This window comes from Brevundimonas sp. (assembly GCF_036659295.1).
Classification (GTDB): domain Bacteria; phylum Pseudomonadota; class Alphaproteobacteria; order Caulobacterales; family Caulobacteraceae; genus Brevundimonas.
This window is the reverse complement of the sequence record NZ_JAVXCU010000013.1, coordinates 1-49,104: the sequence shown is the minus strand read 5'-3', so window position 1 is coordinate 49,104 and position 49,104 is coordinate 1. Positions and strand designations below refer to the sequence as shown.

Annotated in this window: 52 protein-coding genes; 30 read left to right on the top strand and 22 right to left on the bottom strand. The window is 61.6% G+C overall.

Annotated elements, in window-relative coordinates; translation table 11 throughout:
- On the top strand, positions 1-1,126 hold a 1,126-nt coding region (locus RSB01_RS04440; protein WP_332625108.1), incomplete at its 5' end, for an acetyl-CoA C-acyltransferase.
- A gap of 131 nt (positions 1,127-1,257) precedes the next feature.
- Here the strand turns inward: RSB01_RS04440 and RSB01_RS04435 are convergent.
- Complete coding sequence (locus RSB01_RS04435; protein ID WP_332591782.1) at positions 1,258-1,998, bottom strand: SDR family oxidoreductase; 741 nt, start codon at positions 1,996-1,998, stop codon at positions 1,258-1,260.
- A 201-nt stretch (positions 1,999-2,199) separates the two neighbouring features.
- On the opposite strand from RSB01_RS04435, the gene RSB01_RS04430 reads away from it, so the two are divergent.
- The 9 genes from RSB01_RS04430 to RSB01_RS04390 all read left to right on the top strand — a co-directional run bounded on the left by RSB01_RS04430 (position 2,200) and on the right by RSB01_RS04390 (position 11,085).
- On the top strand, positions 2,200-2,688 hold the full coding sequence (locus RSB01_RS04430) for a MerR family DNA-binding transcriptional regulator (RefSeq protein WP_332591783.1): 489 nt from the start codon (positions 2,200-2,202) through the stop codon (positions 2,686-2,688).
- Positions 2,689-2,691: 3 nt separating this feature from the next.
- Positions 2,692-4,473 (top strand): acyl-CoA dehydrogenase C-terminal domain-containing protein, encoded by a 1,782-nt coding sequence (locus tag RSB01_RS04425; RefSeq protein WP_332591784.1) that lies wholly within the window; start codon positions 2,692-2,694, stop codon positions 4,471-4,473.
- Between the two features lie 120 nt (positions 4,474-4,593).
- Entirely contained in the window at positions 4,594-5,757 is a 1,164-nt protein-coding gene (locus tag RSB01_RS04420) for an acyl-CoA dehydrogenase family protein (RefSeq protein ID WP_332625110.1), read from the top strand.
- A 58-nt stretch (positions 5,758-5,815) separates the two neighbouring features.
- Positions 5,816-6,703, top strand: a complete 888-nt coding sequence (locus tag RSB01_RS04415) for a bestrophin family protein (protein ID WP_332591894.1) — start codon at positions 5,816-5,818, stop codon at positions 6,701-6,703.
- 56 nt (positions 6,704-6,759) lie between these two features.
- On the top strand, positions 6,760-7,077 hold the full coding sequence (locus tag RSB01_RS04410; protein ID WP_332591895.1) for a hypothetical protein: 318 nt from the start codon (positions 6,760-6,762) through the stop codon (positions 7,075-7,077).
- Positions 7,078-7,132: 55 nt separating this feature from the next.
- On the top strand, positions 7,133-7,852 hold the full coding sequence (locus RSB01_RS04405; protein WP_332591898.1) for a 16S rRNA (uracil(1498)-N(3))-methyltransferase: 720 nt from the start codon (positions 7,133-7,135) through the stop codon (positions 7,850-7,852).
- Positions 7,853-7,929: 77 nt separating this feature from the next.
- Positions 7,930-9,291, top strand: a complete 1,362-nt coding sequence (locus tag RSB01_RS04400; RefSeq protein ID WP_332591896.1) for a glutamate--cysteine ligase — start codon at positions 7,930-7,932, stop codon at positions 9,289-9,291.
- A gap of 152 nt (positions 9,292-9,443) precedes the next feature.
- Positions 9,444-10,169 (top strand): acetoacetyl-CoA reductase, encoded by a 726-nt coding sequence (gene phbB, locus RSB01_RS04395; RefSeq protein WP_332619527.1) that lies wholly within the window; start codon positions 9,444-9,446, stop codon positions 10,167-10,169.
- A 70-nt stretch (positions 10,170-10,239) separates the two neighbouring features.
- Positions 10,240-11,085 (top strand): DUF4908 domain-containing protein, encoded by an 846-nt coding sequence (locus tag RSB01_RS04390; protein ID WP_332592189.1) that lies wholly within the window; start codon positions 10,240-10,242, stop codon positions 11,083-11,085.
- Between the two features lie 9 nt (positions 11,086-11,094).
- Here RSB01_RS04390 and gloB read toward each other — a convergent pair whose 3' ends face one another.
- Positions 11,095-11,823: a hydroxyacylglutathione hydrolase gene (gene gloB / locus RSB01_RS04385; RefSeq protein ID WP_332592190.1), complete on the bottom strand. Its 729-nt coding sequence runs from the start codon at positions 11,821-11,823 to the stop codon at positions 11,095-11,097.
- A 46-nt stretch (positions 11,824-11,869) separates the two neighbouring features.
- Here gloB and RSB01_RS04380 point away from each other — a divergent pair, with 46 nt between their 5' ends.
- The 5 genes from RSB01_RS04380 (at position 11,870) to RSB01_RS04360 (ending at position 16,592) form a co-directional block, all read left to right on the top strand.
- The gene (locus tag RSB01_RS04380; RefSeq protein ID WP_332619528.1) at positions 11,870-12,688 is read left to right on the top strand and encodes a class I SAM-dependent methyltransferase; all 819 of its coding nucleotides are present in this window, start codon (positions 11,870-11,872) and stop codon (positions 12,686-12,688) included.
- On the top strand, positions 12,676-13,173 hold the full coding sequence (locus RSB01_RS04375; protein ID WP_332591653.1) for a histidine phosphatase family protein: 498 nt from the start codon (positions 12,676-12,678) through the stop codon (positions 13,171-13,173). The genes RSB01_RS04380 and RSB01_RS04375 overlap by 13 nt, the downstream gene beginning before the upstream one ends.
- Before the next feature lie 24 nt (positions 13,174-13,197).
- Positions 13,198-13,536 (top strand): DUF952 domain-containing protein, encoded by a 339-nt coding sequence (locus tag RSB01_RS04370; RefSeq protein WP_332591652.1) that lies wholly within the window; start codon positions 13,198-13,200, stop codon positions 13,534-13,536.
- Positions 13,537-13,545: 9 nt separating this feature from the next.
- Positions 13,546-14,583: a quinone-dependent dihydroorotate dehydrogenase gene (locus RSB01_RS04365; RefSeq protein WP_332591651.1), complete on the top strand. Its 1,038-nt coding sequence runs from the start codon at positions 13,546-13,548 to the stop codon at positions 14,581-14,583.
- A gap of 140 nt (positions 14,584-14,723) precedes the next feature.
- On the top strand, positions 14,724-16,592 hold the full coding sequence (locus tag RSB01_RS04360) for an ATP-binding protein (RefSeq protein WP_332619529.1): 1,869 nt from the start codon (positions 14,724-14,726) through the stop codon (positions 16,590-16,592).
- Between the two features lie 74 nt (positions 16,593-16,666).
- Here the strand turns inward: RSB01_RS04360 and RSB01_RS04355 are convergent, their stop codons facing one another.
- Positions 16,667-17,155: a peroxiredoxin gene (locus RSB01_RS04355; RefSeq protein WP_332591649.1), complete on the bottom strand. Its 489-nt coding sequence runs from the start codon at positions 17,153-17,155 to the stop codon at positions 16,667-16,669.
- 171 nt (positions 17,156-17,326) lie between these two features.
- Between RSB01_RS04355 and RSB01_RS04350 the strand changes: the two genes are divergently transcribed.
- Entirely contained in the window at positions 17,327-17,920 is a 594-nt protein-coding gene (locus RSB01_RS04350; protein ID WP_332592157.1) for a YqgE/AlgH family protein, read from the top strand.
- A gap of 12 nt (positions 17,921-17,932) precedes the next feature.
- On the opposite strand, the gene RSB01_RS04345 is transcribed toward RSB01_RS04350, so the two are convergent.
- The 11 genes from RSB01_RS04345 to coxB form a co-directional block, all read right to left on the bottom strand.
- Entirely contained in the window at positions 17,933-19,609 is a 1,677-nt protein-coding gene (locus RSB01_RS04345) for a bifunctional diguanylate cyclase/phosphodiesterase (RefSeq protein ID WP_332619530.1), read from the bottom strand.
- 40 nt (positions 19,610-19,649) lie between these two features.
- Positions 19,650-20,258 carry a GNAT family protein gene (locus tag RSB01_RS04340; RefSeq protein ID WP_332591600.1) on the bottom strand — a complete coding sequence of 203 codons (609 nt, stop codon included), beginning with the start codon at positions 20,256-20,258 and terminating at the stop codon, positions 19,650-19,652.
- Between the two features lie 47 nt (positions 20,259-20,305).
- Positions 20,306-21,580, bottom strand: a complete 1,275-nt coding sequence (locus RSB01_RS04335; protein ID WP_332591601.1) for a pitrilysin family protein — start codon at positions 21,578-21,580, stop codon at positions 20,306-20,308.
- Positions 21,577-22,302, bottom strand: a complete 726-nt coding sequence (locus RSB01_RS04330; RefSeq protein ID WP_332591599.1) for an SURF1 family protein — start codon at positions 22,300-22,302, stop codon at positions 21,577-21,579. Before RSB01_RS04330 ends, RSB01_RS04335 begins: the two co-directional genes overlap by 4 nt.
- Positions 22,303-22,312: 10 nt before the next feature.
- On the bottom strand, positions 22,313-22,693 hold the full coding sequence (locus RSB01_RS04325; RefSeq protein ID WP_332591598.1) for a DUF983 domain-containing protein: 381 nt from the start codon (positions 22,691-22,693) through the stop codon (positions 22,313-22,315).
- 76 nt (positions 22,694-22,769) lie between these two features.
- Positions 22,770-23,642, bottom strand: a complete 873-nt coding sequence (locus tag RSB01_RS04320) for a cytochrome c oxidase subunit 3 (protein ID WP_332591597.1) — start codon at positions 23,640-23,642, stop codon at positions 22,770-22,772.
- A 74-nt stretch (positions 23,643-23,716) separates the two neighbouring features.
- The gene (locus tag RSB01_RS04315) at positions 23,717-24,286 is read right to left on the bottom strand and encodes a cytochrome c oxidase assembly protein (protein WP_332591596.1); all 570 of its coding nucleotides are present in this window, start codon (positions 24,284-24,286) and stop codon (positions 23,717-23,719) included.
- Complete coding sequence (locus RSB01_RS04310) at positions 24,286-24,534, bottom strand: hypothetical protein (RefSeq protein WP_332591595.1); 249 nt, start codon at positions 24,532-24,534, stop codon at positions 24,286-24,288. Before RSB01_RS04310 ends, RSB01_RS04315 begins: the two co-directional genes overlap by 1 nt.
- A 5-nt stretch (positions 24,535-24,539) precedes the next feature.
- Complete coding sequence (locus tag RSB01_RS04305; RefSeq protein WP_332620529.1) at positions 24,540-25,508, bottom strand: heme o synthase; 969 nt, start codon at positions 25,506-25,508, stop codon at positions 24,540-24,542.
- Between the two features lie 70 nt (positions 25,509-25,578).
- Positions 25,579-27,222, bottom strand: a complete 1,644-nt coding sequence (gene ctaD / locus RSB01_RS04300; RefSeq protein ID WP_332625107.1) for a cytochrome c oxidase subunit I — start codon at positions 27,220-27,222, stop codon at positions 25,579-25,581.
- A gap of 21 nt (positions 27,223-27,243) precedes the next feature.
- The gene (gene coxB / locus RSB01_RS04295; protein WP_332625106.1) at positions 27,244-28,230 is read right to left on the bottom strand and encodes a cytochrome c oxidase subunit II; all 987 of its coding nucleotides are present in this window, start codon (positions 28,228-28,230) and stop codon (positions 27,244-27,246) included.
- A gap of 234 nt (positions 28,231-28,464) precedes the next feature.
- On the opposite strand from coxB, the gene RSB01_RS04290 reads away from it, so the two are divergent.
- The 6 genes from RSB01_RS04290 (at position 28,465) to RSB01_RS04265 (ending at position 33,919) form a co-directional block, all read left to right on the top strand.
- On the top strand, positions 28,465-28,878 hold the full coding sequence (locus RSB01_RS04290) for a PadR family transcriptional regulator (protein WP_332591590.1): 414 nt from the start codon (positions 28,465-28,467) through the stop codon (positions 28,876-28,878).
- On the top strand, positions 28,878-29,447 hold the full coding sequence (locus tag RSB01_RS04285) for a DUF1700 domain-containing protein (protein WP_332591591.1): 570 nt from the start codon (positions 28,878-28,880) through the stop codon (positions 29,445-29,447). The genes RSB01_RS04290 and RSB01_RS04285 overlap by 1 nt, the downstream gene beginning before the upstream one ends.
- Before the next feature lie 32 nt (positions 29,448-29,479).
- On the top strand, positions 29,480-30,253 hold the full coding sequence (locus tag RSB01_RS04280; protein ID WP_332591592.1) for a DUF2807 domain-containing protein: 774 nt from the start codon (positions 29,480-29,482) through the stop codon (positions 30,251-30,253).
- 157 nt (positions 30,254-30,410) lie between these two features.
- Complete coding sequence (tldD, locus tag RSB01_RS04275; protein ID WP_332625105.1) at positions 30,411-31,850, top strand: metalloprotease TldD; 1,440 nt, start codon at positions 30,411-30,413, stop codon at positions 31,848-31,850.
- Positions 31,851-32,051: 201 nt separating this feature from the next.
- The gene (locus tag RSB01_RS04270) at positions 32,052-32,846 is read left to right on the top strand and encodes a hypothetical protein (protein WP_332620013.1); all 795 of its coding nucleotides are present in this window, start codon (positions 32,052-32,054) and stop codon (positions 32,844-32,846) included.
- A 17-nt stretch (positions 32,847-32,863) separates the two neighbouring features.
- On the top strand, positions 32,864-33,919 hold the full coding sequence (locus RSB01_RS04265; RefSeq protein WP_332620011.1) for a linear amide C-N hydrolase: 1,056 nt from the start codon (positions 32,864-32,866) through the stop codon (positions 33,917-33,919).
- A 65-nt stretch (positions 33,920-33,984) separates the two neighbouring features.
- Here RSB01_RS04265 and RSB01_RS04260 read toward each other — a convergent pair whose 3' ends face one another.
- From RSB01_RS04260 to RSB01_RS04250, 3 genes are all read right to left on the bottom strand, one after another.
- On the bottom strand, positions 33,985-34,296 hold the full coding sequence (locus RSB01_RS04260; protein WP_332591256.1) for a YdeI/OmpD-associated family protein: 312 nt from the start codon (positions 34,294-34,296) through the stop codon (positions 33,985-33,987).
- Positions 34,297-34,349: 53 nt separating this feature from the next.
- Positions 34,350-35,075: a glutathione binding-like protein gene (locus RSB01_RS04255; protein ID WP_332591255.1), complete on the bottom strand. Its 726-nt coding sequence runs from the start codon at positions 35,073-35,075 to the stop codon at positions 34,350-34,352.
- Positions 35,076-35,140: 65 nt separating this feature from the next.
- Positions 35,141-36,121 carry a TraB/GumN family protein gene (locus RSB01_RS04250; protein WP_332591254.1) on the bottom strand — a complete coding sequence of 327 codons (981 nt, stop codon included), beginning with the start codon at positions 36,119-36,121 and terminating at the stop codon, positions 35,141-35,143.
- A 148-nt stretch (positions 36,122-36,269) separates the two neighbouring features.
- On the opposite strand from RSB01_RS04250, the gene RSB01_RS04245 reads away from it, so the two are divergent.
- Entirely contained in the window at positions 36,270-38,318 is a 2,049-nt protein-coding gene (locus RSB01_RS04245; RefSeq protein WP_332591253.1) for a TonB-dependent receptor, read from the top strand.
- A 144-nt stretch (positions 38,319-38,462) separates the two neighbouring features.
- Here the strand turns inward: RSB01_RS04245 and RSB01_RS04240 are convergent, their stop codons facing one another.
- Positions 38,463-40,199 (bottom strand): oligopeptide:H+ symporter, encoded by a 1,737-nt coding sequence (locus RSB01_RS04240; protein ID WP_332625103.1) that lies wholly within the window; start codon positions 40,197-40,199, stop codon positions 38,463-38,465.
- Positions 40,200-40,424: 225 nt separating this feature from the next.
- Between RSB01_RS04240 and RSB01_RS04235 the strand changes: the two genes are divergently transcribed.
- A complete protein-coding gene (locus tag RSB01_RS04235; protein ID WP_332591251.1) occupies positions 40,425-41,513 on the top strand; it encodes an N-acetyltransferase in 1,089 nt (362 codons plus the stop codon).
- Positions 41,514-41,517: 4 nt separating this feature from the next.
- Here the strand turns inward: RSB01_RS04235 and RSB01_RS04230 are convergent, their stop codons facing one another.
- Together RSB01_RS04230 and RSB01_RS04225 are read right to left on the bottom strand one after the other, a co-directional pair.
- Positions 41,518-41,838: an Mpo1-like protein gene (locus RSB01_RS04230; protein ID WP_332591250.1), complete on the bottom strand. Its 321-nt coding sequence runs from the start codon at positions 41,836-41,838 to the stop codon at positions 41,518-41,520.
- Positions 41,839-41,903: 65 nt separating this feature from the next.
- A complete protein-coding gene (locus RSB01_RS04225) occupies positions 41,904-43,877 on the bottom strand; it encodes a DEAD/DEAH box helicase (RefSeq protein WP_332620067.1) in 1,974 nt (657 codons plus the stop codon).
- Positions 43,878-44,094: 217 nt separating this feature from the next.
- Between RSB01_RS04225 and RSB01_RS04220 the strand changes: the two genes are divergently transcribed.
- The 6 genes from RSB01_RS04220 to RSB01_RS04195 all read left to right on the top strand — a co-directional run bounded on the left by RSB01_RS04220 (position 44,095) and on the right by RSB01_RS04195 (position 47,023).
- On the top strand, positions 44,095-44,304 hold the full coding sequence (locus tag RSB01_RS04220; protein ID WP_332591529.1) for a flagellar hook protein FlgE: 210 nt from the start codon (positions 44,095-44,097) through the stop codon (positions 44,302-44,304).
- Positions 44,305-44,616: 312 nt separating this feature from the next.
- A complete protein-coding gene (locus RSB01_RS04215) occupies positions 44,617-45,012 on the top strand; it encodes a VOC family protein (RefSeq protein ID WP_332591528.1) in 396 nt (131 codons plus the stop codon).
- Between the two features lie 68 nt (positions 45,013-45,080).
- Positions 45,081-45,509 (top strand): VOC family protein, encoded by a 429-nt coding sequence (locus tag RSB01_RS04210; RefSeq protein ID WP_332591527.1) that lies wholly within the window; start codon positions 45,081-45,083, stop codon positions 45,507-45,509.
- 3 nt (positions 45,510-45,512) lie between these two features.
- Complete coding sequence (locus tag RSB01_RS04205; protein WP_332591526.1) at positions 45,513-45,989, top strand: SRPBCC family protein; 477 nt, start codon at positions 45,513-45,515, stop codon at positions 45,987-45,989.
- On the top strand, positions 45,986-46,480 hold the full coding sequence (locus RSB01_RS04200; RefSeq protein WP_332591525.1) for a VOC family protein: 495 nt from the start codon (positions 45,986-45,988) through the stop codon (positions 46,478-46,480). The genes RSB01_RS04205 and RSB01_RS04200 overlap by 4 nt, the downstream gene beginning before the upstream one ends.
- A gap of 186 nt (positions 46,481-46,666) precedes the next feature.
- The gene (locus RSB01_RS04195; protein ID WP_332591524.1) at positions 46,667-47,023 is read left to right on the top strand and encodes a DUF1428 domain-containing protein; all 357 of its coding nucleotides are present in this window, start codon (positions 46,667-46,669) and stop codon (positions 47,021-47,023) included.
- A gap of 64 nt (positions 47,024-47,087) precedes the next feature.
- Here RSB01_RS04195 and RSB01_RS04190 read toward each other — a convergent pair whose 3' ends face one another.
- Both RSB01_RS04190 and rpoD read right to left on the bottom strand, forming a co-directional pair.
- Positions 47,088-47,723 (bottom strand): HAD-IA family hydrolase, encoded by a 636-nt coding sequence (locus RSB01_RS04190; protein ID WP_332591523.1) that lies wholly within the window; start codon positions 47,721-47,723, stop codon positions 47,088-47,090.
- Positions 47,724-47,795: 72 nt separating this feature from the next.
- On the bottom strand, positions 47,796-49,104 hold a 1,309-nt coding region (rpoD, locus tag RSB01_RS04185), incomplete at its 5' end, for an RNA polymerase sigma factor RpoD (protein ID WP_332625102.1).

Sequence of the window (49,104 nt, the reverse complement as noted above, 5' to 3'; positions counted from 1 at the left end):
CCCTGTCCTGTCGGCCCATGTGATCGATGCCGCGCTGGAACGCGCCGGCGTTGATCCGGCCCGTATCGACGATGTTTACCTCGGCGTCGGCAACCACTGGGGCACCCAGAGCTATAACCTTGGTCGTCTCAGCGTGCATGCCTCGCGCCTGCCCGATGAAACCGTGTCGGGCTTTACGCTGGACCGCAAATGCTCGTCGGGCCTGAACGCCATTGCGCTGGCCGCACGCGGCATCATGACCGACGAGATCGACGCGGCGGTCGCAGGCGGGATGGAGAGCATCTCGCTGACGCTGAACAAGCACATGCCCACCTATCGCAACCGCTCAACGCGGGTGCTGGAGCATGACCCGCACGCCTATATGGCCATGATCGAAACCGCAGAACTGGTGGCCGATCGTTATGGCGTCAGCCGCGAAGACCAGGACCATTTTGCCGCCCAGAGCCAGCAGCGTGCCGCCGCCGCTCAAGGCTTGGGTCTGTTCAATGACGAGATCGTGCCGCTGACCACCACCAAGACCCTGTTTGCCAAGACCGGCGAAGAGATCGGCGAGGAAGAGGTCACGCTGTCGGCTGACGAAGGCATCCGTGCGGGCACGACTTATGAAGCACTGGCGGGCCTGAAGCCCGTCTTCAAGGACGGTCTGGTCATCAAGGAAGGCCGTCACGTCACCGCCGGTAATGCCAGCCAGTTATCGGACGGAGCCTCGGCTCAGGTCATCATGGATCTGAAGACCGCCCAGTCCGAGAACCTGCCGGTTCTGGGCATCTATCGCGGCTTCCAGGTCGCCGCCTGCAAGGCCGAGGAAATGGGCATCGGTCCCGTCTTCGCCATCCCCAAACTGCTGAAGCGCGCAGGCCTGAAGATGAGCGATATCGGCCTGTTCGAGATCAACGAGGCCTTCGCCTCGCAGGCGCTCTACTGCCAGCGCCACCTCGACATCGACCCCGCCATCCTCAACGTCAACGGCGGCGGCATCGCCATCGGCCACCCCTTCGGCATGACCGGCTCGCGCCTCGTCGGCCACGCCCTCATCGAGGGCAAGCGCCGCGGCGTCAAATATGTCATCGTTTCCATGTGTGTCGCCGGTGGCATGGGTGCCGCCGGTCTCTTCGAGGTCGCTTGATCGACGAACCCCCGAAAAGAAAAGGCCCGCCAATGGCGGGCCTTTTTTAATTAAGGTGGAGGTCCGTCAGGAGACAACGGCCCCCCGATGCACAGGCTACAGCCCCTCAGCCAGCAGCCTGCGCAATCTCTTTAAAGCTGGCCCGCCTGTTCCAGCACATCGAGGAAGGCCGGACGCTCGCCCCCGCCATGAACCTCCAGCACGGCACCCGAAACATAGGAAGCCGCATCCGACGCCAGATAGGCCACCGCATCGGCGATCTCGGCGCTACGCCCCAGACGTTTAAGACCGATATTGCGGCTGATGCCCGACTGGGCCTCATCGGTGCCATAGGTCGTCTCGGTCTGTTCGGTTTCGATATAGCCGACCACCACCGCATTAACGCGGATATTCGGCCCCCATTCATTGGCCAGACTGCGCGTCAGGGCCAGCAAGCCGCCCTTGGCCGCCGCATAGACCGAGGTGCCCGGTGACGGACGCAGGGCCGAAACGCTGGAAATATTGATGATGCTGCCACCATGCTCGGCCATATCGGCATGGACCGCCTGAGACAGCCATAACGGGGCCATCAGGTTCAGGCCGACGATCTTTTCAGCAAAGCGCGGTGAGGCCGTGGCCGCATCGCTGGGCGGCGAACCACCGGCATTATTGACCAAGACACGCACCGGACCCGCCTTGGCACGGATATCCGCCACCATGGCCGCCACATCCTGCGGATCGCGCACATCGCAACGGATAAACTCCAGCGCGCCCAGATCGCCCGGATCATTGCGTCCACAGACAAACACCCGATAGCCGTCCGCCAACAGGCGCTGTGCCGTGACCAGCCCCAACCCCTTGGTGCCGCCTGTAACCAGTGCAATAGGAGACAAAAACCCACCCTCATTACGCATTAATCAAATTACAGATTAAGTTTATACCGTTTTGCGTAATGACGTTCAATATTCTGCAGCACATGACATCCTCGAGAGTACGTCGTACTCGTCGATTGCGGGCTGCCCCTCACACAAAGCTTACGTTTACGCGCGCGTAAAGCTCTTGCGCTTTACGCCAACGTAAAGTTATCTAGCCGCATGGCTAATGCAGACGATCTCCGCACCTATTCGATCCGGCAGCTTTGCCGCGAGTTTGGCGCGACGGCCCGTGCGCTTCGTTTCTACGAGGACAAGGGACTGTTGACGCCTACGCGCAAGGGCCAGACGCGGGTCTATACCGCGCGTGACCGTGCGCGCCTGAAGCTGATCATGCGCGGAAGACGCATCGGTTTCACCTTGCAGGAAATCCAGGAGATGATGGATCTCTATGACCGCAAGGAACACAATGTCCACCAGATGGCGATTGCCCTGCCGCGTCACCGCGCCCGTGTGGACGCCCTGAAACAACAACTCGAAGACATTCAAGGCGCCATCGAAACGGCCGAAGAAGCCTGTGCCTGGATGGAACGTACACTGGTCGAACACAGACCGGACCTTTTGCCCGGAGCGGATGCCTACGCTTCGCTGTTGAGCGAACGTCTCAACAATCCCGATAATCTCTACCAGCCCTTTAAAGCGAGAGCTTAACTCATGGCCTACAAGTCGCCGGTCCGTGACCTGTCCTTCGTCCTGCACGACGTACTGCAAGTCGAAACCCACGCTGAACATTTCGGCAATGCCGACGTCTCGCGCGATCTGATCGATGCGATCCTCGAAGAAGGCGCCAAATTCGCCGACGGCGTGATCGCCCCGATCAACAAGACCGGCGATGTCGAGCATTGCAAGCTTGAAAACGGCGTCGTCACCGGCCCCACGGGCTGGAAAGAAGCCTATCACCAGATGGTCGAAGCCGGCTGGACCAGCCTCGCCTTCAGCCCCGAATATGGTGGTCAGGGCCTGCCCTCCATCGTTTCGATGGCGATCGGCCAGTTCACCGCTGCGGCGTCGGCGGCCTTCTCGATGTATCCGGGCCTGACCGCCGGTGCCTTCCACGGCATCGAAGCCAATGGTTCGGACGAACTGAAGACCAAATGGCTGCCCAAGATGGCGACCGGCGAATGGACCGGCACCATGAACCTGACCGAGCCGCAGTGCGGCACCGATCTGGGTATGGTGCGCACCAAGGCCGTTCCGAACGGCGACGGCACCTATGCCATCTCGGGCCAAAAGATCTGGATTTCGGCCGGCGAGCACGACTTTGCCGACAACATCATCCACACCGTTCTGGCGCGTGTCGAAGGCGCGGTTCCGGGCATCAAGGGCCTGTCCCTGTTCCTCGTACCGAAATTCCACGTCGATGACGCGGGCACCATCGGCGAGCGTAACGGCGTCCAGTGCGTCGGCCTCGAACACAAGATGGGCATCCACGGCAACGCCACCTGCGTCATGCAGTATGAAGACGCCAAGGGCTGGCTGATCGGCGAAGAAGGCCGTGGCATGAACAACATGTTCGTGGTCATGAACGAGGCCCGCCTCGGCACCGGCCTGCAAGGTCTGGCCATCGGCGACGCCGCCTACCAACACGCCGTCGAGTTCGCCAATGACCGCCTGCAGGGCCGCGCCCTGACCGGTCCGAAGAACCCCGAAGGTCCGGCAGATCCGATCATCGTCCATCCGGACGTGCGTCGTATGCTGATGGAAGCCAAAGCCTATGTCGAAGGCGGTCGCGCCTTCATCCTGTGGACCGCACTGCAAGCCGACCTGCAACATTCCAAGGACGAAGCCGTAGCCCAAAAGGCCAACGACTATATGGGCCTGATCACGCCGGTTCTGAAAGCCTTCCTGACCGACCGTGGCTTCCACATCGCCTCGCTGGGCATGCAGGTTCATGGCGGCTCGGGCTATACCGAGCACTTCCAAGCCTCGCAGTATCTGCGCGATGCCCGCATCACCATGATCTATGAAGGCACCAACGGCATTCAGGCGCTAGACCTCGTCGGTCGCAAACTGCCCGCCAAGGGTGGCCGCGCCATCATGTCGTGGTTCGGCGATATCGACGCCTTCGTCTCGGAAAACTCGGGCAACGAAGCCATCAAGGCCTATGTCGACGGCCTGTCCGACGCCAAGGCCAAGCTGCAAGAAGGCACGATGTGGCTGATGCAGAACGGCATGGCCAACCCCGACAATGCCGGTGCTGCCTCCAGCGACTACCTGCATCTGTTTGGCCTGACCGCCTATGCCTATATCTGGGCGCAGATGGCCAAGGCTGCCCAAGCCAAGATCGACGCCGGTGATGCCGATCCGTTCTATGCCAACAAGCTGAAGACGGGCCGTTACTTCATCGAGCGCATCCTGCCAGATGCCGCCGGTCACCTGACCAAGATGAAGACCGGTGCCGAAGTCCTGATGGATATGGAAGCCTCGGCCTTCTAAGCCAGACTGATCGAAAGAGCCTTTCCCTGACGGAAAGGCTCTTTTTTTGCCCGACACAGCCCCGCATCAGTTCGCCGCCAGAGCGGACAATGCCCACAAAGAGGAAGCCCGAAAATGTCCATGAACGTCCTGAACCTGCCCACCCCGTCCTTCATGCAGGACGAAGACATCGTCCTGTTCAATGACAGCGTCGGCAAGTGGATCGACGACCACGCCCCGCCGGAAAAGTTCGCCCAGTGGATCGCGGCGTCGTCGGTACCGCGCGAGCTGTGGAATGCAGCGGGTGATGCAGGGCTTCTGGGCGTCTCCATGCCCGAAGAGGACGGCGGTTTCGGCGGCGACTATCGCCACGAGGCCGTCATCATGCAGCAACTGGGCTGGAAGGGTGCCGACCATTTCGGCATCTCGCTGCACAATGCGATCGTCATGCCCTATATCTGGCACTACGGCACCGAAGAGCAAAAAGCCCGCTGGCTGCCGCGTCTACAATCGGGCGAATTGGTCGGCGCGATCGCCATGACCGAACCGGGCGCGGGTTCGGACCTGCAAGGCATCAAGACCACCGCCATCAAGACCGGCGACCACTATGTGCTGAACGGCTCCAAAACCTTCATCACCAATGGCCAGATGGCCAATTTCATCATCGTCGTCGCCAAGACCGATCCTGCCGAAGGGGCCAAGGGTACGACCCTGATCTGCCTTGAAACCGATGGTGCCGAAGGATTTGAACGCGGTCGCAATCTGCACAAGATCGGCATGGAGGCCAACGACACCTCCGAGCTGTTCTTCAATGATGTGAAGGTGCCGCTGGAAAACGCCATTGGCGGCTCCGAAGGTCAGGGCTTTGTGCAACTGATGCAGCAACTGCCTCAAGAGCGCCTAAACATCGCCATTCAGGGCTGTGCCGCTTCCGAACGCGGTCTGGAAGTCACCCTCGCCTATGTCAAGGAACGCAAGGCCTTCGGCAAGCGGGTCATCGACTTCCAGAACACCCAGTTCAAACTGGCCGAGGTCAAAACCAAGTTGACGGTCGCGCGCGTGTTCGTGAACCACTGCATCGAGCAGCACCTACAGGGCAAGCTGGATGCCGCCACCGCCTCGATGGCCAAATACTGGGTCACCGACATTCAGGGCGAGGTCATCGACGAGATGCTCCAGCTGTTCGGCGGCTATGGCTACATGACCGAATACCCGATCGCCCAGCTGTATAAGGACGCCCGCGTCCAGCGCATCTATGGCGGCACCAACGAGATCATGAAGCTGCTGATCGCCAGAACACTGTAAGCCAGAACGCTTTAGGCAAGCGCTTACAAAAGACATTTCGGGGCGGTAGAGGGACGGCATGATCGTTCGCTCCCGCCCCGGCCCGCTGCAAATCCTGTTCGCTGTTAACGGCTCTATCCTGCCGCGCGTGATCGGCCGTCTGTGCCTGACGGCTGCCATTACGGTGGGCGCGATACTGCTGCACCGGACAAGGCCGGATTTGCCGGTGCATCTGGCGGCGGCACCCTTTGCCCTGATCGGGCTGGCGCTGTCGATCTTCATGAGCTTCCGCAATAATGCCTGCTACGACCGCTGGTGGGAGGCGCGCAAACTGTGGGGCGAACTGATTATCGCGGTGCGCTCCTTTATCCGCCAGACCTCGCTATTGCCGCAAGATCGCCGTGCTGCGATGCTGGACGGTGTCGGCGGTTTTGTCTTTGGTCTGGCCGCCCGTTTGCGCGGTCAGGACGAAGACGCTGCCATCACCCGATGGGTGGCGCTACAGCCTGCGCCCCATGCCACAGACGCCGCCCTGAACAAGGTTGGACGCCAGTGTAGCGAGCTGTTGCAAGACGGCCTGATCGACCCGATCCGCTATTCCGTTCTGGAGACGCGCCTGACCGAGATGAGCCATGTTCTGGCCGGTTGCGAGCGGATCAAGACCACCCCCCTGCCCTTTGCCTATGCGCTGTTGCTGCACCGGACGGCGCACGCCTTTTGCCTGATGCTGCCGTTTGCACTGGCCCCCAGTCTGGGTTGGTGGACCATGGCCGTGTCGCTGCTGGTGGCCTACACCTTCTTCGGGCTGGATGCCTTGGGTGACGAACTGGAAGACCCGTTCGGCAATGATCCCAACGACCTGCCACTGGACGCCATGAGCCGCATGCTAGAGCGCGAACTGCGCCATGCACAGGGGGCAACCGACCTGCCGCCCGTCTGGCCCGCCAAGCGCGACCGCCTCAGCTAAACCGGAACCGCTTAGCCTCCTGCGTCTTTGATAAGGCACAACACAGGAGCAAGCCCATGACTACCGAACGTCGCGTGGAGCATCCCGACGGTACCGTAGAGCACGTCACCACAACCGAAACCCCCACCACAATCGTCACCGAAAAACGCGGTGGTGGCATGGGCTTTATCGGCGTGCTGATCGCCCTGATCGCTATTGGCGTGATCGGCTATTTCGCGTTCACCATGACCCAGAGCCGTCAGGTCAGTAACAATGCCGTCGCCGATGCTGCTGCAAGGGTCGGCAATACCGCTGACAAGGTCGGCGAGGCCGTGGACCGTGTGGTCCCAGAAGCGCGCCCGGCACCCGAGCCGCAAACATCGTCCGATAGCTGATATTCCCGTACCGAGATGGCGTGACGGCGGGCTTTTGCTCGGCTAAACCCGAATGATGATCCGCCTTTATGTCACCGCCCCGCTGGCCGACGGCCATGCCGTTGCGCCCAGTCTCGACCAGTCACGCTATCTGACGCAGGTCATGCGCCTGAAACAGGGCGACGACCTGTTGCTGTTCAACGGCAAGGACGGCGAATGGCGCGCCGAGGTGGCCGAGGTGCTGAAAAAAGGGGCCATCCTGCGCTGCGTCGAACAGGTGCGCGAACAGACCTATGGTCCCGACCTCGAACTGATCCTTGCTGGTATCAAAAAAGCCCGCGTTGAAACCGTGGTCGAAAAGGCCGCCGAGCTGGGCGCAAGGTCAGTACAGCTGACCATCACCCAGCGCACCAATGCCGAGCGTATCCGCCTTGACCGTCTGGATGCCATTGTCGAGGAAGCGGCCGAACAGACGGGCCGCCTCGATGTTCCGGTTGTGCATGAATCCAGAAAACTGGCCGACATCCTCAAGGACTGGCCCGAGGGTCGCAAGCTGATGTTTTGCGACGAAACCGGCGGCGATCCGGCCATCCCTGCCCTGCAAAAAGTGGGCAGCGGCGCATGGTCGATCCTGATCGGTCCCGAGGGCGGTTTCTCGTCCGAAGAGCGCGAGCAACTGCGCGCCCTGCCCTTTACCACTGCCGTATCCTTGGGCCCGCGTATTCTGCGCGCCGACACCGCCGCCATATCCGCCATGACCCTGTGGCAGTATGCGGTTGGGGACTGGGAACGATAATCCGCTTTTGAACCTTTGCGGGGGCTTGTGCAGAGCTTGTCCGTGCATCATCTAACCCGCAACAATAGGGGTTACACATGGCCGAATACGCGCCGCTTACCAGAGATCAGCTGATCGAAACCATCAGCCGTGGCGAAAAGCCCGTTGATCAGTGGCGCGTCGGTGCCGAGCATGAAAAATTCGGCTTTGACCGCTCTTCCCTGCGCCGTCCCGCCTATGAGGGGACAAGCGGCATCAAGGCCATGCTGGACGGCCTGACCCGCTTTGGCTGGGCACCGGTCTATGAGGGCGAGAACGTCATCGCCCTTGAACGCAAGAATGACGAAGGCTTCACCGCCTCCATCAGCCTTGAGCCAGGTGGACAGTTTGAACTGTCGGGCGCGCCCTTGCTGACCATGCACGATATCTGCGACGAGACGGGCCGTCACCTGATGGAGGTCAAGCAGGTGGCCGACCAAATCGGTCTGGGCTTCCTCGGTGTCGGTTTCGATCCCATGTGGACCCGCGCCGACGTGCCGGTCATGCCCAAGGGCCGCTACAATATCATGCGCGCCTACATGCCCACCAAGGGCAAGCTGGGCCTCGACATGATGCTGCGCACCTCCACCATTCAGGCCAATCTGGACTTCTCGTCCGAGGCCGACATGGTGGCAAAGTTCCGCACCTCGCTGGCCCTGCAACCCATCGCCACGGCCCTGTTCGCCAACAGCCCCTTTATCGAGGGCAAGCCCAGCGGCTTCCTGTCGGCACGCGCCAATGTCTGGACCGATACCGATCCGGACCGCACCGGCATGTTGGGCTTCGTGTTCGAGGACGGCTTTGGTTACGAACGCTATGTCGATTATGCGCTGGACGTGCCGATGTATTTCGCCAAGCGCGGCGATGTCTATGAGGATATGTCCGGCCAGTCCTTCCGCGCCTTTATCGACGGCAAGGTCGATGCCCTTCCCGGCGACCGCGCCAATCTCAAGGACTGGGCCGACCACCTGACGACCCTGTTCCCCGAGGTGCGCCTGAAGCAATACCTCGAAATGCGCGGTGCCGATGGCGGTCCGTGGAGCCGCATTTGCGCGCTGCCCGCCCTGTGGACCGGCATCTTCTATGACGCGCCGTCGCTGGCTGCCGCATGGGACCTGTGCAAGGACTGGGACATCGAGGACCACGAGCGTTTGCGCCGCGACGTCACCCGTCTGGGCCTGAAGGCACAGGTCAATGGCCGCTCCGTGCGCGACATCGCCGTCGAGATGGTGGCCATCGCCAAGGACGGCCTCAAGAACCGTAACCGCCTGTCGGCCGGTATGGTCGACGAGCGCGGCTATCTGGGCGAACTGGAAGAAATCGCCGATAGCGGCATCACCCCCGCCGAGCGCCTGCTGAACCTGTATCACGGCGACTGGAACGGCGATCTGTCGCGTCTTTACCGCGATTTTGCCTACTGATTTCAAGCTTTAGGAAAACCGCATCACGGCTTGTTCAACATAGAACAGGCCGGATGTGTCTTTCTGGCGCTTGTCCTTCCGGCCTCAGGCGTTAAGCCTTGGGATACAGCGTCGTTCGCTTGTTGCGGCGATGCCTAAACGGGGAGGCAGTTATGACGCGCACCGCTTTGGTAACCGGAGGCACTCGCGGCATTGGCAAGGCCATTGTCCAGCGCCTCAAGGAAGACGGCTTCAATGTCGCCGCCGGATATTCCGGCAACGAGGACGCCGCCCGCAAAACCGCCGAGGAACTGGGCGTCATGGTCGTCAAAGGCAATGTCGGCTCGTTCGACGATTGCGCCCGCGCCGTGGCCGAGGTCGAGGCCCGCTTTGGCCCTGTCGATGTGCTGGTCAATAATGCGGGCATTACCCGCGACGGCTTCTTCCACAAGATGAACCCCGACCAGTGGTCCGACGTCATCCGCGTCAATATGGACTCTGTGTTCAACATGACCCGCCATGTCATCAACGGCATGCGCGATCGCAACTGGGGCCGGATCGTCAACATTTCCTCGATCAACGGCCAGAAGGGCCAGATCGGCCAGACCAACTATTCCGCAGCCAAGGCCGGTATGATCGGCTTTACCAAGGCACTGGCGCTGGAAAACGCCCGCAAGGGTGTGACGGTCAACTGTATCGCCCCCGGCTATATCGATACCGAAATGGTCGATGCCATGGACCCCAAGGTTCTGGAGAGCATCGTCGGACAGATTCCGGTCGGGCGTTTGGGCAAGGGCGAAGAGATCGCCGATATGGTGGCCTGGCTGTCGGGCGAGCGTGCCGGATATGTCACAGGCTGCACACTCTCGCTCAATGGCGGACAATACCTCGTAGGGTGACCCCGACTCTGCCTAAAATCTGCCGCGCCTTCATCGGACGATTGAAGTTATGAATTGCGTGGCCCTGCCAATGGTGGAGAAACCGCCTGTGCTAGCCCCCGATGTGGAAACATCGGGCGCTATTGCTGTGTGCTGCTCCGCGCTGGGCCATGCGTCTGTGAGACTGGCAACCTTGAGCCTGTGCGCGGCCCTGATGGGGGCCGGTAGTGCCTCGGCTCAGGTCCTGACCGGTCAGGAACGCGGCAACGCCCAGATCGAGTACAGCCGCCAGATCCGTTCGCAATCGGTCACACGCACCACACCGCGCATCGGTCGCTATAGCGCCGCCACCGGACAGGGCTTTGCTCTGGGCCAATCGGGATCGCAGGTTCTGCTGCGCTTTGACCGCTCGAACGAGACATGGGTACTGCGCCCGTCCTCGGCCCCGCGCGGGGACACCATCTATCGCAACGATGCGGGTGAGCAGGTTCTGCGGGTCAATGCCAGCGGCGGCATTACCCTGTATTCCTCGCGCAGCCCCGGCGGCTCGCCCGTCTCGACCGAAAGCGGCCCCGTCCCCAATCTGGAGCCGCAAGCTCTGGGTCCGGTCCAGTTGTTCAACCTGATGACGCGCCGTTCGGGTCTCATCAGCGATGCCGTGGGCCGTCTGGTCCAGATCAATGTCTATGGCGACGAGTCCGAGGCCCTGTGCGTCGAGGCCCTGATCGTGGCGACAGATACGGTGATCCGTATTGCCCGATCCCCCAGCGCCAAGCCCTTCCTCGACCGCCTGCGTGTCATCACGATTATCGAGGGTAACCGCTCGGCTGTGACCTACCAGCGCGGCGAGCTGCGTGTGGTCGTGGACCCGTCGCGCGGCGTGGCAGGCCGTCCGTCCTCGGCCCGTATCATCCGCGCCATTATCCCCGAAGACTAGGGCCCGCCCCTAGCCCGCAAAGCTGTCCTTGCCTGCGCGGCGTTCGGCAAAGGCCTTCGCATCGCCCGCCGTCAGGAACGGGTTAAAGCGCTTCTCGACCCCCACCGTTGTCGGCACCGTCCATTCCCCGCGCTCGCGCTTGGCGAAAATCGCGTCGCAATGGGCTTTCAGCGCCGCATCGTCCGACAGTGACAGGGCATAGCGGGCATTGGAGGCCGTGTATTCGTGGGCGCAATACAGCACCGTCTCGTCGTCCCACTGTGCAATGCGCGACAGGCTGTCCCACATCTGTTCGGGCGTGCCTTCAAACAGACGCCCGCAGCCCAGTGCAAAAATCACATCGCCGACAAAGGCCACACGATCAGCCTTGGCGTGAAACACCACATGGCCCAGCGTATGACCGGGCACAGCCATCACATCAAAGGCCGTCTCGCCCAGCCAGATACGGCTGCCGTCGCCCACAACCTGATCCAGCGGTGCGGCGCGCCTCACCTCTTCGGGACCGATAATCCGGCATCCCGTTTCGGCCTTCAGCTTTTCATTGCCGCCCGTATGGTCGGGGTGCCAGTGCGTGTTCAGCACCAGATCCAGATGGTCCCAGCCCGCCTTGTCCAGCTCGGCCAGAATGGCATCCGCATCGGGACTGTCGATCGCGGCAACCTGCCGGCTGTCCTCGTCGAGAACCAGATAGCCATAGTTGTCGTTCAGGCACGGAAATTGGCGGATTTGTAGGGTCATACAGACATCCTAGCCGATACCCCCCGCATCATCCTATAGTGCAGTCATGCGGCGCAGTATCGATGACCTTCGAACCTTCTACGGAGAGCCCAAGGGCGCTCTGGTGCGACGCATACTGGCGGCACAGCTGACCGATGCGTGGGGCACTGCAGATAATTGCGATGTTCTGGGTATCGGCTATGCGACCCCGTGGCTGGACGCCTTTACCGGCGCACGGCGCGTGATCGCCGCCATGCCGGGCGGTCAGGGCGCCGAGCCGTGGGTCACAGCGGGCCGCAACCGCACGGTGCTGGTCGATGACCGTGCCCTGCCGTTCGCAGCGGGCCTGTTTGATCGCATCCTTCTGGTTCACGCCCTCGAAGAAGCCGACGATCCGCAAAGTGTGCTGAACGAGGCCAGCCGCCTTTTATCCCCCTCGGGCCGCATCATCATCGTGTCTGCTGCCCGTGGCGGGCTGTGGGCGCGTAACGAAGCCACCCCCTTTGGCCATGGCCGCCCCTTTTCGCGCCGCCAGATGGAAGGCCTGATCCGCAGTTCCGGCCTTGAACCAAGAGCATGGTCGCAGGCCCTGTATGTGCCGCCGTGGCGGGCCATGCTGCCTTTTTCCGATGGTATCGAGCAGGTCGGACGCCTGTTATTTCCCGGTACGGCTGGTCTGATCCTGATGGAGGCCGGTCGTCTGACCTATGCCCGCCCGAAGGTACGCGGTGCCCGCAGCGTCATCGCCCCTCCCGTTCCGGCCCTGAAGCCTGCCTCGACACGCACGTCCTCGCCCCAGAGCCCCGCCCTATCCGTCCCTGCGACGACAAGCGATCTGGCCCAAACCCGCAAACCCCTCTATGTGGGCCAGTCATGCACCGACTAATCCTGATGCGCCACGCAGAGGCCGATGCCCGTACGCCCCAAGGCGGCGGCGATATAGATCGCCCCTTGTCCGCACGCGGACGCGCCGAGGCTGCCGCCATGGGGCGCGCTCTGGCGGGCCGTGGTTTCAAGCCCGATCTGGCCCTTGTCTCTGCCGCCACCCGCACCCAGCAAACCTGGGCACAGGTGCAGGACAGCTTCGAGGCTGCCGAAGTTCAGGTGATCGAGCATCTGTATGATGCCGATGCCCGCACCTTGCGCACCGAGGTCGAGATCAACGAAGACACGGTCGGTTGCGTGCTGGTGCTGGCCCACAATCCCGGCATTCACCAACTGGCCGTCGACTATCTGGTCGAAGGCGCTGCCTCGGCCTCGGTACTCGAAAAATTCTCGGGCGGTTTCCCGACCGCCAGCTGCGCTATCTTCAGCGTCGATGCCGCCGGTCGCCCGTCCTTCGAGGGCTGGCTGACCCCGTCGGCGCTCTAACGTTTTCCATTCGAAAGACCCGCCATGCACCCCGATGTGGCCTATAAAATCCTGTCTGCTGCCGACTGGCGCCTGATGCTGGCCGAGGGCCGCTATGACGGCTCGGCGGTCGATCTGGCCGACGGCTATATCCACATGTCCACCAAAGACCAGCTGGAACAGACCGCCGCCAAACACTATGCAGGCCTCGATGACCTGATGCTGGTCGAGGTCTTGCTGGCCCCTCTGGGCGAGACCCTTGTGTGGGAGCCATCGCGCGGCGGGGCCCTCTTCCCGCACATTTACGGCCCGTTGCCCGCCTCGGCTGTCGTCAAAACCACCCCTATGTCCGTCACGACTGACGGCACCATGATCCTTTCCTGAGCCCGTTCCATGTCCCTGACCAATCTCGGCACCGCCCTTTTCCGCCAGCTTGATCCGGAGACCGCCCACCGTGCGGCCATCCATGCCGCGCGCCTGTTTCCCCTGCCCGCGCCCAAGGCCGACGATGCGGCGCTGAAAGTCACCATTGCCGGTCTGACCTTCCCCAATCCTGTGGGTGTGGCCGCCGGTCTCGACAAGAATGGCGAGGCGCTGCACGGCTTGGCCCGCATGGGGTTTGGTGCTGTCGAATGTGGGTCGGTGACGCCCAAGGCCCAGTCCGGCAACCCCAAGCCGCGCCTGTTCCGCCTGAGCGAGGACGAAGCCGTCATCAACCGTATGGGCTTCAATAATGACGGCCTGGAACCGTTTGCCGCCCGCCTGAAGGATCGCCCGCGCAGCGTACCGATCGGGGCCAATCTGGGGGCCAACAAAGACACCGAGGACAAGGCCGCCGACTATGTGGCGGGTCTGAAACGCCTTGCGGGTCTGGCCGACTATTTCACCATCAATATCTCCTCGCCCAACACGCCGGGCCTTCGCGCTCTGCAAGGCCGCGAGGCGCTGGATGATCTTCTGGGCCGCATCAACGAAGCCCGCCCGTCGGATGGTGCGCCGGTCTTCCTGAAGATCGCCCCCGATCTGGTCGGCGAAGAGATCGGCATGATTGTCGAGGCCTCGCTCGCCCACAAGATCGACGCCCTGATCGTTTCCAACACCACACTGGAACGCCCTGCCCATCTGAAATCGGCCTTCAAGGGTGAGACAGGTGGCCTGTCGGGTGCGCCGGTGCGCCCGTTTGCCCGCCGTGCGCTGGCCGCCGCTGCCGAGGCCGCACAGGGCCGTCTGCCCCTGATCGCGGTCGGCGGTATCGACAGTGGCGCCGAGGCCTATGAGCGCATCCGCATGGGGGCATCGGCCGTTCAGGTCTATTCGGCCCTCGTCTTCAAAGGTCCGCGCCTGATCGGCGACATCAAGAAAGACCTGCTGGCCCGTCTGCGTGCGGACGGTTTTAACACGCTGAACGACGCAATATCGACGTTACGTTGACAGTCCATTAGGGCTCGGGCCCCATAATCGCGACTATATAACGCCACCCAAGGTGGCAAAAAACGTCAACGCGCGTGGGGAAATAGATGGCCGAGGTCGTGCAAACAGCGCAAGCGCACGCGACAGGCTGGGCGACAGCTATGGCTGCACGCCACAGGACAGTCACGCACCGTATAGCGGCAGCGGTGGCTTCGGCTGTGGTCATGGCCCCGATTATCGGCGTCACCACCATTCTGGCCTGGGTCTGCTGCTACATGTTCATCATCGGGCTGGAACGGACGGTTGTCCGTATTTCCAGTGCCACTGACGAGTATGGTCCGCGCGGCCTGCAAGGCTTCCTCTACAACGCCATCCTGTTCACATCGGCCCTCACCTTTGCCTGGGTGGTCCTGCCGTTATGGTTCGTGGCGGGCATCTATGGTGGCCTGTGCGCCTGCATCTATCTGGGTGCGGGCATGGTCCAGTCCATCATCAACGGTGCCGGATCGCTGCGTATTACGATCATCACCACCATCCCGACCGCTGTGGCCATTCTGGCTACACCGTTCATGCTGCAACAGATGGGGGCCACCACCAACGAGATCGTGGCCGTGACCATGGCCTGTCTGGTGTTTCTGGGTATCTGTCTGGGGGCGGCACAGCGTCTGTACCGGTCCGACCGCGACCAGCGTACCGCCTATGCTCTGGCCGAGTGCAAGCGTGCCGAGGCCGAGGCGGCCGTCGCTGCCCGCACCGCCTTCCTGTCCACCATTGCCCATGATCTGCGCACCCCCATTACCGCCATCCTGACGGGGGCCGAGACGCTGCAGAACAAGACCTCGCCGCAAGCCCGCGAGGAACTGGCCATGATCGGCGATGCTGGCCGGATGATGAACAGCCTGCTCAACGACCTGCTGGATCAGGCGCGTATTGATGCCGGTCGCCTGACGCTGAACGAACAGGCCTTTGACCTGCGCCGTATGATCAACCAGACCGCCCGCCTGTGGCAGGATCCGATCCGCGCCAAGGGCCTGAAACTGCATCTGGAAATCCCGCAAGACCTGCCCGTCGCACTGTTGGGGGACGAGGTCCGCCTGCGTCAGGTGCTCAACAACCTGATGTCCAATGCGCTGAAATTTACCTCGCGTGGAGCCATCACCCTGCGCTGCCGGTGCTGGCTGGACGATGACGACAACCATGCCCTGACACTGGAGGTCGAGGACACCGGCCACGGCATGCTGGACAGCCAGCTGGCCCGTCTGTTCACCCCGTTTGACCAGACCTCGAACGATATTGCCGCCCAGTATGGCGGTTCGGGTCTGGGCCTGTCGATCTGCCGTGATCTGGTGCGCCTGATGGACGGTCGCCTGACCACCCGCAGCCAACCGGACAAGGGCAGCATCTTCACCGTGGCCCTGACCCTTGTGCCCGCCGAGACCAGCGCCGTCAGGGCTGTGCCTGCGGCCCTGAACCTGCCGTATATTCCGGTCGCGATGCCCTTCGCCGATCTCGCGCCAGACGATCTGCCGGTCACACCCGTGCGCACCGTCGCCGAACCGGCCGCAGCCTTTATTCCGGCCCCCGTTTCCGGTGAGGCCGAAGAGCTTGAGGATATCGACGAAGCCCCGTTGCGGATTCTCATCGTCGATGACCACGAGATCAACCGCCGTGCGATCCAGCTGATCCTGCAAGGTTTCGACTGCGATATCTCCATGGCGGTCGATGGTCGCTCGGCGCTGGAAATCGCCGCCCATTCGGCTTTTGACGTCATCTTTATGGATGTGCGCATGCCCGAACTGGACGGTCGCGAAACCACACGGCGTCTGCGCAAGAATGGCGGGCCGAACGCCTCGACCCCCGTCATCGCTGTCACCGCCGACAATGCCCCCGAAGACCAGCTGGCCTGTGCGGCGGCGGGCATGACCGCCTATCTGGCCAAGCCTCTGACCCCCGCCAGCCTGATCGCCGTCCTGCAAACCACGCTGGAACAACAGGCCGCCACCCAAGCCGCGTCACAGAACGCCGCCTGATCCCCAACAAGATGCCCCAAACAAAAAGAGCGCCCCGAACGGGACGCTCTTTTCATATGGGCAGATCTTTGTGCTTACAGCTGTTCGATCAGGAACTCGGCCGCCGAGACTTTGAACTCGCCACCCTGTTCGACATTCAGCTTCTCGACCACGCCGTCCTTGACCAGCATGGAGTAACGCTGCGAGCGTACGCCCATGCCAAAGCCCGAAGCATCCAGCTCCAGACCGATGGACTTGGTGAAGGCACCATTGCCGTCGGCCAGCATGACGATGTCGTCATTGCCGTTCAGGCCATTGGCTTCGGCCCATGCGCCCATGACAAAGGCGTCGTTCACCGACACGCAGGCCACGGCATCCACGCCCTTGTCGGTCAGGGCCGACAGATTGTCCTTATAGCCCGGCAGGTGGCGCGCCGAGCAGGTCGGGGTAAAGGCACCCGGAACAGCAAACAGAGCCACGGTACGGCCCTTGAAGAAGTCCTGCGTCGAAACCGGACGCGGCCCTTCGGCCGTCATCTGGGTCAGGTTGGCCTCGGGCAGGCGCTCGCCGGTCTTGATGGTCATGGGGTTTCCTCCAGACACCGCAGCCGGCACATCCGGATAACGGTTCGCCCTGAACATAGTGCAGCCGCCCCCCCCGCCAAGCCCGCATGACGTAAAAACACGCCCCCGCTTTGTTTATTCTGTGCAGTCCCGCCCCTTGCGCCCGCCCCTCGCACAACCGACTATAGGGTTATGAGCACAGCCCCCACCCCCGACCTGTCCTCTGCCGAATGGCCCTCGCTGGCGGGGCGCCTTCTGGTTGCCATGCCCGGTATCGATGACGAGCGGTTCGAATATGCCGTCATTCTGGTCTGCACCCATGATGACGACCACGCCATGGGCCTGCGGCTGGACCTTCCGGCCCCCGGTGTTGATCTGGCCTATGTGCTGGAATCGCTGAACGTCAGCCATCACGGGGCCACGGGCCGTCCGGTCCTTCTGGGCGGGCCGGTAGAGCCTGAACGCGGCTTTGTGCTGCATTCCGACGACTGGTTCAGCGACGAGACCAGCCTGCGCGTCCACGGCGGCATGGCGGTTACCGGCACGCGCGATGCTCTGGCGGCGATGGGCGAGATCACCGGACCGGCCCGCTCGGCCCTGGTGCTCGGCTATGCCGGATGGGACGAGGGACAGCTGGAAGAAGAACTCAGCGAGAATATCTGGCTGACACTGGATGCCGATGCCGACCTGATCTTCGACGAGGACTATGCCGGCAAATGGAGCCGCGCCCTTGCCCTGCTGGGTGTGGACGCCGCCAACCTGTCATCGCACGGCGGCACCGCCTGATCGCTGGGCGGCTTAGCTACGGGCCTTGATCGGTGCGGCCCCGTCGGCCAGCGATTCATTGAGATAGACCTCGGCCTCTTGTGCAGGCAGTGCCGGTGCATAGCCAAAGCCCTGACCATAGTGGCAACCGTCCTGGACCAGCAGATAGGCCAGACCGGCATTCTCTACGCCCTCGGCCACCACTTCCAGCGACAGGTCACGCCCGAGGTTCACAATCGAGCGTACGATCTTGGCCGAGCCTTCGTCCTTGTCCATGGTCAGAACGAAATAACGGTCGATCTTCAGCGTATCGAACGGCAGTCGCGCCAGATAGGACAGCGACGAGAAGCCGGTGCCGAAATCGTCCAGCGCCAGCGACGCGCCGACCTCGCGCAGCGATGCCAGAATATCGGCCGCCTTGGCCGGATCGCGCATGATGTCGCTTTCCGTCACTTCCAGCTTCAGGGCACCCTTGGGCAGGCCTGTCGTGCTGATAATCTCGGAGACATCGTCCACCAGATGCGGGCGCTCGATCTCGCCCACCGACAGGTTCACACTGCAAAACAGATTGCCCGCCGCCGGATGCCGCGCCAGCCATTCGGCCAGCTGGCGTGCGGCCTGACGCATCATCACCAGACCCAGCTCGTTCATCAGGCCCATTTCTTGCGCCAGTGACAGGAACTCGTCCGGCGGCACCAGTCCGCGTGTGGGGTGACGCCAGCGCGCCAAGGCCTCGAAACCGGCCACCGCGCCGGTCGACAGGTTCACAATCGGCTGGAAGAAAGGCTCGATCTCGCCACGGCTGAAGGCGTTGCGCAGCTCGCTTTCCAGCGCCAGCCGCGACAGGCTGTCATTTTCCAGAGCACGGCCATAGGCCGCCACGCCGCCACGTCCCGCCGTCTTGGCCCGCTCCAGTGCCAGAGACGCCCGACGCAGCAACTCTCCTGCCGCAGGCGCATCCTGCCCGCCCTCGGCGGTCACCGCCCCGATCGCCACGGTCGGATAGATATCATAGCCCGCCACCGACAAGGGCAGCTCCAGCGCCTCGCGCATACGCTCGGCTGTGGCATTGCCCGTCTGGCGGTCGCGGCACACAAATACAGCAAACTCGTCTTCCCCGACGCGCGCCGGTGCTGCCTCGGCGGGGAAGGCCCCCAACAGTCGCGAGCCCAGTGTCGACAAAACCAGATCGGCCCGCTCGGGCCCAAGGGCTTCGTTCAGGCGTTTCAGCCGGTCCAGATCGGCGATGACCATCTCGTAATCGCCGGGCACTTTCAGGATTTCGGTCACACGGCCCAAAAAGCTGTGGCGGTCCAGAAGCTGGGTCAGACCGCAACGCGACGTGGCCGCCATGTGCCGCTCAAGCGTCACAATACCGGCGGCCCTCAGACCGTCCTCCAACCACACACCGCGCCACAGGCACATATCGCCGCCACGCATACGCAAGCGCACCGAAATCTCGGCCCCCTCCTCGCGCGGTTTGAGGAAACGCTCGGCCAGCGCCCGATCCTGCGGCAGGGTCATAGCCACAAAGGTTGCCGCCGAACATTCCGGTGCCACCGGCCCCAGCCCCAGAGACGGCGTGGCCCCGTTAAAGGTGATGCTGTCCTGCGACGGGTCCCACACCCACAGGGCCGTATCCGCCGCCGCCAGAGCTTCCAGCGCCATAGTAGGATCCCAGCGCGTCGATCGCGCGCCCGATCCGGTCATGGATCCCCCCATTGATCGGGTACGATTGGTCAATACGGCCTCACAGGGTGCACTCCGGCAGACCCCGCCCCCCAAGGTCGGACTCCAGAACGGCAAACAATAGATGGTCTGCCCATACCCCGTTAATTTTCAAATAAGCTCGCGCCGTTCCTTCATGCTGAAATCCGGCCTTTTGCAAAACCCGTTTCGAGGCATGGTTGTAAGGCACGCAGGCCGCTTCGACCCGATGCAACATCAGGTTGTCGAATGCGAAGGCCAGCATGGTCCTGACGGCGGTTGTCCCGCGCCCTTCGCCGGCATAGGGACGACCGATCCAGTATCCCAGCGTCCCCGTCTCGGCCACGCCGCGACGGATATTGGACAGGGTGATGGCACCGACCAGCGCGTCGGTTTCCTTGTCCATGATGAAAAATGGATAGGCGGTGCCCAGTTCCATTTCGCGGTCATAGATGGCCAGGCGGCGTTTGAAGGCGGGACGGCCGAGATCATCCTCGCCCCATGCCGGCTCCCACGGTTGCAGATAGTCGCGCGAAGCCTCGCGCAGTTCGGCCCACTGGCGATAATCGGTCGGGCGCGGCGCACGCAGGATCAGTCCCGGTCCCTGCAGGACCGGCCCGTCATTTCCCGATTTCCAGTCAAACAGGGCCATCAATCCCTGTTTACGCCCTTATGATGCCCTCGCGAAAGAGCGCAGACTCAAGTTGTGTGGGCGTTGATTGTGGATGCAAAGGCTTTTGCAGCCTTGATCGCCGATTTTGGCCCCAGAACCGCAGAGGCTGTGCGCCCGTCTTCCAGCAATGCCTGCCCGAAACGACGCATATCGTCCGCGCTCACGGCCTCCAGCGATTCGACCAGAGTTTCCGACGCCACCGGTGCCCCATAGACCAGCGCCTGCGTGGCATGACGGGCCGAACGGTTGGCCGCGCTTTCATCGGCCATCCATAGTCCGGCGACCATCACCGCCTTGGCCCGCTGCAGTTCAGACACGCTTGGACCGTCGGTCGCCAGCGCAACCACCTGTTCGGCACAGACCTGCGCCAGTTCCTGCGAACGATCCGCCGCAGCCCCTGCATAGATGCCGATCAGGCCGATATCGTCATACGGCTCCATATAGGCGTCGATGGCATAGGCCAGACCGCGCTCTTCGCGGGCCGACTGGAACAGGCGCGACGCCATGCCCCCGCCCAGTATCTCGGTAAACAGACGCGCCACCGGCATATCGTCCGAGCGGACCGCCGGTCCGACCATCTGGAACACCAGATTGGCCTGTTCGATCTTGCGGGCCATGCGCGCCTCGCCACCGATAAACTCGGCTGCGGCGACTTCGGGTGCTGGCGTGGCCACCGCCGAACCGAACCATTGCTCGGCCAGTTTCAGCAGTTCGTCCTCGTCCACACCGCCCGAGACCGACACCACCATGCGGTCCGGCGAATAGAGCGCGGCCCGCCATGCGGAAATCATCTCTCGCGTAACCGGCTTCAGGCTTTCGACCGAACCCAGAATGGGCCGCCCCAGCGACTGGTCAAAGAAAGCTGTCGCCTGCGCCATTTCAAAAACATGGTCGTCGGGCGTATCAAAGGCCTCGGCGATTTCCTGCGCCACCACATCTTTTTCGCGCTCGATCTCGACCGGATCCAGCGTCGGACGGAATACCAGATCGGACAGCACCTGCATCGACAGGCCCAGCGATCCGTCCACACCCCGCACATCGAAACTGGTGCGCTCATAGCCGGTAGCGGCATTGATAGCCCCGCCGGTCGCCTCGATCCGCTCGACAATCTCGCGTGCGCCCATCTCCCCTGCGCCCTTGAACACCAGATGTTCGAGGAAGTGCGACCAACCCGACTGGGCCTCGCTCTCCATGCGCGCGCCGCCTGCGACGGCAACATTCAGGGCAAAGGTGCGACGACCGGCCAGCGGGTCGCAAATCAGTCTTACGCCGTTGGACAGCGTGTGCAGGCGAACAGTCAGGGGGTATTTCCTTGCAGATCGGCCGGACGCATCAGGCGGCGGCGCAGCAGACCTATATAGACACCGATCAGGACAACTGCGAGGCCGAACCACGTCGCGGCATAACCGGCGTGGTTATTGCTGAAGGCCGCAGGCGGCACTGACGGGTGGAGACCTTCGATCTCGGGATTGATCGGGGTGGCCGCATAGACCAGCCAGTCCGATACCGGCCCCGTGACGCCCAGCGTCTTGGCCATGGCCTGATTGTCGCGACCATAGAACAGGCGGTCTTCCGGCGGCGGGGTCATGCCCGATGGTTCGGAGACCGAACGCACCACGCCGGTAAAGGCCACCGGCATGGCGGCATCGCTACGCTCGACAGGACGCGCCTCGAACCCCTCGGCGATAAAGCCGCGATCCACCATGATTGTTGTGCCATCCGCCAGAGGACAGGCAGACACCAGACGGTAGCCCGGCTGGCCTTCCTCGATAGAGCGCAGCGTCACAAACGGGGCCGTGTTCAGCCCGCGACAGACCATCAGAACTTTACGGAACTCAGGGGCCTCCGAGGCCAGAACCGCCTCGACCGGTGCCGGTGCCATCTGCTCGGAACGGGCGGACGCTGCCAGCAACCCTTCCTTCCATTGCAACCGCTGCACCTGCCACACGCCAAGGGCGACCAGCACAGCCAGCATGACCACGGTCAAAACGGTCAGCACCACAGGAAAGCGTTTCTGGCTCATCATATCCCCTTCAACCGTCCGTGCGGCATCGCAACAGGTTCAGCGCCGTCATCAACCCCTTTCCCGGTCGCATCAAGCCCACAGCCACCACAATCACCAGCGGCAGCCAGAAAACCAGATTGACCCACAGGGGCGGCCGATAGACCAGATTGAACGCCACCGCCGACATACCCACCGTTATGCCGGTGATCTGCATGATGAAGGTGGCCGCACCGTCGCCCGTCTCGACCTTGCCCAACGCAAAGCCGCAGGCCTCACACGTTTCGCGCACCTTGAGCCAGCCCGAAAACAGGGGGCCGCGTCCGCATTGCGGGCACAGGCCCCGAACGCCCGCCCAGACCGCTGCCTTGCCGCGTAATATCGGGGCCTGCAGTTTCTGGCTTTCGGTCATCCGGCTTCCCCCACGAAAAACGGCGCGTAACCTAAGTTCCGCGCCGTCTCTAGGTATCAGACTTCAGGTCTGCCTATCAGCCGTAAATGACGTACATGAAGGCAAACAGGAACAGCCAGACCACGTCCACGAAGTGCCAGTACCAGGCAGCCGCTTCGAAGCCGAAATGCTTCTCCGGCGACATCTGGCCCAGATACAGGCGCAGCAGGCAGACGGCCAAGAAGATGGTGCCGACAGCAACGTGGAAACCGTGGAAGCCGGTGATCAGGAAGAACATCGAACCGTACAGGCCCGAATTCGTCGCCGTCTCGTTGAAGAACAGGTGGCTGTGGATGATGTGGTAATATTCGTAGGCTTGGACGCCCGAGAAGATCAGACCCAGACCCACCGTGATCCACAGCGCCAGCTTGGCACCGTCACGGTCGTTCTTGATGATGGCATGGTGCGCCCAGGTTACCGTCGTACCCGACAGCAGCAGGATCACCGTGTTCAGCAGCGGCAAGGACCACGGGTCCAGCAGCTCGACGCCCTTGGGCGGCCAGGTTGCCCAAGCTGCGCCGGTTTCGGCCCAGTTGCCGATTTCCGGAATAGCCGCGCGGGATTCGTTGAAGATGGCCATGTCGAAGAACATCCAGAAGAAGCTGACGAACAGCATCACTTCCGAAGCAATGAACATGATCATGCCATAACGCAGACCCAGTTGGACGACCGGCGTGTGGTCACCCTTCTGGCTTTCGCGGATGACATCGCGCCACCAGCCGTACAGGCAGAAAAGCACGCCGGCCAGACCGGCGAAGAACATCCATTTGGAGCCTTCCGGCAGGCCAAACATGCCCTTCATCCAGACAACAGCCCCCGTCAGCATGACCACGACGGTCATGGAGGTGGCCAGCGGCCATGGGCTGGGGTCAACCAGGTGGTAGTCGTGTTGTGGTTTCGCGTGGGCCATTCCAGGGTCTCTGAATTAAGGCGAGAGTCGAGTTATGTGAGGCTATAGCGTTGCCGAATGGCGTTTGCCAATGCCTATTGGGCGGAAACCTCGGGATCAAACCCTTTGGTTGGGTAAAAGGTATAACTCAGGGTTATTTCTTTCACGCCGCGCCCTTCACGGTCGGTCGCCAGTTCGGGTGCAACGAAATACTGAATCGGGAAGATCATCTCCGCACCCGGAGCGATTTCCTGTCCTTCAAAACAGAAACACTGCAGTTTCTGGAAATAAGGACCGGCTTTTAGTGGCACTACATTATAGGCTGCGGTGGCATGAAGCGTTTCATTCGAGGTGTTCTTGACCTTGAAATAGGCCATGCCCGTTTCACCGATGCGAACACGCTGGCTGACCTGCTCGGCCTCGAAGGTCATGGGCAGGTTGCGCACATTGGTATCGAAGTGGATCATCACGGTCTGGTCCAGCACCTCGTCGGGTGCCTTCTCGGCCAGCATAACCGTGCCGCCAAAACCTGTGACCTGACAGAACAGACGATATAGCGGCACCGCCGCAAACGCGGCCCCCACCATAGCCATCACACCAAACACGCAAAGAATAGCGACAAGATTCTTGCGGTTGGCGGCCTTCTGGGCCTCCCGATCCGCCATTAGGGCTGCTCGGTCGTCGGCGTCGCAGGGCTGTCAGCGACGACAGGGTCCGACACCACAACACCGGCAGCCACGTTCTCGGCTGCGATCTGGGCCTGACGGGCCTGGTTGTTGGCGTGCATACGCGAGACGGTGATGGCGTAAACGGTCGCAATGAACACCAGCAGGCCAAAGGCGATGGCGATGTTGCGGCGCTTGCGGGCCTTCACCTGCTCGTCCGTCAGTGTGATGAACTCGGGCTGGCTCATGGGCATCAGGCTCCAATGATCGGCAATTGTTCAACCAGCAGGGCCGAGAACAACGCCATCAGATACAGGATGGAAAAAGCAAACATGTTGCGGGCCGGTTTGGCCTCGAGGCGCACATCGTACAATGCGGCTTCTCGTCCTATGGCCTCGGCCTTGTCGGGCTGGTCACCTGCGCGCGAACGCCACAGACGCAAAGCCAGATAAAGGAAGAACAGACCGCCCGTGATCGACACCACGCCATAGATGACGCCACCAACACCCACAAAGGTCGGCAAGATCGCCACCGGCACAAAGACCAGCGTGTAGATCAGGATCTGCAGACGGGTGGACTTGGCACCCTTGGCCACAGGCATCATCGGGATACCGGCCTTGGCATAGTCACCGGCCGAATAGAGCGCCAGCGCCCACGAATGCGGCGGGGTCCACAAGAAGATAATCAGGAACAACAACCAGGCCTGCCACGGCGCATCGCCGGTGGCTGCGGCCCAGCCGATCACCGGCGGGAAGGCCCCTGCGGCCCCGCCAATGACGATGTTCTGCGGCGTACGACGCTTGAGCAGCATCGTATAGAAGCCCGCATAATAGACGATGGTCATCGCCAGCAGCCCACCGGCCAGCCAGTTGGTCGCCATGCCCAGCAGCATGACCGAAAAGACCGAGAGGATCACGCCATAGCTCATGGCGTCATTCTTGCGGACGCGACCTGCCGCCACGGGGCGGCCACGCGTGCGACGCATCAGGGCGTCTGTCTCGCCCTCCAGTGCCATGTTCAGGGCACCGGCAGCACCGGCCCCCACAGCAATACAGATCACCGCCACGACGGCGTTCAGCAGCGGCATATGGCCCTGCGCCGCAATCATCCCTGTCAGAGCCGTAAAGACGACCAGAGACATGACGCGGGGTTTCAGCAACTGGAAGAAGTCTTCCGGCTGGGCGGTCGTAACGATGGGAGCTTGGCGTTCTGTCATATTCATAAAAGGCGAAGGCCGCCCCTTCGGATTTCGAAAGGGCGGCCTCTCCATTGTTATCCCTTGGAGAGGGATATTAGTGGTGATCGTCCGCTTTCACCACCGGCAGTTCATTGAACTGGTGGTAGGGCGGCGGCGAAGACAGGGTCCATTCCAGAGTGGTAGCGCCTTCGCCCCACGGATTGGCCTCTGCCGGACGGCGACGGATGGCAGCTTCAAGCAGCATAACCAGGAAGACACCGACGCCGACGATGGTGATCAGGTAACCCACCGACGAAACGTGGTTCCACAGGGTGTAGGCTTCCGGATAGTCGATATAACGACGCGGCATGCCTTGCAGACCCAGGAAGTGCTGCGGGAAGAAGACCACGTTCACACCGACGAACATGATCCAGAAGTGCAACTGGCCCAGGAACTCGTTGTACTTCACACCGAACATCTTCTCGAACCAGTAGTAGAAACCGGCGAAGATCGAGAAGACGGCACCCAGCGACAGCACATAGTGGAAGTGGGCGACGACGTAGTAGGTGTCGTGCAGCGAGTAGTCCATGCCGGCGTTCGACAGCACCACACCGGTCACACCACCGACGGTGAACAGGAAGATGAAGCCCATCGCCCACAGCATCGGGGTTTTGAAGGTCAGCGAGCCGCCCCACATGGTGGCGATCCAGCTGAAGATCTTCACGCCCGTCGGCACGGCGATGATCATGGTCGCGGCCACGAAGTAGGCGCGCAGGTTGATGCTCATGCCCACGGTGTACATGTGGTGAGCCCACACGATGAAGCCGATGAAGCCGATGGCGACCATGGCGTAGGCCATGGCGAGGTAGCCGAAGATCGGCTTCTTCGAGAAGGTCGAAACGATGTGCGAGATGATGCCGAAGCCCGGCAGGATCATGATGTACACTTCGGGGTGACCGAAGAACCAGAACAGGTGCTGGTACATGACCGGATCACCGCCACCGGCCGGATCGAAGAAGCTGGTGCCGAAGTTACGGTCGGTCAGCAGCATGGTGATGGCGCCCGCCAGAACCGGCAGCGACAGCAGCAGCAGGAAGGCCGTGATCAGCACACCCCACGCAAACAGCGGCATGCGGTGCAGGGTCATACCCGGTGCGCGCATGTTGAAGATGGTGGTGATGAAGTTGATCGAGCCGAGGATCGACGAGATACCGGCAATATGCAGCGAGAAGATCGCCATATCGAACGACGGACCTGTATGGCCCATGGTCGATAGCGGCGGATAAGCTGTCCAGCCGCCGCCGAAGCCGCGTCCCGGACCACCGTCCACAAACATCGAGATGCACAGCATGATAAAGCCGGCCACCAGCATCCAGAACGAGATGTTGTTCAGGCGCGGGAAGGCCATATCCGGTGCACCGATCATGATCGGCGTGAAATAGTTGGCAAAGCCACCCATCGTCGCCGGCATGACCACGAAGAACACCATGATCAGGGCGTGGGCCGTGACCGTAACATTATAGCCGTGCTTGGAGGCCTCGACGAGACCCAGTTGCTGGATGATCGTGCCTTCTTTGAAGAGCTGGATACCCGGCTCTGCCAGTTCCCAGCGGATCAGGCCCGACAGTGCGCCACCCACCAGACCGGTGAAGATAGCGAAGATTAGGTACAGGACGCCGATGTCTTTGTGGTTGGTCGAGAAGAACCAACGGGTAAAGAACCCCGGCACGTGATTGTCAGTTGCGCTAGCGCTAGCCATTTTAGATCTGCTCTCGCTCTATTACTGGGCTGCTGGCGCGACAGGCGCGGCAGCAGGAGCCGCGGGAGCGGCAGCGGTCGGGGCCAAAACAGGGGCAGGAACGGCAGCAGCGTCAGCCGAAGCCGCAGCATTATCGATTACAGCCGCCGGAGCCGCGGCAGCAGCCGCTTCTTCGGTACCGGGCATCGAGCCGCCCTTGGAAGCCAGCCAGGCTTCAAACTCGGCCTGGGTCACAACATTGACCTGGATCGGCATGAAGGCGTGGTCGACACCGCAAAGTTCCGAGCACTGGCCATAATAGGTGCCGGTCTTCTCGGCCTTGAACCAGGTGTGGTTGGTGCGGCCCGGGATGGCGTCAATCTTAACGCCGAAAGCCGGAACGGCCACAGCGTGGATCACGTCCGAAGCGGTGATCAGCAGTTCGACAGTCGCGCCCACCGGCACCACCATCGGCTGGTCGGCAGCCAGACGGAACAGTTGCTTGGTGGTCTTGTCTTCCGGCAGCATGTTCGAGATGTATTCCGGCACCTTGTGGTCCGGATACTCGTACGCCCAGTTCCACTGGTTGCCGGTGATCTTAACGCGAACGTCCGGTTCCGGCATGTTCTCGTAGGCGAACAGCAGGCGGAACGAGAAGAAGGCGATCACGAACAGGATCAGGATCGGCACAACCGTCCAGATCACTTCGATCGTCGTATTATGGCTCCACTTGGCCGCGATCGGGTTCGAACGCTTGTTATAGCGCACGGCGATCCACAGCAGCAGTGCCAGAACCAGAACGCTGATACCGATGCACATCGGCAGCAGCACATAGTTATGGAAGAAGGTAACTTCGTGCTTCAGCGGAGACGCGCTCTGCTGAAGACCGATTGCACCCGGGGTCGGCTGCCCCAAAAGTTCCTGCGCCCATGTCGGCGCAGCGACGAATGCGCCAAGCGCAGCAGTGGCGATCCCCGCCCCCATCCGCGTTATCGCTCGCGTGCCCATCCCCATTCGAGAAGTCCTCATAAATCGTTCCGCAGCAGACATTTGCGATCCAATCGCAAACGCGCTGCAGCCCATAAAAACCGCAGCGTTTGAGGGGTCGTTATCGGATGAACAGCTTCGGGGCAAGCGGTCTGGCCGTTTCCGCCTCACAAGGATTGGGGAAATGCCAGATTAAAAGGTGTTTATGTTTAAATAGGTACCTTGCGTGGCAAGATACCTTGCGTTACCCCTTCAATCATCAAACGAGGGAAGAACATGCCCGAAACCATCGACATCCAACTGAAGAAAGGCGTTTTGGGCCTCTGCGTCCTTGCGCTGTTGGCCCGAACCGACAGCTACGCCTACGAGATCGCCTCGCGACTGTCCGACGCCATCGGAATGGGCGAAGGCACGATTTATCCGCTGATGCGCCGCATGCAGACCGACGGACTGGTTGAAACCTATCTGGTCGAATCATCCAGCGGCCCGTCGCGCAAATATTACCGCCTGACCGTTCGCGGCCATGAAGCCCTCAAGGCACAGGGCGCAGAATGGGAAGCCTTTGCCCGTTCGGTGGACCAGCTTCTGACCGAAGCCGCCACTCAAGACACCATCAATGCCGGCGCTCCGGACCCCGTACTGGCCCTGACAGCCGCAACCGGCGACGCCTCTGACAAGGGAGCTGAATAATGAACCGCAACGAGTTCCTCGCCCGCCTTCGCAAAGGCCTTGTCGGCCTGACGCAAGCTGCCGCTGACGACATTGTCGCCGACTACGAGGCCCATTTCGACGAAGGCCGCGCCGCCGGTCGCAGCGAACAGGAGGTTGCCGGTGCTCTGGGCGATCCCGACCGCATCGCCCGCGAGCTAAAGGCCGAGGCCGGTGCCAAGGCTTGGAGCCAGCAACCGACCGCCTCCAATGCCATGGGTGCCATCTTCGGCATTATCGGCCTTGGCGCGATCGACATCCTGATCCTGCTGCCGCTGGTCCTGCCGATCTTCGGCACCGTCATCGGCTTCCTGATCGCAGGTATCGGCATCTTTATCGCCGGTGGCGCTGTCATGGTGGTGGGCTCATTTGCCGGCCTGCCGGGCGGTATCCTTGCCGCCATCCTTATGGGCATCGGCCTGATGGGTCTGGGCGTCTTCATGATCGGTCTGATGGCCATTCTGATCAAATGGATGATCGACGCCACCATCTGGTACGCCCGCCTGCACTACCGCGTCATCAAACCCGCGCTCGAACCGGCCAAGGCCTGATCGCGCCCTAAAGAAAGAAGAGGATACCTATCATGATCCGCAATCTCCTCGTCATTTCCGGTGCCGGTCTGGTTTTGGCCATCGTCGGCATGGGCGGCGCCTTTGCTGTCGGCGGCTCGGACCTTGCCCGCCACAGCTGGACCTGGGTTGTCAGCGAAAAGGATGACAATTTCCGCTTTGAACGTGCCGGTCCCCAGCAGCCAGACATCCAGCGCACCATCGCCTGGACCGGCAGCGAAAGCCTGGCCATCGATATGCCCATCACCGTCGTGTATGACGCTGCCAGCAGCGAAACGGGCATCTTTGTCTCGGGTCCCAAGGACTATGTCGACGCCGTCAAACTGGATGGCAATCGCCTGACACTGGACGATAATGACCTGCCCTCGCGCGGTTATATCCAGTGGACCGGTTCCGGTGTTTCCGGCTCCAGCGAGCGTGACCGCCTGACCGTCCGCATCAAGGGCGGAGCGGTCAAGGCCTTCACCCTGTCGGGCCAGACCGATCTGGAAGTGAACGGCTATAACCAGCCGTCGCTGGACCTGACGCTGGTCGGCAATGCCGATGCCGAGTTCAAGGGCAATACCCAGACCCTCAAGGTCGATGCCTCTGGCTACAACTCGGTCAAGCTGGACGAGCTTCTGACCCGCGATGCCACCATCCGTGTCAGCGGCGATGCCAGCGTCCGCACCTCCGCTGACGGCATTGTCACCATTGACGGCTCGGGCGACACCCGCGTCCGACTGACCCGCCAGCCGTCCGAACTTCGCCAGACCCTGACGGGCGAGGCCGAGGTCGTCACCAGCTAGAACCGCTTTTAGCGACCGCCCCCTCTCCCCTGCGCGGTCACCCAAAAGCGTTACAGCCCCCGTTTTCCGGTTCCTGCTGCCGGTTACGGGGGCTTTTCTTATGGCGGCGTGTGCGGACCATGATGACGAACGGTCCATTCATGCCTATCTAGCGGGCATGACCCAATCGGCTAATGCTCCTTCGCCCTCCCCCATTCTCGACGCCGCCGGTGTCGATGCGTCCGAGGCCCTGTCCATCCTGCGAACCGCGCTGGACGGCGCGGACGATGGCGAACTGTTCCTCGAAAAGACCGAGAGCGAAGCCCTGCTGTTCGATGACGGTCGCCTGAAGAACGCCAATTATGACGCCTCCGAAGGTTTCGGCCTGCGCGTCGTGGCCGGCGAGACGGCGGGCTTTGCCCATGCCAACGAAACCTCCGCCGCCGCCATTCGCCGTGCCGGCGACAGCGCGGCTCTGGCCAAGCGCGGTCATTCGGCCATCGTTGCGGATGCCCCGCTGGCCACCAACCAGCGCCTTTACGCCCCGATCGATCCGCTGCTCAGCCCGTCCTTCTCGGACAAGATCGCCTTGCTGGCCGAGATCGACGCCTTTGCCCGTGCGCGTGATCCGCATGTGGTGCAGGTCTCGGCCTCGATTGTCGGCGAGCGCCGCTCCATCGACATCCTGCGCGGCGATGGCCAGATCCTTTCCGACATCCGCCCTCTGGTGCGCCTGAACGTCTCGGTGACGGTCGAAAAGAACGGGCGTCGCGAAACAGCATCATCGGGTGCCGGTGGCCGCTCGCCCTTCGAGGAATGGATCAAGCCGGAACGCTGGCAGGCTCAGGTCGATGAATCGATCCGTCAGGCCATGGTCAATCTGGAGGCCATCGACTGCCCCGCCGGTGAAATGGATGTGGTCATGGGCGCAGGCTGGCCGGGCGTGCTGCTGCACGAAGCCATCGGCCACGGCTTCGAGGGCGACTTCCACCGCAAGGGCTCGTCGGTCTTTACCGGCAAGATGGGCCAGCGCGTCGCCGCACCGGGCGTCACCATTGTCGATGACGGCTCGATTGCCGACCGTCGCGGCTCGCTATCCTTCGATGACGAAGGCACCCCGACCTCGCGCACCGTGCTGATCGAGGACGGCATCATGGTCGGCCTGATGCACGACCGTCTGTCGGCCCGCCAGCTCGGGGCCAAGGCCACCGGCAATGGCCGTCGCCAGTCCTTTGCCCACCAGCCCATGCCACGCATGACCAACACCTTTATGGAAGCGGGCAACGACAAGTTCGACGACATGATCGCCTCGACCAAGCGCGGCCTCTATGCCGCCAATTTCGGCGGCGGTCAGGTGGATATCACCAACGGCAAGTTCGTGTTCCAGTGCACCGAGGCCTATCTGATCGAGGACGGCAAGATCACCACGCCGGTACGCGGCGCCACCCTGATCGGTGACGGTGCCACCGCCCTGACCAAGATCGAAATGATCGGCGACGACTTCGCCTTCGACCCCGGCGTCGGCACCTGCGGCAAGGCCGGACAAGGCGTCCCCGTCGGCATCGGCCAGCCCAGCCTCAAAATGGGCGGCCTCACCGTCGGCGGCACCGCCGTCTAAAGCTTGAAAGTCAGCCGGATGCCTTTGCCCTGAGGTTTAAGGGTCATTTCCGGCTGACTTTTTCATCAAAATATCTGGCGCAAATCGCCATAGGCTTGAAGCGGACCGAGGGCTTTCCCTTATCTTAAATCACATCGTTCTTTAAGTTTGATCACCTTCACTCATAACCGTTTCCTTCGGTCGTTGTGAGTAAAGCCCGCCATGATCCCCCTGCGCACCACCTCCCTTGTCCTTGGCGTGATAGCCACTGTTGCAGGAGGGAGTGCTGCCGCCCAGACCGCCCCCTCTGCCGATAAATGGCGCGTAACCGTCAGTCCCTATGTCTGGGCTACATCTCTTGACGGCAATGTCACGCTGGCCGGACATAAAGCCCCCGTCGATGTGCCTTTCTCTGATGCCTTCGATCAGGTGGAAAGCGTGGTCATGGGCGATGTCGAGATCCGCAAAGGTCGCTGGGGCGGCTATGTCGACTACCAATATGCCAAGACCGCCGAAGATGTGTCTCTGCTGGGCATGCCCGCCAATCTCGGCACCCGCACGACCACGGTATCAGGGGGTATCCTTTATCGACTGATTGATGATCCGCTCGGTGGCCGCACAGCTTTTGGAGACCTGCGCGCCTTGCGTGTCGAGCCTATCGTCGGCGCCCGATGGAGCAAGCTGCAAGCCAATCTGGCCACCCCTCTGGGCGCTTCGCAAAAGGGAGCTGAGTGGACAGACCTGCTGCTGGGCCTGCGGGTCGAGGGGGATGTCACAGATCGCTGGACCCTGCGCGCGCAAGTCGATGCCGGTGGCCTGGGCGATAATGACCGCCACAGCGTATCATGGCAGGCGCTGGCCTCATATCGCACGCCGCTGGGCGATGGCGCAGTGTCCGTGAATGCGGGCTACCGCATGCTGCAACAGAACTACGAACAAGATGATTTTACCGGCCAGCGTTTCGACTGGAAGGTTTCGCGCCACGGACCCGTTCTGGGCCTGTCGCTCACCTACTGACCTACAAAGGAAACGACATGCGTAATGGAATGAAGAAGGGCGCGTTAGCGCTCGCCGTCACCCTCGCCCTCGCCGCTCCTGTTGCAGAGGCCTGCACCCGCCTCGTCTATCATGGCCATGACGGTGCCGTTATCACGGCCCGCTCGATGGACTGGAAAGACGAGATTATGACCAATCTCTGGATCTTTCCGCGCGGTATTGATCGCGACGGTGCCGGCGGTCCCAATTCACTAAAATGGAAGTCGAAATACGGCAGTGTCATTTCCAGCGGCTATGACATCTCGACCGTGGATGGCGTCAATGAAATGGGACTGGTCGCCAATGTCCTGTGGCTCGTCGAGTCGCAATACCCCGCCTATGATCCGAACAAGCCCGCCCTCAGCATCGCCGCCTGGGCCCAGTATGCGCTCGACAACTATGCCACTGTGGCCGAAGCCGTCGAAGCCCTGCGCGACGAGCCTTTTGTGTTAGTCAGCGACAATGTGCCGGGTCAGGATCGCCTGACCACCCTGCACCTGTCCTTGTCGGACTCCGGCGGTGACAGCGCCATCTTCGAATATATCGACGGCAAGTTGGTGATCCACCACAACCGCGATTATCAGGTGATGACCAACTCGCCGACCTTTGATCAGCAACTGGCTTTGAACAGCTACTGGCAGGACATTGGTGGCACCGTCATGCTGCCGGGCACCAACCGCGCCGCAGACCGCTTTGCCCGCGCCGCCTTCTACACCAATGCCATCCCCAAGTTCGAAGACCAGAACATGGCTCTGGCCAGCGTGTTCAGCGTGATCCGTAACGTCTCGGTGCCGTTCGGCATCTCGACACCGGACCAGCCGAACATCTCCTCGACCCGCTGGCGCACAGTCGTCGATCACAAGCGCAAGCTCTACTTCTTCGAGTCAGCCCTGACCCCCAACACCTTCTGGGTAGACCTGAAGAAGATCGACTTCTCGCCCAACGCACCGGTCAAGCGCCTCGAACTGGGTGAAAACCAGATCAACACCCACTCTGGCGACACCACCGCCAAGTTCAGCAATGCCCGCCCCTTCCCCTTCCAGGGACCGCAATAATCCCGCTGCAGAATACCCAAACTAAAGGCCACCCCGACGGGTGGCCTTTATACCTTGTGACATCCTCAAACCTTACGCCCTTCCTTCATCGCCTGCTGCCATTTTGACGGCGGTTTGTCCGTGCGGTGGACGCATCCAGGCCAACAGCAGGGACGACGCTTGCCCTCGAGCATTTCCTCGATGGTGCGCACGATACGCTTTTGGCGGGTCGCAGCCTGTTTGGCATCCTCGACCCAGCAGATGAACTCGTTGCGGCCCAAAGGGGTCAGCCCTTGCCACAGGGCCAGAACCTCCCCGTCCGCACGAATGGCCGCCTCCATATCGGCACCGGCCTCATGGACCACACCTTGCGGGAAATCATCCGACGCCTTGACCATAGCCAACTCCGTTCGATTACCCCCAGACTAGATCCTTTTAGGCACAGACGCACCTACCCCTTGGCGGCACCCCACATCCTGTCGCCAAACAGCACCGACCACTGCTCGGGTGACAGCTTCATGTGGCGGGCCTGGGCGGGGTGGTCTTTTGGCACCTCGGCATAGAGTTGCACGGCCTCTCGCGCCCCTACCCGATCGAACCAGCGTTTCAGCGCGGACCATTGCGACACATCCATATCGATGGCGCGGCTGGCCCGCACCCACGGCCAGACAGCCATGTCGGCGATGGAATATTCGCCTGCCAGATAGTCCACCTGTGACAGCCGCCCCTCCAGCACATCGAACAGGCGGTGCGCCTCCCTAGTATAGCGCGTGACCGCATACTCCGGCGGCTCGGGTGCATAACGCAAGAAGTGGTGCGCCTGTCCGTGTTGCGGCCCCAGCGACGCCATCTGCCAGAACAGCCAGCTTAATGCCTGCGCCCGCTGTTGCGTATCGGCAGGCAAGAACCGCCCCGTCTTCTCGGCCAGATAGAGCAGGATGGCCCCGCTCTCGAACACCGCCACCGGCTCACCGCCGCCTGCCGGATCATGATCCACAATGGCAGGCAGTCTGCGGTTCGGATTGATCTGCGCGAAGGCGGGCTCCAGATGGTGTCCCTCCAGCAGATTATATTTGGTCGTGCTGTGCGCCAGCCCTGCCCCTGCCCGCTCCAGTTCAGCCAGCAGTATCGCCACCTTGTGGCCATTGGGCGTATCGCACCCGTGCAGTTCGATCATCCGGCATCCTCCCTCTTTGCAAGGACAGTCGGACGCGCACCTATTTACGTCAAATTATTTTACCATCACTTCCAGTCCGGCCCGTCGATCTCGAAACCGGCCGCCACCAGCATGTCCAGCACCCCGCCCTCTTCGCCCAATGTGCGAACCGGTGCGATAGCCAGCGTCACGCCCTCGTCGGCAATGGCGGTGGAGATGGCATTGACCCATTCGGCACGCGCACGCGGGCGCACCTCGGGATCGCCCCATGGCCAGCACACATCCATGGCCAGATCGACCGGCGATGCCAGAACGCCCTTCACATCCAGACGGCTCCAAGCGGCGGCGCGGTCAGCCACAGCCGTCGGACCATACTCCGCCACCGACATGGCCGCATCCAGACAAGGGATGTGCGTCTGGGGCGGTGCCGAGATCAAAGTCTCCACCAGTTCATTGCCGCGCACCACGCCGATATGATGGGTTTTGACACCGGCCCGTCGTGCGGCCCGCTCGACCGCGCGTTCGATACGCGGTGACTTGGAATCCTTCTCGCCGCCCTGTTCCTTGATCAGCGTGATCGCCGTCATCAGGAAGCTGGTCCGCTGCCAGTTGTCACTGCGCTCGCCCGCCATCAATGTCGTCAGGCGCGCCATGTCCTCCGCCGACAGATAATCCGCCGCCCGCGTGTCATTGGGCAAAAAGGCAATGGTGCGCGAGCGCCAGATGATACGGAAGATATCCGCAGGCGAGGCCTTCCCTTCTTGCGGGAACAACACGCGGGTTGAGCGCGATACCGCATCTTCCAGGGCCGCAGGCCGCCACTCGAAATCGTCGGGCACCTCGCGGATCATACCCGCCAGTATAAGGACGCCCTCGTCACCACGCCGAACGGTCCAGATCGGCAGCCCCGCCCGACGGGCCACCACCACAATCTCCTCGACCTGCGACGGGGTTTCGTCCGTCCTGTTTGCGGGATCGACACTATAGTCCTGCGTCACGGCCAAGGCCGTCGCAGGCGACAAAGACAACAGGAGCGAAACAGCCAGACGGGCGAGGGAAGTTTTCATCAAACCACCTTATCTCAAACCAATATTCATAATCATTACAGTCGCGTAATCCTGTCTTCGATGTAACTCACCTGTCTGTCTTGTAACTGGAGATCGTACTCTAAAAGCCGCATTTGATGGTGCAACGAAGTTCAAGGAACATTAAGCGATGCGCCATCACCTGCTGACCGGAACCGCCCTGATTGCCGCCCTCATGGTGCCCGTGATGGCCCTGCCGTCCCATGCACATGCCGACACCCCGCCCGCCTCCATGCCGCAAACCGGCGAGCACGGCGTGCTGATCTTCCAGCCGGAATTCTTTGCCAACTACCGCCCCAATACGGCGCTGGACATGGTCAACCGCGTTCCCGGTTTCTCGGTCAATGACGGCGACGGCGCACGCGGTTTCGAAGGTGCGGTCGGCAATATCCTGATCAATGGCAGCCGCCCTGCTTCCAAGAACGACACCGGCTCGAACGTTCTGGGCCGCACCCTTGCCGCACAGGTCGAGCGCATCGAGCTGGTTCGTGGCGGTGCCCCCGGTATCGAGATGCAAGGCTATGCCGTTGTCGCCAACGTCATCCTGAAAAATACCGCCAGCAGCGAACACATTGCCACCTTCAATGCCAGCCTGTTCGAAGGCGGACAGGACCTGTTCGGCGGCACCTACCAGTTCACCCGCCGCAAGGGTGACTATACCTGGGGCGTGACCCTCGGTGACGGCATCTCGACCAGCGATTCCAACGGCACAGGCCCCCTGCAACGCGTCGATGCCAACGGCAATGTCACCCGCAGCGAGACATACTGGAATGACGGTTATGGCGGCGGCAACTCGATCCGTGGCAACTGGTCCGGTCCGGTCCTCGGCGGCAAGCTGGACCTGACCGCCCGCTACGGCGTCAATGACTGGCACAATATCAACCTGCAAACGGCCCCGAACGTCCTGCGCGACAGCCGCTCGGACAATGACGGTTCCAGCGGGGAGGTCGGCGCTGTCTTTACCCGCCCGCTGACCACGCGCACCAAGCTGGAAACCCGCCTGATCCACGAGTTCAGCGATTTCGACAACGTCTCCATCTCCAATACCCGTATCGACGGCGTCAGCGATCCGGAACAGCGCTTTGCCTCGACCGGCGATGCGTCCGAAACCATCCTGCGCAGCCTTGTCCGCTTCGAGCGCAATGCCAGCATGGACTTCGAGGCTGGCGGCGAGGTCGCCTACAACATGCTGGAAACCCAGCAGGCCTATTCGGTCGGCGGCACCAATATCCCGCTGCCCTCGGCCTCGGTTAAGGTCGAGGAAACGCGCGGCGAACTGTTCGGCAAGGGCACATGGCGCATCAATCCGAAATGGACGCTGGAAGGCGGCCTGCGTCTTGAAAACTCCACCATCAGCCAGTCAGGCGATGCCGATCAGGAGAAAAGCTTCTTCTTTGCCAAGCCGCGCATTTTGCTGACATGGAACCCGCGCGACAAGAACCAGCTGCGCCTGCGCTTCGAGCGTGTGGTCGGCCAGCTGAACTTCGAGGACTTTGCCGCCTCGGCCAGCCTGTCCGAAGAAAACGTCATGGGCGGCAATGTGAATCTCAGCCCCGAGCAGCGCTGGGTCAGCGAGATCACCTATGAAAAACGCTTCTGGGACGAAGGTGTTGTCAGCATCGGCCTGCGCCACGATGAAATCCGCGACGCCATCGACCTGATCCCGCTGGACGGCGGCCTCGCGGCGGTCGGCAATATCGGCGAAGGCACGCTGGACCAGCTCAACCTGAACGTCACCCTGCCTTTGGACAAGATGGGCATCAACGGCGGCCAGTTCGGTTTCCGCAACAGCTGGAACAAGACCGAGGTTACCGACCCGACCACCGGCCAGAAACGCCCGATCTCGGGTGTCCGCGCCTCTCAGGCCGTGGTCTCCTTCCAGCAGGACATCACCTCGTGGAAGCTGCAATGGGGTGGCGCATGGATCCCGCGTCTGGGCCAGATGAACTATCAGCCGGACCAGACTTCGGGCTGGAAGGGCAGCGACTATTACGAGCTGTGGGCCGAGTATAAGCCCGCCCCGACCCTGTCGATCCGCGCTCAGGTCAATATCTGGGACGACTTCAACATCGAACGCACCGTCTATGGCGACCGCGTCAGCCGCCCGATCAGCTTTGTCGAGCATCGCTTCGTTGATCCGCGCACCTTCTACCAGATCCGTCTGCGCAAGACGTTCTGAGGCTTCCAAGCGTGGCGATCCTGTCGCGCCACCGGAACACCTGACACTTTCCCTGCCATACCGGCACAAACGTCAGGCCACTAAAAAAGGCGGCACCCCCTCGGGGATGCCGCCTTCTTTTTTATCAAGCCGTAACCGGAAGGCTTAGCGGATACCCGCCATGCCCTTCTTCAGCAGCGGCGACAGCAGCAACAGCAGAACGCCGACGCCAACACCGGTCCAACCGATGGTGCTGTACATCGAAGTATAGCTTTCCAGCGCCTTGGACGGGTCGGTGACCACACCGGCAATCGTGTCGGTTGCGGTCGCCTTGGCGATCACACCGGCCACGATGTGCGCTACCGACGAGGACAGGAACCAGACGCCCATCATCATGCCGACCATGCGCGCCACCGACAGTTTGGTGATCATCGACAGGCCAACCGGCGACAGGCACAGCTCGCCCAGCGTGTGCAGCAGATAGGTCAGGAACAGGAACATCAACGGCACCTTGAAGGCGTCGTTAGCCTGCGAAGATGCGGCCCATGCCAACAGCAGGAAGCCTGCGCCCACAAGCGCCAGTGCCACCGAGAACTTGACCGGTGTCGAAGGCTCTTTGTTGCGCTTGCCCAGCCAGACCCACAGGGCCGCAACCAGAGGACCGCCCAGAACAATGATGCCCGGGTTGAACATCTGGGTGTAACCGGCATTGAACCAGTTCGGCATCTGCGTGGATTGGTCGGCAAACAGGGTCAGCGACGAGCCAGCCTGTTCGAACAGCGCCCAGAACAGCACCGAGAAGAAGATCAGCACCTGTGCGACCAGCATACGCGAACGCTCGGCACCCTTCAGGGTGAAGACGGTTGTACCGACGACCAGCGCAAAGGTTACAGCCGCCACAGGGATCAGCACCGCTTCGATGATGCCGTGACGCTGCATCAGCATCCAGATCGGGAAGACCGAAACAATGGTGGCGATCCAGAAGAACGGCTCGACCGGCACGCCAAGGATGCGGCGACCCTTGATTGGTTGCGGCGGTCCGCCACGGCCTTCCAGCCACGACTGACCCAGCAGGAAGGTCACCAGACCAATCAGCATGCCGATACCGGCCAGACCGAAGCCATAGGCCCAGCCATAATTATAGCCCAGATACGAGCAGGCCGCGGTCGCCAGGAACGAGCCGAGGTTGATGCCGACATAGAAGATGGTGAAACCACCGTCACGACGCGGATCGTTCTCTTCATAGAGCGCGCCCACAACGGTCGAGATATTGGCCTTCAGGAAGCCCACGCCGACAATGATCAGCGACAGGGCGAAGAACAGCATCGGCTCGCCAAAGCCCAGATCACGGGTGATCTCGGTGGTATAGCCACCGGTCGGGACCGTGTTCGGGAAGCCGGTCTGGCCTTCGGCCAGCGGCTCAACGCGGGTGACGCCCTCGCCCGAGATCTTGATCTCGGCACGCTCGCCTGCGTCATTGACCACGAACATCTTGCGGTTCTGATCACGACCGTCGACCTGGACCTGATAGGTCTGGCCGTCGACCGTCATACGCTCCTTGCCGCCTTCACCTTCGAAGGCCATGGCAAAGTGACCGGCCACCAGCATCACTGCGCCGATGATGACGGCCTTGCGGGCCCCCAGATAACGGTCGGCAATCATACCGCCCAGAACCGGCATCAGATAAACCATCGCCGCATAGGCAGCGTAGATACCCTGAGCCTCTTTCGGGCCGAACAGGAAGTGCTGGACGAGGTAAACCGTCAGCAGGGCGCGCATACCGTAATAGGAGAAACGCTCCCACATCTCGGTAAAGAAGAGCACCACCAGCCCTCGGGGATGCCCGAGGAAGGTCTTACGGGGCGCGGCGTCTAGGGCGCCCCCACTTTCCGTCGCTGACACGCGGAACTCCATGTCTGGCGCCCCCACCGGGCGCGAAAGCGGTCAGAAACAGCACGACACGCGCCGTGTAACAAGATGTTAACGTCGTTTTTCGACCCATGTCCGGCGTAAAACGGTCACAAAATCGTAGATTGCAAACAATCTTTACCGCTGCCCTTTGTAGGAGGTGCGACACCTCGACACATAGTAAGCCTAATGACCACAATGCGTACGCGGAGTTTTCCCGTGACTGTCCGGCCATTCGAACTTGCCGACATCGAAGGCGTCAACGCCCTCCACACAGATATTCACTGGCCCGTCCCGAGCGAGGCACAGTGGCGCTGGCTGGCATCCAACCCCGCACGCGGCACATCGCCTATGGGCTGGGTGATCGATAATGACGGGCGCATCGACGGCTTTCTAGGCAATTTCCGCCAACGCTATGTTCGTGATTCGACAGTGTACGAAGCCGCCACCGGCCATTCGATTATTGTCTCGCCCCGCGCCAAAGGGTCCCTGCGCGAACTGATCCAGCCCTTTCTGGGCCAGACCGATATGTTCGCTGTCAGCATCTTCAATGCCAACGACATCGGCTCGCCCATCTACCGGCACTATGGGCTGAAACCCTTTGCCTCGCCGGTCCATGACGTAAAGCTGGCCTGGCTTTTGGACCCTTCGCGCATTTTTGTCGCCAAGGGCCTGCGCAGTCTGGGGGCGCGCATTCCGGCGCTCTATCCACTGCTGGGCGAAAGGTTTCTGCCGCGAACCGGTCCGGTCTTTGATCCGCGCAGCATGGTATGGCCTGACGGTGTGCGCGCCATTGCGGATCTGTCCGACACCTCCGCCTTCGGCAGCTTCTGGCAGCAGTTAAAAGCGGACGGCGCACTGGTCGTCGATCGCAGCCCCGCCCTTATGCGCTGGCGGCTGGCCATGCCGGACCTTGCCTCGCCTCCGGTGCTTCTGGGCTATTATGACGATCAGGGCCTGTGCGCCTATGCCATGGGACAGTTGTCCAAGGTTGGCCCTGTCGAGGTCGTCACACTCGAAATCATCGACCTGATCGCACTGAACCGTGCGCCTGCCAGCGCCATTCCGACCCTGATACGGGCGCTGAAACGGGCTGGCCGTAAAATGCAGGCGGCCAAGCTGCGCCTGCCTGTGGTTTCGGCCAAGACCCACGCAGCCCTCGGTGCCAAGGCAAGCCTTGCCCATAATGAAGGCGGCTGGGGCCATGCCTTTGCGCATTTCAACGTCCCAGACGCCGGTTTTGCCGACTGGCAGCCGACAGCGTTCGAGGGCTGCTACAGCTTCACCCAGCGCCAGCCTCGCCGCTAAGGCCTCAGAACCGGCGCTTGCCGCTGACGGTTTCCCAGAACAGCCGAAAATCGCCCATCAGGCTCCACAGCGGATATTTGAACGTCGCGGGCCGGTTCTTCTCGAAAAAGAAATGCCCCACCCAGGCAAAGCCATAGCCCAGCAACGGCATGGCCAGCAGCCACCACGCATTGCGCGTCGCCAAGAAGGCGACAAAGGCGGCAATCACCAACCCCGTCCCGACCACATGGATACGTCGACAGGCCCGGTTGGAATGCTCGTGAATATAATAGGGATAGAAGGCCTCGAACGAGGCAAACCGCCCTTCGGCTGGGTGCATGCTCATAAACGCAAAATGCCTCCGGTTTTCACCGGAGGCAAATCACAGAACCGCGTTAGCAGTTTCAGCTATCAGTCGAAGCGGCGCGGCTTCTTGAAGCCCGGCTTGCCACCGGCAGCTGCCGGCTTACCGGCATAAGGCTTACCGCCCGCAGGCTTGCCCTTGAAGCCCGACGGCTTGTTGTCGAAATCACCACGCGGGCGGAACGGCTTGGCGCCACGGTCAGGACGGTCACCGCCCTCGGTGCGCGGCTTGAATTCGCTACGCTCCTGCCATTCGCCACGCGGACGCTCGGCACGGTCGCCACGGTCATTGCCACCGAACGGCTTGCGGCCGAACGACGGACGACCGCCCTCGCGACCACCAAAGTCACGACCGCCTTCACGCGGACCATTACGGTGACCACCCTTGAACATACCGGCAGCAGGCGCTTCCGAGCTGGTGATGTTGGCTTCTTGAGTGTTCATTTCGGCCAGCTTCTTGAACGCTTCAGCATGGCTGGTCGCGATTTCGAAACGGGTCTCTTCGGGGAAGGTCTTGATCGAACCGATCTGCGCCTTGGTGATACCGCCGATGCGGCAGATCATAGGGATCAGCCATTTCGGATCGGCATTGCGGTTGCGACCGATGTCCATGCGGAACCAGGTGCACTCGTCCGACGACAGACGGTCGAACGGCGACGAGGACGGCTCATAGGCTTCGCCTTCACGACGCGGCTTGCGCTGCGGGCCTTCGCCCGGATCGCTCAGGTTCGCAGGCGTCGGCAGGTTCTTGCGCAGCATGTTGACCACAGCCGCAGCCAGTTGGTCCGGCGTACGCTCGGCAACCATTTGCGCGATCAGTTCTGCATCGCTGGCAGCCGGTTCTTGCGTGAAGATCGGCGCGGCCAGAAGGCGTTGCTCGTCCTTGACCAGAATTTCTTCCGACGTCGGCGCACCCGACCAGACAGCTTCAACACCGGCAGCATTCAGCAGCATTTCAGCCTTGCGACGACGAGAATGCGGAACCAGCAGAACCGAGACACCCTTCTTGCCCGCACGGCCGGTACGGCCCGAACGGTGAAGCATGGTGGCCTTGTTGATCGGCAGTTCGGCGTGAACCACCAGACCCAGATCCGGCAGATCCAGACCACGAGCCGCAACGTCGGTCGCCACGCAGACGCGGGCACGGCCGTCACGCAGCGCTTGCAGCGCTTCGTTACGTTCGCGCTGGCCCATTTCACCCGACAGGGCGACCGAGGCGAAACCACGCTCAAGCAGGGCTGCTTGCAGGTTGTTTACGCTGGCGCGGGTCGAGCAGAAGACCAGAACGCTCGGGGCTTCGAAGTAACGCAGAACGTTAACAACAGCGCCTTCGATCTGGTTCGGGATAACGCGCATGGCGCGGTATTCGATGTCGTTGTGCGGCTGGCTGCGATCAACGGTGTCGATGCGGATGGCATCGTTCTGGTAGCGCTTGGCCAGAACCGCGATGTCACGGGCGATGGTCGCCGAGAACAGCAGGGTACGGCGCTCTTCCGGCGCTTGTTCCAGAATGTATTCGAGGTCGTCGCGGAAGCCCATGTCGAGCATTTCGTCGGCTTCGTCGAGGACGATGACGCGGGCTTTGGACAGGTCCAGAGCGCGACGGTCAATGTGGTCTTTCAAGCGACCCGGCGTACCGACCACGATGTGCGCACCATATTGCAGGGCGCGGGCTTCCTTGCGGGAGTCCATGCCACCGACGCAGGTGGTGATCTTGGCACCGGCTTCACCGTAGAGCCATGTCAGCTCGGCGGCGACTTGCAGGGCAAGCTCGCGGGTCGGCGCAATGGCAAGCATCAGCGGAGCGCCGGCTTGACCAAGGGTTTCTTGACCATCGAAAAGAGTAGAGGCAGCGGCCAGACCAAAGGCTACGGTTTTACCCGAACCTGTCTGAGCCGACACCAGCAGATCTGCATCCCCATGCCCGACTTCCAACACGGCAGCCTGAACCGAAGTCGGTTCAGCGTACCCTTTTTTGGAGAGAGCGCGGTCTAACGCAGGATGAACGGCTGGAAAGGGCATGGATTCACGATCTAAATAGAACTTGTTGCGCCTTCTAAAAAAAGACGCGCCCGGCCAAGGACAGTTCCTCGAGCCGGGCGAATGGGCGTCTCTATACACCAAACAAGGCGTTGATGGGGCGAAATCAACATTCACCATCTTGCTTCATTCCCCATTGAGGCAAAGCGTGGCAATCTGGCCCCACTCGCAGAACCGCCGGATTTCAAGGGAAAGCCCCATGCAAGCCCTGACGATGAACACTGCCGCTATTGAAAACGCTTTCGAGCGCTTCGAGGCTGCTGCCAGCAAAACCGCCGTCGCCCCGCTGCAAAACGCCCAGACCGGATCGGTCGAAGCCGCCGCCGCCCGCACCCAGCTCTCGGCCAACCTCACCGTCACCCGCACCGCCGACGTGATGATGGGAAGCTTGCTTGATATGAAAGCCTGAAGGGCTTTCATACACCCTAACGCTCGCCACGCGGTGGCTCGCTGCTTGAGGGCTTTAATTTCCCTTCATATCCTTCGTCATTCCCGACCCGACGCGGTGTTTTCTTCGTGGCCCGCGGTCAGAAGGCTCCGCCTTCTCGACCCGACGCGGGCTGGCGGCGCACAACCACGCAAACTTCTCCTCCCCTGCTTCAGCGGGGGAGGTGGCGCGGCGCAAGCCGTGACGGAGGGGGCACCCGCCTCCCGCACAACCCCCTTGACGCTCACCCCAATCGATGTTCTTGATATGTTCTAGATCATCAAGAGCAAACCCATGTCCCTGAACTATGTAATGATCGGCTCTAACGATGTGGTCAGGGCGCGGGCCTATTTCGATGGCGTCCTGCCCCTGATCGGGGGCGAGGTCATCATGGACTTCATGCCCCACGGCTTCTGCTACCAGATGCGCAACGGGGGCCGCCTGTGGATCACCCAACCGCACAATCAGGAACCCGCCACGCCCGGCAACGGCAATATGGTCGGCCTTCTGTGCGATAGCGAAGCCGAGGTTCAGACCGCCCACAGCGCCGCCCTTGCCCGTGGCGGCACCAATGAGGGCGATCCCGGCCCTCGCCCGCAATATGGCCCGCACTTTTACGGTGCCTATGTCCGCGACCTCGATGGCAACAAGATGAGCTTTGTCTATTTCGGTATCACAACTTCAAGCTGAGCCACGGCTTTAACTTGACCCTGCGGTAAATCCGGACCAGCGTTCACCCAACTTGAAAAGGTAAAGTGATGCAGCGTTTGATTTTCATCAATCTGCCCGTCCACAACCTCGCCAAATCTGTGACCTTTTACGAAAGTGTCGGCGGGCAGAAAAACCCCATGTTCTCGGATCATACAGCGGCCTGCATGGTGTTTTCAGACACCATCCACGCCATGCTGCTAACCCACGAGAAGTTTTCCAGCTTCACCGAGCGCGCCATCCCCGACGCCCATAAAACGGCGCAGGTGCTGATCTGTATTTCCGCCGAAAACAAGGCCGAAGTGGACCGCCTGGCCGAGGCTGCCGATACCCATGGCGGCATCGCTGATCCCAATCCGGCCATCGAATTTCCGTTTATGTACAGCCGCAGCTTTGCGGACCCTGATGGCCACATCTGGGAAGTCATGTGGATGGACCCCGCCTCCATTCCCTCCACACCGGACGCATTCGAGGGCTGAACCATGGGCGAACTTTTTGATCTCAAGATCAGCCGCTTCATCAAGGCTCCGCCCGAAACCGTTTGGCGTGCCTATACCGACCACGCGACCGAATGGTTTACGCCCCGCCCGTGGACAACCCCCGAAGTGCATTACGATCTGCACCCCGGTGGCCGCGCCGATGTGGTGATGCAGTCCCCCGAGGGCGAGCGTCACAGCTATCGCGGTGTCGTCCTCGAAATCATCCCCGCGCGTAAACTGGTCACGACAGGGGCCATGACCGAAGGCTGGGTACCACAGGCAGGCGATATGAATTTCGTCCGCATCGACAGGTTCGAGCCAGAGGGCGACGGCACCCGTTACACCGCCGAAGCCCGCCACTGGGATGAAACGGCAATGACGACCCACAGCACGATGGGCTTCGAGCAGGGCTGGGGCATGGCCGCCGATCAACTGGCCGAGGTCGCAGAGCGCCTCGCAAATGAAAGCCCCGCATCATGACCGACAAAATCGTCACCTGTATCTGGTTCGACAAGGGTCAGGCCGGAAAGGCCGCCGAGTTCTATATGTCGCTGGAACTACCCCACAGCCATATCGACAAGGTGAGCCGCAGCCCCGCCGCCAATCCCTCGACGGATCAGGACGAAGAACTGGTGGTCAACTTCACCCTTGCCGGTCGCGCCTTTATGGGCCTGAACGGCGGGCCGATGTTCCCGCAAACCGAAGCCGTATCCTTCATGGTCCTGACCGAGGACCAGAGCGAAACCGACCGCCTGTGGCACACCATTATCGACAATGGCGGCCGTGCCAGCGACTGCGGCTGGTGCAAGGATCGCTGGGGCGTCAGTTGGCAGATCACCCCGCGCCGCCTGATGGAGTTCTTCGATGACCCGAACCCTGCCCGCTCCAAGGCCGCTTTCGAAGCCATGATGACCATGCAGAAAATCGACATCTGTGTGATCGAGGCCGCGGCGGACGCAGCGGTTCTTTAGCGAGCCGCGATCGTCGGCCCTACGGGACCTCCCGACCCGACGCGGTTCTTGTTTAGTTATCCGCGGCCGTCGGCCCTGCGGGACCTCCCGACCCGACGCGGCTTGATGAGTAGTCACTTCTAACCCCCTCACCTCGTCCACCCCGCGTGGCCAGCGTCAGGGCCAACCTCCGAAGGAGAAACCAAGATGGGTTACATCACCGGCTTTCTGACCCCCGTTAAGCCCGAGGACAAACAGCGTTACGTCGCCTCGGCCGAGGCTGCATGGCCCCATTTCCAGCGCTACGGCGCCACCGCCCATGTTGAAAACTGGGGTGTTGATGTGCCGGACGGCAAGGTCACCAGCTTCCCCATGGCCGTGAAACTTGAAGAGGATGAAGTTGTCGTCTTCTCGTGGCTGGTCTGGCCCGACAAGGCCACCGCCGACAACGCATGGGCCTCGATGGAAAACGATCCGGCCTTCGCCAATATGGACATGCCGTTCGATGGCAAGCGCATGATGTGGGGCGGTTTCGAAACCGTCTTCAACAACGGCGCGACCTGACACACAAAGAAAAAGGCGGCTCCCGAACAGAGCCGCCTTTTTTAATGTCTAGTCCTGTTAAGCTCTAATCCTGACCCAACAGTATGCGGCGCATATCGGCCACGTCCTTGAACAGATAGGCCGGATTATGCTTGGCCAAGGCTTCGGGAAGCGTATAGCCCCACGACACAGCACCGGCGCGCATATTGATCGGCTTGGCCGCATCAATGTCGCGGATTTCATCACCAACGCTCACCGCGTCGGCCGCATCCACGCCCATGGCCTTCACAACTTTTTTGAACTTGCTGGTCTTGCCGTGGATGGACGCTCCACAGTTCAGCATATCCACTTCGATCCCTTCACGCTCCAGAACCTGACGCACAGATTCAGTCGTGTCCGAAGAGACGATCACCACCTTGATCCCCGCCGCCCGCAAATCACGCAGCAGTTCTGGGATACCGTCAAACAACTGGGTCGTGGCCGCCGCCTTCAGCTTCTCGCGGCGCGTATGGCGCACGATAGCGGGCAGTTTCCACGGGCGGACCTTCATTCTGGTCATTACCTGACGGGCCGAAAGGCCACGCATAGCCTCGACCTCGTCCGGCCCCGGCTTATAGAGGCGGAAACGTGAAATCGCATCGTCGAGGATCGACAGAAACCATCCATAGGTATCTGCCAGCGTCCCGTCGAAATCAAAGATGACCAGTTTGGGCGTCGTCATTCGCGTCCTTGAACAGGGCCGGAAAGGGGCGGTCCGTACACGGACCACCCCAAGCCTTTGCCCTGATCCGTCTTAGCTGTCGAGGAACGAACGCAGTTTACGCGAACGCGACGGGTGCTTCAGCTTGCGAAGCGCCTTGGCTTCGATCTGACGAATACGCTCGCGCGTCACCGAGAACTGCTGGCCAACTTCTTCCAGCGTGTGGTCGGTATTCATGCCGATGCCAAAGCGCATACGCAGTACACGCTCTTCACGCGGGGTCAGCGAGGCCAGAACGCGCGTGGTGGTTTCACGCAGGTTCGACTGAATGGCCGCGTCGATCGGCAGGATCGCGTTCTTGTCTTCGATGAAGTCGCCGAGGTGCGAGTCTTCTTCATCGCCGATAGGCGTTTCCAGCGAGATCGGCTCCTTGGCGATCTTCAGGACCTTGCGGACCTTCTCCAGCGGCATGGCCAGACGTTCGGCCAGCTCTTCCGGCGTCGCTTCACGGCCGATTTCATGCAGCATCTGGCGTTGGGTACGCACGATCTTGTTGATCGTCTCGATCATGTGCACCGGAATACGGATGGTGCGCGCTTGGTCGGCGATCGAGCGGGTGATCGCCTGGCGGATCCACCAGGTGGCATAGGTCGAGAACTTGTAACCGCGACGATACTCGAACTTGTCGACGGCCTTCATCAGACCGATATTGCCTTCCTGGATCAGGTCGAGGAATTGCAGGCCACGGTTGGTGTATTTCTTGGCGATCGAGATAACCAGACGCAGGTTGGCCTCGACCATTTCCTTCTTGGCCTGACGGGCTTCGCGCTCGCCCTTCTGGACCATCTGCACGATACGGCGATAGTCGTCGATCGGCAGGCCGGCTTCGCTGGCAATAGCGGCCACGTCGCCGCGGATCTTGGCGATCTGTGCGGCTTCGTTCTCGCTGAACTTGGTCCAGCGTACGCCCATTTCCTTGATCTGTTCCGACCAGTTCGGGTCCAGCTCGGAGCCGAAATAGGCCTTGAGGAATTCAGGACGCGAAATGCCGTAGGTATCGGCCAGACGCAGCAGGCGACCCTCCAGACCGATCAGACGCTTGTTGATGGCGTAAAGCTGCTCGACCAGCGACTCGATACGCGCATTGTTCAGCTTCATGGTCTTCAGACGGTCAGCAATGGCCGTCGTCAGGGTTTCATAAGCCTTCTGGTCCTTGGCCGCCAGAACCTCGCCCTTCAGGCGCGCTTCAACCAGCTTGTCCTGCAGCTTGCGGAAATTGCCGAAGTCGGCCGCAATCGCGTCCAGCACTTCCATGACACCGTCACGCAGCTCGGCTTCCAGAGCCGAGATCGACATGCCGCCGCCATCGTCGAAATCGTCGTCGTCCTCGTCCTCGCCCTCA

Excerpts from the sequence above, each read along its gene's own strand:
- RSB01_RS04315 (WP_332591596.1), bottom strand. The coding sequence starts at position 24,286 with ATGGCGGATCGGGAGGCCCAGAAGGCCGCCAACCGCAAGAATCTTGTC.
- RSB01_RS04405 (WP_332591898.1), top strand. The coding sequence starts at position 7,133 with ATGATCCGCCTTTATGTCACCGCCCCGCTGGCCGACGGCCATGCCGTT.
- RSB01_RS04355 (WP_332591649.1), bottom strand. The coding sequence starts at position 17,155 with ATGACCATCAAGACCGGCGAGCGCCTGCCCGAGGCCAACCTGACCCAG.
- RSB01_RS04310 (WP_332591595.1), bottom strand. The coding sequence starts at position 24,534 with ATGAGCCAGCCCGAGTTCATCACACTGACGGACGAGCAGGTGAAGGCC.
- RSB01_RS04205 (WP_332591526.1), top strand. The coding sequence starts at position 45,513 with ATGGGCGAACTTTTTGATCTCAAGATCAGCCGCTTCATCAAGGCTCCG.
- RSB01_RS04255 (WP_332591255.1), bottom strand. The coding sequence starts at position 35,075 with ATGATCGAACTGCACGGGTGCGATACGCCCAATGGCCACAAGGTGGCG.
- RSB01_RS04290 (WP_332591590.1), top strand. The coding sequence starts at position 28,465 with ATGCCCGAAACCATCGACATCCAACTGAAGAAAGGCGTTTTGGGCCTC.
- RSB01_RS04350 (WP_332592157.1), top strand. The coding sequence starts at position 17,327 with ATGAGCACAGCCCCCACCCCCGACCTGTCCTCTGCCGAATGGCCCTCG.
- tldD (WP_332625105.1), top strand. The coding sequence starts at position 30,411 with ATGACCCAATCGGCTAATGCTCCTTCGCCCTCCCCCATTCTCGACGCC.
- RSB01_RS04330 (WP_332591599.1), bottom strand. The coding sequence starts at position 22,302 with ATGAGCCAGAAACGCTTTCCTGTGGTGCTGACCGTTTTGACCGTGGTC.
- RSB01_RS04280 (WP_332591592.1), top strand. The coding sequence starts at position 29,480 with ATGATCCGCAATCTCCTCGTCATTTCCGGTGCCGGTCTGGTTTTGGCC.
- coxB (WP_332625106.1), bottom strand. The coding sequence starts at position 28,230 with ATGAGGACTTCTCGAATGGGGATGGGCACGCGAGCGATAACGCGGATG.
- RSB01_RS04380 (WP_332619528.1), top strand. The coding sequence starts at position 11,870 with ATGCGGCGCAGTATCGATGACCTTCGAACCTTCTACGGAGAGCCCAAG.
- RSB01_RS04270 (WP_332620013.1), top strand. The coding sequence starts at position 32,052 with ATGATCCCCCTGCGCACCACCTCCCTTGTCCTTGGCGTGATAGCCACT.
- RSB01_RS04265 (WP_332620011.1), top strand. The coding sequence starts at position 32,864 with ATGCGTAATGGAATGAAGAAGGGCGCGTTAGCGCTCGCCGTCACCCTC.
- gloB (WP_332592190.1), bottom strand. The coding sequence starts at position 11,823 with ATGACCCTACAAATCCGCCAATTTCCGTGCCTGAACGACAACTATGGC.
- RSB01_RS04430 (WP_332591783.1), top strand. The coding sequence starts at position 2,200 with ATGGCTAATGCAGACGATCTCCGCACCTATTCGATCCGGCAGCTTTGC.
- ctaD (WP_332625107.1), bottom strand. The coding sequence starts at position 27,222 with ATGGCTAGCGCTAGCGCAACTGACAATCACGTGCCGGGGTTCTTTACC.
- RSB01_RS04345 (WP_332619530.1), bottom strand. The coding sequence starts at position 19,609 with ATGACCGGATCGGGCGCGCGATCGACGCGCTGGGATCCTACTATGGCG.
- RSB01_RS04260 (WP_332591256.1), bottom strand. The coding sequence starts at position 34,296 with ATGGTCAAGGCGTCGGATGATTTCCCGCAAGGTGTGGTCCATGAGGCC.
- RSB01_RS04370 (WP_332591652.1), top strand. The coding sequence starts at position 13,198 with ATGCACCCCGATGTGGCCTATAAAATCCTGTCTGCTGCCGACTGGCGC.
- RSB01_RS04225 (WP_332620067.1), bottom strand. The coding sequence starts at position 43,877 with ATGCCCTTTCCAGCCGTTCATCCTGCGTTAGACCGCGCTCTCTCCAAA.
- RSB01_RS04320 (WP_332591597.1), bottom strand. The coding sequence starts at position 23,642 with ATGGCCCACGCGAAACCACAACACGACTACCACCTGGTTGACCCCAGC.
- RSB01_RS04365 (WP_332591651.1), top strand. The coding sequence starts at position 13,546 with ATGTCCCTGACCAATCTCGGCACCGCCCTTTTCCGCCAGCTTGATCCG.
- RSB01_RS04325 (WP_332591598.1), bottom strand. The coding sequence starts at position 22,693 with ATGACCGAAAGCCAGAAACTGCAGGCCCCGATATTACGCGGCAAGGCA.
- RSB01_RS04285 (WP_332591591.1), top strand. The coding sequence starts at position 28,878 with ATGAACCGCAACGAGTTCCTCGCCCGCCTTCGCAAAGGCCTTGTCGGC.
- RSB01_RS04215 (WP_332591528.1), top strand. The coding sequence starts at position 44,617 with ATGTCCCTGAACTATGTAATGATCGGCTCTAACGATGTGGTCAGGGCG.
- RSB01_RS04195 (WP_332591524.1), top strand. The coding sequence starts at position 46,667 with ATGGGTTACATCACCGGCTTTCTGACCCCCGTTAAGCCCGAGGACAAA.
- RSB01_RS04425 (WP_332591784.1), top strand. The coding sequence starts at position 2,692 with ATGGCCTACAAGTCGCCGGTCCGTGACCTGTCCTTCGTCCTGCACGAC.
- RSB01_RS04200 (WP_332591525.1), top strand. The coding sequence starts at position 45,986 with ATGACCGACAAAATCGTCACCTGTATCTGGTTCGACAAGGGTCAGGCC.
- RSB01_RS04245 (WP_332591253.1), top strand. The coding sequence starts at position 36,270 with ATGCGCCATCACCTGCTGACCGGAACCGCCCTGATTGCCGCCCTCATG.
- RSB01_RS04250 (WP_332591254.1), bottom strand. The coding sequence starts at position 36,121 with ATGAAAACTTCCCTCGCCCGTCTGGCTGTTTCGCTCCTGTTGTCTTTG.
- RSB01_RS04230 (WP_332591250.1), bottom strand. The coding sequence starts at position 41,838 with ATGAGCATGCACCCAGCCGAAGGGCGGTTTGCCTCGTTCGAGGCCTTC.
- RSB01_RS04415 (WP_332591894.1), top strand. The coding sequence starts at position 5,816 with ATGATCGTTCGCTCCCGCCCCGGCCCGCTGCAAATCCTGTTCGCTGTT.
- RSB01_RS04360 (WP_332619529.1), top strand. The coding sequence starts at position 14,724 with ATGGCTGCACGCCACAGGACAGTCACGCACCGTATAGCGGCAGCGGTG.
- RSB01_RS04305 (WP_332620529.1), bottom strand. The coding sequence starts at position 25,508 with ATGAATATGACAGAACGCCAAGCTCCCATCGTTACGACCGCCCAGCCG.
- RSB01_RS04390 (WP_332592189.1), top strand. The coding sequence starts at position 10,240 with ATGGTGGAGAAACCGCCTGTGCTAGCCCCCGATGTGGAAACATCGGGC.
- phbB (WP_332619527.1), top strand. The coding sequence starts at position 9,444 with ATGACGCGCACCGCTTTGGTAACCGGAGGCACTCGCGGCATTGGCAAG.
- RSB01_RS04400 (WP_332591896.1), top strand. The coding sequence starts at position 7,930 with ATGGCCGAATACGCGCCGCTTACCAGAGATCAGCTGATCGAAACCATC.
- RSB01_RS04190 (WP_332591523.1), bottom strand. The coding sequence starts at position 47,723 with ATGACGACGCCCAAACTGGTCATCTTTGATTTCGACGGGACGCTGGCA.
- RSB01_RS04220 (WP_332591529.1), top strand. The coding sequence starts at position 44,095 with ATGCAAGCCCTGACGATGAACACTGCCGCTATTGAAAACGCTTTCGAG.
- RSB01_RS04375 (WP_332591653.1), top strand. The coding sequence starts at position 12,676 with ATGCACCGACTAATCCTGATGCGCCACGCAGAGGCCGATGCCCGTACG.
- RSB01_RS04410 (WP_332591895.1), top strand. The coding sequence starts at position 6,760 with ATGACTACCGAACGTCGCGTGGAGCATCCCGACGGTACCGTAGAGCAC.
- RSB01_RS04420 (WP_332625110.1), top strand. The coding sequence starts at position 4,594 with ATGAACGTCCTGAACCTGCCCACCCCGTCCTTCATGCAGGACGAAGAC.
- RSB01_RS04210 (WP_332591527.1), top strand. The coding sequence starts at position 45,081 with ATGCAGCGTTTGATTTTCATCAATCTGCCCGTCCACAACCTCGCCAAA.
- RSB01_RS04340 (WP_332591600.1), bottom strand. The coding sequence starts at position 20,258 with ATGGCCCTGTTTGACTGGAAATCGGGAAATGACGGGCCGGTCCTGCAG.